The 56719-nt window shown below is 70.7% G+C and carries 52 protein-coding genes, 3 tRNA genes and 2 rRNA genes (2 of these 57 only partly in view); 12 read left to right on the top strand and 45 right to left on the bottom strand.

The window, feature by feature from the left end; genetic code table 11:
- The 3 genes from ACQP1V_RS11170 to ACQP1V_RS11160 form a co-directional block, all read left to right on the top strand.
- Positions 1-540, top strand: partial view of a glycosyltransferase family 39 protein gene (locus tag ACQP1V_RS11170; RefSeq protein WP_433421700.1) — the end only. 957 nt of this gene lie to the left of the window's left edge; only the last 540 of its 1497 coding nucleotides appear in the window; its start codon lies off the left edge, out of view; it ends in the stop codon at positions 538-540.
- A 52-nt stretch (positions 541-592) separates the two neighbouring features.
- The gene (locus ACQP1V_RS11165) at positions 593-2119 is read left to right on the top strand and encodes an ATP-dependent DNA ligase (RefSeq protein ID WP_433421697.1); all 1527 of its coding nucleotides are present in this window, start codon (positions 593-595) and stop codon (positions 2117-2119) included.
- Positions 2120-2183: 64 nt separating this feature from the next.
- The gene (locus ACQP1V_RS11160; RefSeq protein WP_433421695.1) at positions 2184-3125 is read left to right on the top strand and encodes an aminoglycoside phosphotransferase family protein; all 942 of its coding nucleotides are present in this window, start codon (positions 2184-2186) and stop codon (positions 3123-3125) included.
- 19 nt (positions 3126-3144) lie between these two features.
- Here the strand turns inward: ACQP1V_RS11160 and ACQP1V_RS11155 are convergent, their stop codons facing one another.
- Positions 3145-3774, bottom strand: a complete 630-nt coding sequence (locus ACQP1V_RS11155; protein WP_433421692.1) for a DUF1707 and DUF4870 domain-containing protein — start codon at positions 3772-3774, stop codon at positions 3145-3147.
- Positions 3775-4310: 536 nt separating this feature from the next.
- Here ACQP1V_RS11155 and ACQP1V_RS11150 point away from each other — a divergent pair.
- A complete protein-coding gene (locus ACQP1V_RS11150) occupies positions 4311-4664 on the top strand; it encodes a hypothetical protein (protein ID WP_067130606.1) in 354 nt (117 codons plus the stop codon).
- Between the two features lie 333 nt (positions 4665-4997).
- Here ACQP1V_RS11150 and ACQP1V_RS11145 read toward each other — a convergent pair whose 3' ends face one another.
- From ACQP1V_RS11145 to ACQP1V_RS11135, 3 genes are all read right to left on the bottom strand, one after another.
- Positions 4998-6068 carry a DUF4192 domain-containing protein gene (locus tag ACQP1V_RS11145; RefSeq protein WP_433421689.1) on the bottom strand — a complete coding sequence of 357 codons (1071 nt, stop codon included), beginning with the start codon at positions 6066-6068 and terminating at the stop codon, positions 4998-5000.
- 130 nt (positions 6069-6198) lie between these two features.
- On the bottom strand, positions 6199-6975 hold the full coding sequence (locus ACQP1V_RS11140; RefSeq protein ID WP_067130601.1) for an EI24 domain-containing protein: 777 nt from the start codon (positions 6973-6975) through the stop codon (positions 6199-6201).
- 167 nt (positions 6976-7142) lie between these two features.
- A complete protein-coding gene (locus tag ACQP1V_RS11135) occupies positions 7143-7739 on the bottom strand; it encodes a Maf family protein (protein ID WP_433421686.1) in 597 nt (198 codons plus the stop codon).
- Positions 7740-7843: 104 nt separating this feature from the next.
- Between ACQP1V_RS11135 and ACQP1V_RS11130 the strand changes: the two genes are divergently transcribed.
- The gene (locus ACQP1V_RS11130; protein WP_433421683.1) at positions 7844-9709 is read left to right on the top strand and encodes a CASTOR/POLLUX-related putative ion channel; all 1866 of its coding nucleotides are present in this window, start codon (positions 7844-7846) and stop codon (positions 9707-9709) included.
- A gap of 63 nt (positions 9710-9772) precedes the next feature.
- On the opposite strand, the gene ACQP1V_RS11125 is transcribed toward ACQP1V_RS11130, so the two are convergent.
- The 4 genes from ACQP1V_RS11125 to ACQP1V_RS11110 form a co-directional block, all read right to left on the bottom strand.
- Positions 9773-10264: a DUF1269 domain-containing protein gene (locus ACQP1V_RS11125; RefSeq protein ID WP_387412740.1), complete on the bottom strand. Its 492-nt coding sequence runs from the start codon at positions 10262-10264 to the stop codon at positions 9773-9775.
- A gap of 51 nt (positions 10265-10315) precedes the next feature.
- Positions 10316-11251 (bottom strand): hypothetical protein, encoded by a 936-nt coding sequence (locus tag ACQP1V_RS11120; protein ID WP_433421680.1) that lies wholly within the window; start codon positions 11249-11251, stop codon positions 10316-10318.
- 108 nt (positions 11252-11359) lie between these two features.
- Positions 11360-12037, bottom strand: coding sequence for a peptidyl-tRNA hydrolase (locus tag ACQP1V_RS11115; RefSeq protein WP_387412744.1), 678 nt, complete (start codon positions 12035-12037; stop codon positions 11360-11362).
- On the bottom strand, positions 12034-13308 hold the full coding sequence (locus ACQP1V_RS11110) for an MFS transporter (protein WP_433421677.1): 1275 nt from the start codon (positions 13306-13308) through the stop codon (positions 12034-12036). Before ACQP1V_RS11110 ends, ACQP1V_RS11115 begins: the two co-directional genes overlap by 4 nt.
- Before the next feature lie 86 nt (positions 13309-13394).
- Here ACQP1V_RS11110 and ACQP1V_RS11105 point away from each other — a divergent pair, with 86 nt between their 5' ends.
- From ACQP1V_RS11105 to ACQP1V_RS11095, 3 genes are read left to right on the top strand one after another with little or no spacing between them, the layout of a single operon-like run.
- On the top strand, positions 13395-14384 hold the full coding sequence (locus ACQP1V_RS11105) for a GlxA family transcriptional regulator (RefSeq protein WP_433421675.1): 990 nt from the start codon (positions 13395-13397) through the stop codon (positions 14382-14384).
- Between the two features lie 30 nt (positions 14385-14414).
- The gene (locus tag ACQP1V_RS11100; RefSeq protein ID WP_433421671.1) at positions 14415-15071 is read left to right on the top strand and encodes an ABC transporter ATP-binding protein; all 657 of its coding nucleotides are present in this window, start codon (positions 14415-14417) and stop codon (positions 15069-15071) included.
- A complete protein-coding gene (locus ACQP1V_RS11095) occupies positions 15068-16585 on the top strand; it encodes a DUF6297 family protein (protein WP_433421668.1) in 1518 nt (505 codons plus the stop codon). The genes ACQP1V_RS11100 and ACQP1V_RS11095 overlap by 4 nt, the downstream gene beginning before the upstream one ends.
- Before the next feature lie 28 nt (positions 16586-16613).
- Here ACQP1V_RS11095 and ACQP1V_RS11090 read toward each other — a convergent pair whose 3' ends face one another.
- The 6 genes from ACQP1V_RS11090 to ACQP1V_RS11065 form a co-directional block, all read right to left on the bottom strand.
- Positions 16614-17072, bottom strand: a complete 459-nt coding sequence (locus ACQP1V_RS11090; RefSeq protein WP_433421665.1) for a hypothetical protein — start codon at positions 17070-17072, stop codon at positions 16614-16616.
- 17 nt (positions 17073-17089) lie between these two features.
- Positions 17090-17479 (bottom strand): DUF2087 domain-containing protein, encoded by a 390-nt coding sequence (locus ACQP1V_RS11085; protein ID WP_433421662.1) that lies wholly within the window; start codon positions 17477-17479, stop codon positions 17090-17092.
- A gap of 268 nt (positions 17480-17747) precedes the next feature.
- Positions 17748-17820 (bottom strand) — tRNA-Ala (locus ACQP1V_RS11080).
- A gap of 78 nt (positions 17821-17898) precedes the next feature.
- The gene (locus ACQP1V_RS11075) at positions 17899-19353 is read right to left on the bottom strand and encodes a YfbK domain-containing protein (RefSeq protein WP_433421659.1); all 1455 of its coding nucleotides are present in this window, start codon (positions 19351-19353) and stop codon (positions 17899-17901) included.
- A gap of 132 nt (positions 19354-19485) precedes the next feature.
- On the bottom strand, positions 19486-20328 hold the full coding sequence (locus ACQP1V_RS11070) for a polysaccharide deacetylase family protein (RefSeq protein ID WP_433421656.1): 843 nt from the start codon (positions 20326-20328) through the stop codon (positions 19486-19488).
- 109 nt (positions 20329-20437) lie between these two features.
- Positions 20438-20510: transfer RNA gene (locus tag ACQP1V_RS11065), tRNA-Ala, on the bottom strand.
- Positions 20511-20605: 95 nt separating this feature from the next.
- Between ACQP1V_RS11065 and ACQP1V_RS11060 the strand changes: the two genes are divergently transcribed.
- Genes ACQP1V_RS11060 through ACQP1V_RS11050 form a run of 3 tightly spaced genes read left to right on the top strand, consistent with a single transcriptional unit; the run spans position 20606 to position 23506 of the window.
- Entirely contained in the window at positions 20606-21520 is a 915-nt protein-coding gene (locus ACQP1V_RS11060; protein WP_433421653.1) for an RNA polymerase sigma-70 factor, read from the top strand.
- Positions 21517-22686, top strand: coding sequence for an NAD(P)-binding protein (locus ACQP1V_RS11055; protein WP_433421651.1), 1170 nt, complete (start codon positions 21517-21519; stop codon positions 22684-22686). The genes ACQP1V_RS11060 and ACQP1V_RS11055 overlap by 4 nt, the downstream gene beginning before the upstream one ends.
- Before the next feature lie 7 nt (positions 22687-22693).
- The gene (locus ACQP1V_RS11050; protein WP_433421648.1) at positions 22694-23506 is read left to right on the top strand and encodes an SMP-30/gluconolactonase/LRE family protein; all 813 of its coding nucleotides are present in this window, start codon (positions 22694-22696) and stop codon (positions 23504-23506) included.
- Between the two features lie 110 nt (positions 23507-23616).
- On the opposite strand, the gene ACQP1V_RS11045 is transcribed toward ACQP1V_RS11050, so the two are convergent.
- From ACQP1V_RS11045 to nadD, 9 genes are all read right to left on the bottom strand, one after another.
- Complete coding sequence (locus tag ACQP1V_RS11045; RefSeq protein ID WP_433421645.1) at positions 23617-24546, bottom strand: DMT family transporter; 930 nt, start codon at positions 24544-24546, stop codon at positions 23617-23619.
- Between the two features lie 664 nt (positions 24547-25210).
- Complete coding sequence (locus tag ACQP1V_RS11040) at positions 25211-26503, bottom strand: CynX/NimT family MFS transporter (protein ID WP_433421642.1); 1293 nt, start codon at positions 26501-26503, stop codon at positions 25211-25213.
- A gap of 206 nt (positions 26504-26709) precedes the next feature.
- Positions 26710-27183, bottom strand: coding sequence for an SRPBCC family protein (locus tag ACQP1V_RS11035; RefSeq protein ID WP_433421639.1), 474 nt, complete (start codon positions 27181-27183; stop codon positions 26710-26712).
- An 81-nt stretch (positions 27184-27264) separates the two neighbouring features.
- Positions 27265-27651: a hypothetical protein gene (locus tag ACQP1V_RS11030; protein ID WP_433421636.1), complete on the bottom strand. Its 387-nt coding sequence runs from the start codon at positions 27649-27651 to the stop codon at positions 27265-27267.
- Between the two features lie 8 nt (positions 27652-27659).
- Positions 27660-28016: a hypothetical protein gene (locus ACQP1V_RS11025; protein ID WP_067130549.1), complete on the bottom strand. Its 357-nt coding sequence runs from the start codon at positions 28014-28016 to the stop codon at positions 27660-27662.
- A 112-nt stretch (positions 28017-28128) separates the two neighbouring features.
- Positions 28129-28201, bottom strand: a tRNA-Ala gene (locus ACQP1V_RS11020).
- 97 nt (positions 28202-28298) lie between these two features.
- Entirely contained in the window at positions 28299-28934 is a 636-nt protein-coding gene (locus ACQP1V_RS11015) for a histidine phosphatase family protein (RefSeq protein ID WP_387412773.1), read from the bottom strand.
- 31 nt (positions 28935-28965) lie between these two features.
- Complete coding sequence (gene rsfS, locus ACQP1V_RS11010) at positions 28966-29370, bottom strand: ribosome silencing factor (RefSeq protein ID WP_387412775.1); 405 nt, start codon at positions 29368-29370, stop codon at positions 28966-28968.
- Between the two features lie 181 nt (positions 29371-29551).
- The gene (gene nadD / locus ACQP1V_RS11005) at positions 29552-30163 is read right to left on the bottom strand and encodes a nicotinate-nucleotide adenylyltransferase (RefSeq protein WP_387412777.1); all 612 of its coding nucleotides are present in this window, start codon (positions 30161-30163) and stop codon (positions 29552-29554) included.
- 88 nt (positions 30164-30251) lie between these two features.
- On the opposite strand from nadD, the gene ACQP1V_RS11000 reads away from it, so the two are divergent.
- A complete protein-coding gene (locus tag ACQP1V_RS11000; RefSeq protein WP_433421633.1) occupies positions 30252-31271 on the top strand; it encodes a M48 family metallopeptidase in 1020 nt (339 codons plus the stop codon).
- Between the two features lie 46 nt (positions 31272-31317).
- Here the strand turns inward: ACQP1V_RS11000 and ACQP1V_RS10995 are convergent, their stop codons facing one another.
- From ACQP1V_RS10995 to ACQP1V_RS10890, 22 genes are all read right to left on the bottom strand, one after another.
- The gene (locus ACQP1V_RS10995) at positions 31318-32874 is read right to left on the bottom strand and encodes a serine/threonine-protein kinase (RefSeq protein ID WP_433421630.1); all 1557 of its coding nucleotides are present in this window, start codon (positions 32872-32874) and stop codon (positions 31318-31320) included.
- 59 nt (positions 32875-32933) lie between these two features.
- The gene (locus ACQP1V_RS10990) at positions 32934-33374 is read right to left on the bottom strand and encodes a DoxX family protein (protein ID WP_433421627.1); all 441 of its coding nucleotides are present in this window, start codon (positions 33372-33374) and stop codon (positions 32934-32936) included.
- On the bottom strand, positions 33374-33541 hold the full coding sequence (locus tag ACQP1V_RS10985; RefSeq protein ID WP_169806540.1) for a hypothetical protein: 168 nt from the start codon (positions 33539-33541) through the stop codon (positions 33374-33376). Before ACQP1V_RS10985 ends, ACQP1V_RS10990 begins: the two co-directional genes overlap by 1 nt.
- Before the next feature lie 219 nt (positions 33542-33760).
- Entirely contained in the window at positions 33761-35017 is a 1257-nt protein-coding gene (locus ACQP1V_RS10980; RefSeq protein WP_433421624.1) for a glutamate-5-semialdehyde dehydrogenase, read from the bottom strand.
- Between the two features lie 20 nt (positions 35018-35037).
- Positions 35038-36156: a glutamate 5-kinase gene (proB, locus tag ACQP1V_RS10975; protein ID WP_433421621.1), complete on the bottom strand. Its 1119-nt coding sequence runs from the start codon at positions 36154-36156 to the stop codon at positions 35038-35040.
- A 14-nt stretch (positions 36157-36170) separates the two neighbouring features.
- A complete protein-coding gene (gene obgE / locus ACQP1V_RS10970) occupies positions 36171-37523 on the bottom strand; it encodes a GTPase ObgE (RefSeq protein ID WP_433421618.1) in 1353 nt (450 codons plus the stop codon).
- Between the two features lie 111 nt (positions 37524-37634).
- A complete protein-coding gene (gene rpmA, locus ACQP1V_RS10965) occupies positions 37635-37892 on the bottom strand; it encodes a 50S ribosomal protein L27 (protein ID WP_067130520.1) in 258 nt (85 codons plus the stop codon).
- A gap of 38 nt (positions 37893-37930) precedes the next feature.
- Positions 37931-38245 (bottom strand): 50S ribosomal protein L21, encoded by a 315-nt coding sequence (gene rplU, locus ACQP1V_RS10960; protein WP_061257313.1) that lies wholly within the window; start codon positions 38243-38245, stop codon positions 37931-37933.
- A 188-nt stretch (positions 38246-38433) separates the two neighbouring features.
- Positions 38434-41070, bottom strand: a complete 2637-nt coding sequence (locus ACQP1V_RS10955) for an Rne/Rng family ribonuclease (protein WP_433421614.1) — start codon at positions 41068-41070, stop codon at positions 38434-38436.
- Positions 41071-41347: 277 nt separating this feature from the next.
- Entirely contained in the window at positions 41348-42064 is a 717-nt protein-coding gene (locus ACQP1V_RS10950; protein WP_387412793.1) for a TIGR03936 family radical SAM-associated protein, read from the bottom strand.
- Positions 42065-42184: 120 nt separating this feature from the next.
- Entirely contained in the window at positions 42185-44107 is a 1923-nt protein-coding gene (locus tag ACQP1V_RS10945; RefSeq protein ID WP_433421610.1) for a TIGR03960 family B12-binding radical SAM protein, read from the bottom strand.
- A 62-nt stretch (positions 44108-44169) separates the two neighbouring features.
- Positions 44170-45342, bottom strand: a complete 1173-nt coding sequence (gene rodA / locus ACQP1V_RS10940; RefSeq protein ID WP_433421607.1) for a rod shape-determining protein RodA — start codon at positions 45340-45342, stop codon at positions 44170-44172.
- A complete protein-coding gene (gene mrdA / locus ACQP1V_RS10935; RefSeq protein ID WP_433421604.1) occupies positions 45339-47399 on the bottom strand; it encodes a penicillin-binding protein 2 in 2061 nt (686 codons plus the stop codon). The genes rodA and mrdA overlap by 4 nt, the downstream gene beginning before the upstream one ends.
- A gap of 13 nt (positions 47400-47412) precedes the next feature.
- A complete protein-coding gene (gene mreD / locus ACQP1V_RS10930) occupies positions 47413-47916 on the bottom strand; it encodes a rod shape-determining protein MreD (RefSeq protein WP_433421601.1) in 504 nt (167 codons plus the stop codon).
- A 5-nt stretch (positions 47917-47921) separates the two neighbouring features.
- Positions 47922-49001 (bottom strand): rod shape-determining protein MreC, encoded by a 1080-nt coding sequence (gene mreC, locus ACQP1V_RS10925; RefSeq protein WP_433421598.1) that lies wholly within the window; start codon positions 48999-49001, stop codon positions 47922-47924.
- 9 nt (positions 49002-49010) lie between these two features.
- Complete coding sequence (locus tag ACQP1V_RS10920; RefSeq protein ID WP_433421595.1) at positions 49011-50042, bottom strand: rod shape-determining protein; 1032 nt, start codon at positions 50040-50042, stop codon at positions 49011-49013.
- A gap of 197 nt (positions 50043-50239) precedes the next feature.
- Positions 50240-50650 (bottom strand): nucleoside-diphosphate kinase, encoded by a 411-nt coding sequence (ndk, locus tag ACQP1V_RS10915; RefSeq protein WP_067130493.1) that lies wholly within the window; start codon positions 50648-50650, stop codon positions 50240-50242.
- Positions 50651-50767: 117 nt separating this feature from the next.
- A complete protein-coding gene (locus ACQP1V_RS10910) occupies positions 50768-52288 on the bottom strand; it encodes a hypothetical protein (protein ID WP_433421592.1) in 1521 nt (506 codons plus the stop codon).
- An 11-nt stretch (positions 52289-52299) separates the two neighbouring features.
- Entirely contained in the window at positions 52300-52662 is a 363-nt protein-coding gene (locus ACQP1V_RS10905) for a DUF4233 domain-containing protein (protein ID WP_433421589.1), read from the bottom strand.
- A 32-nt stretch (positions 52663-52694) separates the two neighbouring features.
- Positions 52695-53978 (bottom strand): bifunctional folylpolyglutamate synthase/dihydrofolate synthase, encoded by a 1284-nt coding sequence (locus ACQP1V_RS10900; protein ID WP_387412819.1) that lies wholly within the window; start codon positions 53976-53978, stop codon positions 52695-52697.
- 1110 nt (positions 53979-55088) lie between these two features.
- Positions 55089-55205: ribosomal RNA gene (gene rrf, locus ACQP1V_RS10895) — 5S ribosomal RNA — on the bottom strand.
- An 88-nt stretch (positions 55206-55293) separates the two neighbouring features.
- Positions 55294-56719 (bottom strand): 23S ribosomal RNA (locus ACQP1V_RS10890); it runs 1678 nt beyond the window's last position.

Below are 56719 nucleotides of genomic sequence, written 5' to 3'. Positions count from 1 at the left end.
GTGGAATGGGCCGCCGGACGGCCCCGGCGGCGGGTCCTCGTCACGGCCGCGGTCGCCCTAGGGGCGGTCTCCAACGTCGTCTTCGCCCTGCCGGTCATCCCGGCGGAGTCGCTGCGCGGCACCCCGGTCGCGCTGGCGAACGAGGTCGCCCGCGAGTCGGTCGGCTGGCCGGGCTTCGCCGCTCAAGTGGCCGCGGTCGTACGCGCGCTTCCGGCGGATGACCGCGCGCGTGCCATCCTGCTCGCCGCCAACTACGGGGAGGCCGGAGCGCTCGACCGGTGGGCCGGAGAGTACGCCCTGCCCCCGGTGCACAGCCCGCACAACGAGCTCTACTGGTGGGGGCCACCACCCGAGACGGCCCGCGTCGCGGTCGTGGTGGGCGCCCCATCGTCCTTCCTGACCGGGCGGTTCGCCCGCTGCGATCAGGTCGCGTCCGTCGACGGCATGGCCGGAGAGGAGCAGGGCGTGCCCATCACCGTGTGCCGCGACCCGGCGACGTCATGGGCGGCACTGTGGCCCGGGCTGCGCCACTACAGCTGACCGCCGGTCCCCCGGATGGGCAAGAGCCGGCTCGGTGAGGCAGGATGACGGTGTGTTGCTGATCGACCTTGCCCGGACGTCGGCCGCCGTGGCGGCGGATTCGTCGCGGCTGGCCAAGATCGCGCATCTGGCCGAGCTACTCGGCAGGGTGGGGCCTGACGAAGCCGAGATCGCGATCTCCTATCTGTCCGGCGAGATCCCGCAGCGCCAGATCGGCGTCGGCCCACGCACCCTCAGCGAGGCCCCCGAACCGCGCCAGATCGCCACCGCCACCCTCACCCAGGTCGACTCCTTCTTCGAACGGGTCAAGGCGCAGTCCGGGCCCGGATCGCAGGCGGCGCGCAGGACGCTCATCGACGAGCTCTTCAGCGCGGCCACCTACCAGGAGCAGTCCTTCCTACGGCGCCTGATCCGCGGCGAGCTGCGCCAGGGCGCGCTCGACGGCGTGATGATCGAAGCCCTTGCCAAGGCGGCGGGCGTCCCGGCCACCGAGGTCAGGCGGGCGCTGACGCTGCGCGGCTGGCTGCCCGCCGTGGGCGCCGCCGCGCTGCGCGGAGGGGTCGAGGAGCTGCGCGCGTTCCATCTTGAGGTGGGGCGGCCGGTCTCGCCCATGCTCGCGCAGAGCGCGCCGTCCGTGAGCGCGGCCCTGGAGAAGATCGGCGGCCCGGCTGCGCTCGAGTGGAAGCTCGACGGCGTGCGCGTGCAGGCCCACCGCTCCGGCGACCAGGTCGGCGTCTTCACCCGCACCCTGGAGGAGATCACAGCGCAGGTTCCCGAGCTGGTCGAGGCGCTGCTCCGGCTGCCGGAGCGCGATCTCGTGCTCGACGGCGAGGTCATCGCCCTGCGCCCGGACGGACGGCCCGAGCCGTTCCAGGTCACCTCCGGCCGGGTGGCGAGCCGCACCGACGTCAAGACCGCCCGCGCGGCCGTGCCGCTCAGCGTGTTCTTCTTCGACGCCCTCCGGGTGGGCGGCGCCGACTTGCTCGACCGGCCCGCCGAGGAGCGGCACGCCGCGCTCACCGCCGCCGTTCCCGCCGGACTTGTCACCCCCCGCCTGGTGACGGCCGACGCCGAGGCGGGCGAGGCGTTCTTCGCCGACGCCGTACGGAACGGCCACGAGGGCGTGGTGGCCAAGTCGCTCCAGGCGCCGTACGCGGCGGGCCGGCGCGGAGCCGGGTGGGTCAAGGTGAAGCCCCGGCACACCCTGGACCTGGTCGTGCTGGCGGCCGAGTGGGGCAGCGGGCGGCGCGAGGGCTGGCTCTCCAACCTGCACCTGGGCGCGCTCGACCCGGAGACCGGCGGCTTCGTCATGCTGGGCAAGACCTTCAAGGGGCTCACCGACGAGCTGCTCACCTGGCAGACCGAGCAGTTCCTCCGCCTGGCCGATGGGCCGACGGACGGATGGGTGGTCGCGGTGAAGCCCGAGCTCGTAGTGGAGATCGCCTTCGACGGGGTGCAGCGCTCGACCCGCTATCCGGGTGGGATGGCGCTGCGCTTCGCCCGGGTTCTGCGGTACCGCCCCGACAAGCGGCCGGAGGAGGCCGATACGGTGGCCACGCTCCGCGACCTCATGCCCTGACGGGGATCTGTCCCCACCGCTCCCGGGTGAATCCCGACCCGGGGCCCAGGAAGGAGACGTGCCCGTGAGCGCGGCACCGTACATCGACGTTCCTGACGCCTTCACCGCGTCTTATGGCGCGCAGGGCGAGGAGGCGCGTGCCTGGCTCGCCGAGCTGCCCCGCGTGGGCGGCGAGTTCCTCGACCGGTGGGGACTGCGGCCCGACGGCCCGCCCGCGTACGGCATGGCCTCGCTGGTCCTGCCCGTGCTCCAGGCCGACGGGACACCCGCCGTGCTCAAGCTGCAGCAGCTCCGGGAGGAGACCGTCGGCACCGCCCTCGGCCTGCGGGCGTGGGGCGGCGACGGCATCGTGCGTCTGCTCGACCATGACGAGGAAAGCGCCACGCAGTTGCTGGAACGGCTGGACGCGACCCGGCCCCTGTCCTCCGTGCCCGACGACTTTGCGGCCGTGCGGATCCTGGCCGAACTGATGGCCCGTCTGACCTCGGTACCGGCCCCCGAGGGCCTGCGGCGACTGTCCGACGTCGCCTCCGCCATGCTCGACCAGGTCCCCCGGGCCGTGCCGGCGCTGCGCGCTCCCGGCGAACAGCGGCTCGTGCGCTCCTGCGCGTCCGCCGTCGCCGAACTGCTCGGCGAGCCCGGCGACCGCCTGCTGCACTGGGACCTGCACTACGACAACATCCTGGCCGGAGAACGGGAGCCCTGGCTGGCCATCGACCCCGAACCACTCGCGGGTGACCCGGGGTTCGATTTGCTCCCGGCACTGCACAACCGGTGGGACGAGGTGGAGGCCACCGGTGACGCGCCTCGCGCAATGCTCCGCCGCTTCGACCTAATGACCGAGGTCCTCGGCCTGGACCGGAGGCGAGCGACCGGCTGGAGCCTCGGCCGCGTGCTGCAGAACGCCCTGTGGGACATAGAGGACGGCAAAACCGCGCTCGAACCCGCTCAGATCGTGATCGCCACGGCGCTGCTGCGTCGGGAGGGAATAACAGCCGCCGTGTGATCGGCTGCGGGCCGTCGGCCTACTTCACCAAGCGAACGGTGAGGGGGTAGCGGAAGTCGCCTCCGGTGATGGCGGAGACCCCGCCGACGACAGCGAGCACGAAGCCCAGGATCCACAGGAACGGGATGAGCACGACCCCGATCACGGTGAAGGGCAGCAGCATCGTCGCCCCCAGCACCGTGAGGTGGAAGTTCAGCGACTCGACGGCGTGCCTCCTGATGAAGGACGACGTCCGGCCGGCGGTCAGCAGCATGATCAGCGGCCCGATCACGAACAGGCCGCCCAGCGTCAGCAGGTGCGCCGCCGCTCCGCCCACTCGGTCACCGCCGTCGACGGCCCCGGCTGCCGGGTATCCCACCCGCTGCCGGTATCCGGCGCCCCGCGTGTAGTGGCCCGGCGGCGGGGCGGGAGGGACGTACGCGGCGGCGCGTGGGCCGTACAGGTCGTCCATGATCGGGATGAGGTCGGCGTGTGTGCGCGCGGTCATCGCCTGGTGCAACCGCTCGTCCATCTCGAGCTTGTCCAGCCGGCCCTCCGCGTAGGCCGCCTTGACGTGCTCGACCACCTGGTCACGGTCGTTGTTCGTGACCCTCAGGTCGGGATGGACGGGCGTGCGCCCGGACCAGGACGGTGTCGCTGCCATCGCCATCGATGCCTACCTTCGTCGATGTCGCGCGCATCTGACGCCTGGCGGCGCCGGAACGGGCACGACCTGCCTGCCTTCCTTCGAGTGTGCCTCGCCGCGCCGGCGGCAGAGCATCTCCCCCCTCTATCCTGGGTGCTTCCGCCGACCCGGTCATCAGGGATCTCCCCGACGTCTCCCCCGAGAACCCCCTATCCGTCGCGCGCACCGATCATCGCTCGACGCGCTCCCGGACCGCGGCGGCCGCTCGCGCGGGGAAGCCGCGTACCCGCCGTGGTCACCCTCCCGACCTGGGACCGCAGGTAGGCGACCACCACGAAGAAAGCGCCGCCGAGCCGCCGAGCCGCCGGGCCGCCGCTCCGCCGCAAACGCGCGCGGTACTCCGCCTTCGGCCACGGACCAATGCGAGGGACGGGAGAATCGCCCCAATTTGTGACGGCCGCGCGGACCCGTCTCGGCTTGCAGTCTCGACATGAAACCAAAGCACTGACGACATACCGGTAGCCCCGCGAAATGACGGTCAGGAACTGTATATAAGGGGTATGAGATGGCGAGATCGTTACGGAATCAGGCGACTACGCGGCCCCCGGGTCGCCAAATTCGACCGGGAGGCCACCGATGAGGATATCGAGGCCCTGATCGCGTTCGCCCGGTCACGGCGCGGCGTCGAGTTCTATGTGGAGCCGGAGACGTTCGCCACCGACACCACCGCCGTCGCCGTGGCGCACGACGGCGAGTGGACCCGCCGCCGGGTCGGGTCGCCGGCCGTCATCGGTAAGGTCGCCCGAGACCTGGCGATTCCGGTGTACGACGTGCAGCTCACGGGCTATCCCGCCCGGATGCGCGCCTACAACGAGCGCCGCCGCGAGCAGGAGCGACGGCAGTCCGAGCAGTGACGTGTGGAGGGCGACCGTTCAGCATGAGGCTCGCCCTCGCTACGCGCGAAGGCTCCGGCGCGCAGACGACTTCGTGACTCCCAAGGGCTCGCTCAGTTCACGCTCAGCGGCCCTTCGTGCGCCCGAGAACTCGCCCCGCACAGGGGCCTTATATGCGCCCAAGAATTCGCCTTGTGCCGCACGGGCACCGAAGACTCGTGGCGCACAGGGACGCGTCATCCGCCTGAGACGTCACCCCACCGCAATTTCTCTTCCCATACGGCCGGAAGGTCTGCTCGCCACGCGGCGGCTCCCCTGCTCGGCTGCGGTGTCCGGGGCTCCCTCCCCGTGGGCTCATCCGGCCGGCACCGAGGGCTCCTCGACGAGCAGCGCGAGCAGCGGCACCAGCCAGCTCATCCGCGGCGGGCCCAGTTGGGCGTCCAGTTCCTCCGGCGTCGGCATGCGGTCGCGCATCGCGTCGGGGGAAATCAGGTGGCGCAGCGCCTGGCAGAGCAGGTTCGCCATCGAGTACGCGGGATCGACGGCCAGCGCGCGCTCCAACGCTAGACCGGCGAGCGCGCAGTCCCCGCCGTGCCATGCCGCGGCGGCCAGCAGGGAGGCCGCCGGGGCCACGAATCGCGGCTCCAGGCGCCGGGTGAGGTCCCGCCACAGTGCGACATGGGCCTCCCGGTGGTCGATCAGCGCCCACGCCTCGTCGCGTACCCGGAGGACCTCCAGGTCGAGTCCGAGGCGCGCCGCCTCCTCATCGCCCAGGCGCTCGCCGGAGTCGTAGCGGGCGACCGCCGACCGGACACGCGCGCGCCCTCCGGCCACGAAGGCGGCCGCGGCCTCGTCGGGCCGCTCGGGCGCCGTCAGCAGCGTCCGCGTCTCGGCGACGACCCGGCGGGTGGCCTGCCCCATCGCCACCCGGGCGAGCCCGCCGTACGGCTCGACGGATTGGGCCAGGCTGCGCCGGTCGGGCAGCGCGACCAGGCCGTGCAGGACGGCCTCGGCGGCGACCCTGCCGGACACCGGATCGTATGGCGTGCCCTCGGGCGGGCAGCAGCCGACCTGGGCGCAGACGTAGGACCAGTAGCGCCCGGCGTCGGCGCGCAGCGCATCCACGACCTCGACGCCCGCGTGGCAGAGCAGCCGGGACGCGGCGTCGATCGCGGGGGTCACCAGGGCGGCCGGGCCGTACCCGGCGAGGACGGCGGTGGTGATCGGCTCGCGCCGCAGCAGTCCGGCCAGCGGGTCGAGCGCGCCCGGATCGATCGGCAGGTCCCACCGGGTGGTCACCCGCAGGGCGCCGCCCGCGAACACCGCGACGACGAGGCTGTCACGGGGGTGGAAACCCAGCAGGTACGGCACGGCCGCGAGGATGTCGGCCGGGGTGGAGAGCACGAGGGTCGAGACGGAGGTCATAGACCGAGAGTCGCCGACGCGCTCTCCCGCCAACCGGCCGAATGGCGTTCTGGGGATATCAGGCGACCTGTGGAGAACTCCGACCCGGCCGAGGTTCGGGGACGCCCCGGCAGCCGTGACGTGCGCGGTGTCAGACCTCCTGCGGAGGAGCCAACCGCTCGCGTACCAGGATCGCGGCGCCCGCCACCGCGGCGGGCATGAGCACGACCGCGACAAGGGGGATCATGAAGGCCAGGAAGAGGAGCACGCCGAAGCCGAGCGTGGCCCCCTTCTCCCCGCGCAGCAGGGCGAAGCGCTCCTTGCGCCCAATACCGCGCCGTTCCAGCGGCAGGGCGGTCAACTCCACGCTCAGGAAGAAGCCGGAGACGATCGCGCCGAGCACGGGCACGACCGTCTGTCCGATGACCGGCACGAAGCCGAGCACGAACAGCGGGATCGTGAACAGCAGCATGTAGCCGAGGGTGATCAGGCTGTCGCGGATCGACCGCATCAACGATCGCCAGAAGGGCGCGTCAACGGCCGCGGGAAGACCGCCGAGGTCCTCCTCGACCTTCTCCGACAGCTTCTCGTAGAACGGCTCGCCGATGGCGAGGGTGACCGCCGCGTAGGTGAGCACCGCGAGCGCGAGACCGGCCACGAAGATCAGGATGCCGACGAGCGTGCGGAACACGTCCCGCCAGCCCCAGCCGTCCGCGAACGGGGTCACCCACTTGGCGACGTCGCCGGCGTGCGTGCCAAGCCATACCAGGGCGAAGGCGTACAGGACGAACGCGATCAGCGCGGGGATGAGGCCGAAGAGCCACCAGCGGGGGTGTCGCGCGACCCACCCGAGCCCCTTGAAGGCACAGCCGACGCCCCTCAGGAAGCCACCGGCCTCGCGCTGGGCAGGTCGTACGATGTCGCTCATGTCCGGCAGGCTAGCGCCTCGGATCATGTGCCGCGATCTCCTCACGCGTCAGCATTCCGCCCGCTGCCCAGGGGCCCGCGTCCGGGGATCGGCGCGCCCCCAGAGGTCCGTGCCCGGTGATCGGCACGCCGCCCAGAGGCCGGCGTCCCAAGGCCGGCGTCCGGAGATCAGCCCGCCGACGTCCAGAGGCTCGTGACAGGGACGCCGATCTCCCCGAGCAGGCGGCGGAGCAGCGGGAGGGAGATCCCGAGGACGTTGCCGTGGTCGCCGTCGATGCCGTCGACGAACCACCCGCCGAGCCCGTCAAGGGTGAACGCGCCCGCGACCTTCAACGGCTCTCCGCTCGCCACGTAGGCGGAGATCTCCTCGTCCGTGGGAGCACCGAACCTGACGACGGTCGTGCCGACCGCGGCGGCCTGACGGCCCGAGGCCACGTCGATGACGCAGTGGCCGGTGAGCAGGTGACCGGTCCGGCCCCGCATCGACCTCCACCGGGACACCGCCTCCTCAGGCGAGGAGGGCTTGCCGTACGCGACGCCGTCGAGTTCGAGCACGGAGTCGCAGCCGATGACGACCCCGTCCTCCAGGGACGCCGCGACGGCGGCGGCCTTGGCCTTCGCGAGGACCAGGCAGAGCGCGGCGGGGGTCTCGGCGATGATCGCGTCCTCGTCCACACCGCTGACGATCACTTTGGGATCGAGCCCGGCGGCACGCAGGACTCCGAGCCGGGCCGGGGAGGCGGAGGCGAGAACGAGTTCGGTCACGGGACCCGAGTCTAGTGGCGGCGTTCGTGTACGAGAGAGCCGCCAGGACCGGTACGTTTTTCGATCATAAATCCACATGTTTGATGAACTTCCGGGAGATTTCGGTGGCGAGGGCGACGATCCGGGAACGGCTGCGCTACTGGTTCGACAACACGATGGCGAAGGGCACGGTGGCGCTGATCGGCTGGCTGGGCCTCGCGTCACTCGTGCTGATCCTCGCCGTCTCGGCCCTGACCCTGTGGCTCACACCGGACGAGGTGTTCGAGCACGCGGGGCTGGCGGGCGTGCTGTGGATGACACTGGTCCGCGCTCTCAGCCCAGGCAAGATCGCCAGCGACTCGGGGACCGCGCCCTTCCTCGCCTTGATGCTCACCATCTCGCTCGGCGGCATCTTCATCGTGAGCACGCTGGTCGGCGTACTGTCCACCGGGCTCAAGGGCAAGATCGAGGAGCTGCGCAAGGGACGCTCACGCATCATCGAGAGCGGTCACACCGTGATCCTCGGCTGGTCGGAGCAGGTCTTCACGATCGTGGGCGAGCTGGTGAAGGCGGACGCCAGCCAGCGGGGGTCGGTCATCGCCGTCCTGGCCGACCGCGACAAGCCGGGCATGGAGCAGGCCATCCGCACCAAGGTGGGCGATACCGGACGGACTCGGCTCGTCTGCCGTACCGGACGCCCGACGGAACCGGCGGACCTCGACCTGATGAGCCTGGAGACGGCCAGGTCCATCGTGGTGCTCTCGCCGCAGGGCGACGACCCGGACGCCCACGTCATCAAGACCCTGCTCGCGCTCGCGAAGCGCGACGGCGACCAGCCTCCGATCGTGGCCGCCCTCGCGTCGTCGCGCAACATGGCGGCGGCACGCCTCGCGGGCGGTCCGGGCGTCCACCTGGTCGACTCCGACGACACGGCGTCCCGGCTCATCGTCCAGTCGTCCCGGCAGTCGGGCATGTCGGTCGTCTGCATGGACCTGCTCAACTTCGACGGCGCGGAGATCTACCTGCGGTCCGAGCCGTCCCTGGCCGGCCTGACGTACGGCGAGGCGCTCGGCGCGTACCGGACCGCGACCGTCATCGGGTTGCGCTCGGCCGGGAAGGTGGCGCTCAACCCACCGTCGGACACGGTGATCGCGGCGGACGACGAGATCATCCTGATCGCCGACGACGACTCGCTCATCCGTCTCGGGGGTGCCGCGGTCCCGGCGGAGGAGGACCGCATCGCCGCCACCGCGCACGAACGGCCCGGCCCCAAGCGGACGCTGCTGCTCGGCTGGAACGGCAGGGCCCCCCAGATCGTGCGGTATCTCGACGGCTATGTCCCCGAGGGATCGACGATCGACATCGCCAGCGACCATCCGGCCGCGGGACGCGACCTCACCGGCCTGGCCAGGCTCACCGCGAACGCCAAGAAGTGCGACATCACCGACAGGCACGCGCTGGAGTCGCTGAGTACCGGGCTCTACGAGCACGTGATCGTACTCTCCGACGGCAGGTACGACCCGCATCACGCGGACACACGCACCCTGATGACGTTGCTCCAGTTGCGCGACATCCAGTCCACGCTCGGCGAGCGGTACTCGATCGTCAGCGAGATGTACGACGAGAACAACCGTGTGCTCGCCGAGGTCGCCCGGGCCGACGACATCGTGATCAGCGACACGGTCATCGGGCTCCTTCTCGCGCAGCTCGCGGAGAACCCGCGCCTGGCCGACGTGTTCGGCTACCTCTTCGACTCCAAGGGCTCGGAGCTGTATCCGCGCCCCGTGGAGGACTACGTGACCATCGGGGAGCCGCTCCGGTTCGCGACCGTGATCGAGTCGGCCCGGCGGCGCGGCGAGACCGCGATCGGCTACCGGGTCGCCGCCGGGATCAACGAGCCGCCGCGGTACGGCGTGGTGTTGAACCCCGGCAAGGATCGGCCGATCGCGTTCGCGCCCGGTGACGCGGTGATCGTGCTCGCGGAGCGGTGAGCCGCGGACCCGAGACCTCGGCTCCGCGGCTCGGAAGCCCCGTACGGCCCGGCCCTTACGGGCTCACTGCTGGACGCCGGCGAGCGCCTGGCGCAGGTTCTCCTCGGCCTGCTTGGACAGTGAGGTGTGGATGATCTTGCCGCCGTAGGACGAGATCTGCGGGATGACCTTGTCCGGGGTGCTCTGGGTGACGAGCACGAAGAGCGCGGCGGAGCCCGGCTTGAGCTCCTCACCGACCTGCTTCATGAACTTGTCGTCCACGCCCACGTCGGTCATCGAGCCGGCCGCGGCGCCCGTCGCGGCGCCCACGGCCATGCCGATGAGCGGCATGAAGAAGATGAGCCCGATGAGACCGCCCCACAGCGCCCCGCCCATGGCGCCGATGCCGGTCGTGCTGGTGGTCTGGTGCAGCTTGATCTTGCCGTCCTTGGTCCGCTCCGCGACCGCGGCGTCGGCGAGCTTGATCAGGTTCTGCTTCTGTAGTTCGAAGAGCTTGTCCCGGACGGTGTTGGCGGTGGCGACGTCGTTGTACGCGACGGCAATCAGATCCGACATATCGATCCCCCTGTTTCGGATGGCCGTAATCATCCCCAGGAGGACTACCTCTTAAAGCACGCGAATTCGCGACATGACGGTATTAATGTCCCGCCAGTGTGCCCTCTGCGTGTCGGGGATGGTGACGAACACCAGCGCGGGCTTGTCCCTGGCCACGTCGACCAGCGCGAGGGCCGCCATGGACTGCCGCTTCTTGCCCCTGATCTTGTAGTTCACGGTGTACCCGAGCAGCCAGCCGTCTCGCTCCCCCACCTTCAAGGGCTGCGAGGCCGTCCAGGAGATCGTCGCGTCGGACGGGTGGTGGTTCAGCGTCCACCGGGCGGCCAGGAAGGCGGTGTCCCTGACGCTCTCCTGCACCGGGATCGGCACCGGGCACGTGACCAGGAGGCCCCGGAAGGACGTTCCATTGATCTTGGGCAGCATCTGGCGGGTGGTGAAGGGGCTGGCCGGGGTCAGCTTCCACACCTTCGCGAAGCGCGGCAAGGCGACCCCTGAACGGTCGTCCTTCAGCAGACCCCTGGCCGCCGTGGGCCGCCCGTAGAGGCGGCGCAGCCCGCGGTCCCGCTCAGGCAGCTGCCGGAGCCGCGGATCGGACAGCGCGGCCTGCATGACGGCCGTGACCGTCGCCGGGGTGGTCGCGGAGGACGCCTGCGGCGAGGCGGCGGGCGAGCCGGCCAGAGGGCTCGCGATGGGGGTGATCCCGGAGGTGGCCGCCGGACCTCCCGTGGCGCCGTTCGCGACGGGGAGGCTCGGGATCGCGGTCGCCGCGGCCGACGGGATCGGCGCGGCCGAGGGCGCCGCGTCGCCGCCGCGGCTCAGCACGATCGCCCCGCCGACGCCCACCGCCACGACGGCGACCGTCCCGGCGATCAGGCGGTAGACCATCCGCATCGGCAGGTCGCCCAGCCCCTTGCCCGAGCGGGAAGGCGACGATGGCGGGGGGACCACGATCTTCGGCAGCGGAGTCGTCTCCGCGTCGGCCGCCACGTAAGTCGGAACCGCTTTTGTTCCATTGTCCCCAGGTGACACGATCGGGAGCGTACGGCATATCGCAGTATTTCGGGCGCGATCCCCATCACACTTCGGGAACGAGGATCATGTCGCGCGCAACGGCCCCCAGCCCGCCGGACGGAAGCCGCCCAGCCGCAGCCAGGGGGCGTCGGCGATCACGGTGACCGATCCGGGCGCGATCTCGGTGAAGCCGGCGTCCCGCACCACCGGGAGACCGCTGTCCACCAGGGAGTTCCACAGCTCAGGAGACGCGACGCGGACCGCCACACCCAGGCCCGCGTCGCGCCACGCGTCCCTGGCCCGCTCGTCACTGCCCCACCACGCGAGCTGCGCGCCGTGCCCCGCCTGCGCCATCGCCTTGCCCGCGCTCATCTCCAGGTACGGGTTCACCCAGAGGACCGCGCTCTCCGGATCCGGACGGCCTGGAACACCGGAATCGGTCAGATCGGTGCCGGAGACCTGGAGGCGCTGGAGGTCCCTCGGCCAATCGTCGAGCGGCACCGGCGGATGCGTCCGCACCTCGGCCGTCCGCACCTCGACGCTGATGCCGGGCAGGGCGAGCGCCCGGCGCCACTCCGCCCCGCGCGCCCGGCGGACCACCTTCCTGATCCCGATGCGCTCCCACTGCGCGATCGGATCGGCCCATTCGTCCTGGTCGAGCAGTCTCAGCACGGCGTGCGCGGCCGCTTCCAGCGCGTCGGTGCGCTCAGGGGGAGCGGCGCGTTCGATCCGGACGACGAGGGGGAGGACCCATTGGTTCATCCGACCAGGATCCCAGCCCGGCGTGTCTCGCTCACCCGGGTGGTGATCCGCGCCGACATCACGGCGGCGACCAGGCAGAGCACGCCCGCGCCGTACCAGGCGAGGTCGTAGTTCCCGAGATGGTCGCGCGTCACCCCGGCGAGGGTGGCGGCGAACGCGGCACCGATCTGGTGGGAGGCGAACACCCAGCCGAACACGATCGCCCCGTTCGCGCCGAAGATCTTCCGGCAGAGGGCCACCGTCGGCGGCACGGTGGCCACCCAGTCCAGACCGTAGAAGATGATGAACACCAGCATGCTCGGCTGGGTGGTGTTGGCGAACAGCGACGGCAGGATCACCAGGGACAGCCCGCGCAGCACGTAGTAGACCGCCAGGAGAAGCCGGGGGTCCATCCGGTCGCTGAGCCAGCCGGAGAACACGGTCCCCACGATGTCGAAGATCCCGACGACGGCGAGCAGCCCGGCCGCGGTGGTCTCGGGCATGCCGTGGTCGTGTGCCGCCGGAATGAAGTGTGTGCCGACCAGGCCGTTCGTGCTCGCCCCGCAGATCCCGAAGCCCAGGGCGAGGTACCAGAACGCCCGGGTGCGCGCCGCGTCGCGCAGCGTCCGGAGCGCGCGGGCCGCCGCCCCTCCCCCGGCCGGCCGTACGCGCGGCTCGGCGTCCGGCGCCGCGCCGTACGGCCGCAGGCCGAGCTCTTCGGGGGAGTCGCGGAGCAGGAACCACACCAGCGGCACGACCGCGAGCGCGCACGCCGTCACGACCAGCGCCGCCGTCCGCCATCCCGACATCTCGACGAGATGGGCCAGCAGGGGCAGGAAGACGAGCTGGCCGGCGGCCCCACCCGCCGTGAGCACGCCGGTGACCAGCCCGCGGTGCCGTACGAACCAGCGGTCGGTGACCGTGGCGACGAAGACCAGCGCCATCGAGCCGGTGCCGAGCCCGACGAGCACGCCCCAGCACAGCACGAGCTGCCAGCTCGCGGTCATGAACACGGTGACCCCGCTGCCGGCCGCGACCAGGGCGAGCGCGGCGGACACGATCGAGCGCATGCCGAAACGGTCCATCAGGGCGGCGGCGAACGGCGCGGTGAGCCCGAAGAGCATCAGGTTCACCGACACGGCGAAACCGATGGTGCCCCTCGTCCAGCCGAACTCCTCCTGAAGCGGCGTGATGAACACTCCCGGCGTGGCCCGGAACCCGGCCGCGCCGATGATGGCGACCAACGCGACGGCGGCCACGATCCACGCTCGGTGCGGACGGCTGATTCTCAATCCTCTGGATGTCACCCGGACATCATCAGATGGGGCGATATCGGGCCACGAGTGGCCTGAAAGCCAATATGTGAAAGAATCCGGCCATGGCTCCCGAAGCGCCCCCGCACCGCGTCGTGATCGTCGCCCTCGACGACTTCGCGCCCCTCGACCTCGGCATCCCCGGGCAGGTCTTCCGGGTGGCCAGGGGCCCGGCGGATCGACGGCTCTACGAGATCAGCACCTGCTCGCCGGGCGGCGCTCCCGTGCGCGGCTCGGCCGGGTACCACGTGCTGCCCGACCACGACCTCGGCGTCCTGGAGACCGCCGACACGGTCATCGTGCCCGGCGTCCACGGCGGACCCGCGCTCACCGCCGGCACGATCGACGACGAACTCCGCTCGGCGCTCCAGGCGGCGGCGAGACGGTCCCGGATGATGTCGATCTGCACGGGGGCGTTCGTCCTCGCCGCGGCCGGCCTGCTCGACGATCGACCGGCCGCCACGCACTGGTACCACGCCCGGCGGTTCCAGCGGCTCTTCCCCCGCGTACGGCTCGACCCCGACGTGCTGTTCATCGACGACGGTGACGTCCTCACCTCCGCGGGTGTGGCCTCCGGGATCGACCTCTGCCTGCACGTGGTACGCCGTGACCACGGCAGCGAGGTGGCCAACCGGGCGGCCCGCAGGTGCGTGACACCGCCGTTCCGGGAGGGCGGGCAGGCGCAGTACATCGAGCGCCCCCTGCCCGCCCCCGGCGGCGCCGGCACCGCACCCACCCGGGCCTGGATGCTGGAGCGGCTGCACGAGCCGGTCGATCTGACCGAGCTGGCCGCGCACGCCCGGATGAGCGTGCGCACGTTCACCCGCAGGTTCCGCGAGGAGACGGGGCTCAGCCCGGCCCGCTGGCTCACCGGCCGCCGGGTGGAGCAGGCCAGGCACCTGCTGGAGACCACCGACCTGTCGGTGGACGAGATCGCCAGGAAGGCCGGGTTCGGCACCGCCGTTTCACTGCGGCAGCACCTGCACGCGGCGGTCGGCGTCGCTCCCCTCGCCTATCGCCAGACGTTCCGCTCCCGCGTCCCCGGCCCCCGCTGACCGGAGTCCCGATTTGGCTAGGCTCAGGTCGTGTCTGAGCCGATCATCAACGTTAAAGATCTTCACGTCGTGCTGGGGGCGAACCCCGTCCTGCGCGGCGTCGATCTCACCGTCCATCAGGGAGAGATCGTCGCCGTCGCGGGCGAGAACGGGACGGGGAAATCCACCCTGCTGCGCTGCCTGGCCGGCCTTCGGCCGCCGACCTCCGGCGAGGTCTCCGTCTTCGGCACGCCGCCAAGCGACGACGCCGCGTTCTGGCGCGCGGTCACCCTGGTCGCCGCCGAACCGGCGTGGTACCCCGGGCTGACCGTACGCGAGCACGTCGAGCTGATCCGGGTCACGCACGAGCCGGTGGACGACGCCTGGCCGGACGTCGCCCAGGTCCTGGAGCGCTGCGGGCTCACCGAACGGGCCGACGCCGTCCCGCTGACCCTCTCCACCGGCCAGCGGCAGCGGCTGTGCCTGGCCTCCGCGCTCGTCCGGCCCAGCCGCCTGCTCCTGCTGGACGAGCCGGAGCACGGCCTCGACACCGCCTTCCGCGCCCGGCTGGCCGGGATCCTGACCGAGTACGCCCGGAGCGGAGGGACCGTCGTCATGGCCAGCCACGATCCCGGCCTCATCGAGGCGACCGGGGCGCGGCACACCGTCCTGTCCTCCGGACGGCTGGCCGCCGGAGCCGCGCGGTGAACGCCCTCGCCTCCGCCCGCGCGATCATCCGCGCCCCTCGGGCGAAGCGCGAGCGCACCTGGCAGGACCGGTACACGCTGGCCCTCGCCATCGCGGTGCTCGGCGCGGTCGCCGGCGAGCCGCTGTCCCGGGCGTGGAACCGCATCGTTACGCCGGCCGCCGCGGTGGACCCGGCCACGATCGGCACGGGTCTCGGCCTCGTCGTCCTCGCCTACACGGGGTTGATCGCGCTGGCCCGCCTCGTCGGACCGATCGCGGTCTCCCCCGCGGACGCCGCCTGGCTGGTGCCGTCGCCGCTCACCCGGCGGGCCGTGCTGCGGCCCGCCGCGCTGCGGCTGCTGGTCGCGTCGGTCGTCGCCGGAGCGGTGCTGGGCGTCACCGTCCTCGCCGTGCTCGGGGTCCCGGACCTCGCCACGCTCCGGGTGGCCGGCGCCGTCCTCATCGCCGTCGCCGCCTGCGTCGGCGGGGCTGCCGCGGCCGTACTGGCCCAGCGCGGGGATCCGGAGTCGGACTGGCTGGGGGTCGCGCTCGCCGCGCTCGCGGCCCTCGCGATCGTCGCCGGGCTCGCGGCGGCGAGCGGCGCGGCGCTCCCCTGGCGCTCGCTGCTCACCACGCTCCCCCGGATCCCGGCGAGCACGCTCGTCGGCGCCGCCGTGGCGGCCTGTCTCGCCGCGACCGGCCTCGCCGTACGGGCGTGGCGGGCGTTGTCCGGCTTCCCCTCCCGGGCGGTGATCGCCTCGTCGGCCCGGGTCGGCCAGGCCACGGGCGCGATCGTCACGCTGGATCCCGGGCTGCTCACGTGGATCGCCGAGGACAATCACTGGCGCGCCCGGCGGCTGCGTTCGCGGCCCTGGCCCCTCCTGCCCGCTCCTCTCGCACTGGCCTGGGCGGAGGCGCGCCGGCTCGGCCGCCGCCCGGCCCGCCTGGCGGCGCTGCTCGCGGCGGCGGCGTTCCCCGCGCTGGCCGCCGTCGCCACCGGCGGGATCACACCGCCGGTCGCGGTCGCGCTGCTCGCGGGCGCCCTCACCGCTGCCGCCTCGGCGACGGCGGTGGCCCGCCGCGACAGCGAGAACCCCACCTTCATCCGGATGACCGGTGTCTCGCGGCAGGCGGCGAGGGCCGCGCGGGCGATCGCGCCCGCGCTGCTCGCCGCCGGGTGGCTGGCCGTGGCGCTCGCCGCCCTCGGCCTCGTCGGGCCGGGCGTCGCGGCGGGCGCGTCGTGGTGGGCCTTCGCTCCACTGTGCGCGCCGCCGATCGCCGTCGCCGCGCTGCGCATGGCGGGGCGCGGGCCGATCGACCACTCGCTGCCGGTGCTCGACACCCCCGGCGGCCCGGTCCCGCTGGGCCCCCTCTTCTGGGGTTTCACCGGCATCGACGTGGCCGTGCTCGGCTGCGCCCCCGCGCTCGCCGCCCTGCTGCTCCAGCCCGCGCAGACGGCCGGGTTCCTGACGGCCCAGGCGGTAGCGACCGTCCTGACCGTCGGCGGCTTCCTCCTCCGCGGTCGCGGGACCTGATCCGGCCCGCCCTCGGACGTAGGTCCGCTCAGCGCGGCAGCAGAATGTTGATCACCTGCAGGCCCTTCTCCGCATGCGGGAATCCCAGATGCACGCCGCCGGTGGTCACGATGCTGTCCATGTCTGGTGGCGGCGCGGGATGGGGATCCCACCCGACGCCCGCCCCGGACAGGGCGGCCGTGGCCTCAGCCAGGGGGAGGTCCCACCGGAGGAGCCAGGGGTCCACATCGACGCCGCTCCCGCACCGAGGGATGGTGAACTCGTCCGTATAGATCATCCACAGGATGTCCGCCCCGTCGTGCGAGTCATCGAAATAGAACTCGAAATCGCCATATTTCCAGATGTCCTCGTATGCGACGCGACGTGTCGCGATATGGACGGCGTGGGGTTCGCCCAGCAGATCGCGGATGGCGGCCCGGGTGGCGCCCAGCCGGATAGGCCCGAAGCGCCCACCACGGAGAAAGTCCAGCAGAGAGACCTGGAGCATTCGCCGAGATCGCCCTCTTACTCGAGGCCCATGGAGCTGACGTATCGTTCCGCGGCGCCGGGCTCGGGAGGCGTCTCCCCCTTCACCCGGTAGATGCCGTCGCCCCGAACGAGAATGCCCATGTCGATGAGATACCGGCGGATGGCCACATGATCCACCTCGCCGCCTTCGCACCACACGCGCAGCTTCTCGTTGACGGTCCGCTCGTCGTACTCGGCCGCGGGGTCGAAGGAGCGCGCCGCCACGTGGTCCAGGACGGCGCGGCGGCGGTTCTGCCGGGCCGGGACCATGATCAGGCGTCCGTCCCGGACGAATGGCCGCAGATCGGGTTCCCCGCCCCTGGCGTCCGATTCGAGGGCCTCCTCGCGGGACGGCGGCTCCTCGTTCTTCTTATGAGGCGCGCTCATATGCGCTCCCTTCGCTCTTCGGGGCCGTACGCCCGCGATGTCGGGCCCCGGATCGCACGGCCAAGCCGAGAGCCGGCCTTTCCCACAGGGCGCGACCGAGGTGATCCGCTTCCTCTCGTCACGCTAGGAGGACGCGCGGCGGGGCGGCAATCGAATAATCGGGCGCCCACCAGAAGCTCCCACCGGAAGCGAACTGCGACCAGGGCGAGCACGTACGCCGGAAAAAGCGAACGCCCCGTTCCTCGACGGAACGGGGCGTTCTCCGCGGTGGAGCTATGGGGATTCGAACCCCAGACCCCCTCCATGCCATGGAGGTGCGCTACCAGCTGCGCTATAGCCCCGCGGTGACGCTCGCGACGGGTTTCCCCCTCGCGGCGCCACGCCAGTGTATAGGACATCCGGGCCGAGGCTGTAACCGATCAACCGAGGGAGCGCGTGCGGCGAACCAGATCGGCGAGTTCCGCCACGCCGGGGTCCTCGGTGGACTCCGCGAGACGGGACGCGTGCCCCGCCAGGTCCGCGAGCCCCAGTCCGAAGCGCTCGCCGCGCTCGCTCCACGGAGCGCGCAGGTACTCGGCGAAGGCCGCGGCCGCCGCGTCGACCTGGAGCCGGAGCGGCGCCTCGTCCCACAGGTCGCCGTGCACGTCGCGGACGTCCGCCGCGCGGCTGACCTCGGCGGGCCGGCGGCTGTCGGGGTCGAGCCAGCGCACCGTCGCCGTCGCGAGCTGCCCCGACGCCCCGGCGCGGAGCCGTACCCAGTAGAGGGCGGTCACGGAGTGCCCCGGCCCGACCTCCCCTCCGTCGCGGGAGTCGTCGCGGAAGTCCTCCGGCGCCAGCTCCCGGTTCTCGTATCCGAGCAGGCTGTACGACTCGACGGTCGCGGGGTTGAAGACGACCTGCGCTTTGGCGTCGCGGGCGCGCAGGTCGAGGTTGGCCGGGAGCCGCTCGACGAAGACCTCGCGCGCCTCCGCCTGGCTGCTCACGTAGACGGCGGCGCCGTCGCCGTTGTCCGCGAGCTGCTCCATCAGCTCGTCGCCGTACTCGCGGCCGACGCCGACGCACAGCAGCGTGACCTGCTTGGCCGCGTAGTCGCTGACCCGGTCGAGGATGGCGCGCCACTCGGTCGCGCCGGTGTTCGCAAGCCCGTCGGAGAGCAGGATCACCCGGTTGGTGGCCACCGACCGGAACGCCCGGGACGCCTCCCGGTATCCGGTGACGAGCCCGTCTTCGAGGTTGGTCGATCCCTCGGTGCGCAGCTCGTCGATGGCGCCGTGCAGCCGCGGCCGGTCCGTCACCGGCACCATGGGGGTGATCAGCCGCGCCGAGTCGCTGAACGACACGATCGCCACCTGGTCCCCGGGCATGAGCTGGTCGACGAGCGTGTGCAGGGCGTCGCGTACGAGGTCGAGCCGCCCGGTCTCCGCCATGGATCCGGAGACGTCCACCACGAACGTCAGGTTGGCCGGCCGGCGTTGCTCCGCGCCGACGCCGCGGGTGCGCAGCCCCACCCGGAGCAGCACCGCGCCGTTCGTCCGCGCCCCGTCCATGTGTACGGCGAAGCCGTTGTCGTCCGGCTCGGTGTAGTCCTGGCGGAAGGAGTTGACGAACTCCTCGGTCCTGACCTGGGCCGGCTCGGGCAGCCTGCCCTCCTGTACGGCACGGCGGGCGTAGCCGTACGACGCCGTATCGACGTCGAGGGCGAACGTCGAGATCTGCTCGGCGGTGGCGTCGCGCTCCAGCCTCCCGGTCTCCGCGACCTGGTTTCCCGGAGCGGCCTGCCCGGCCGATGGGGCCTCTCCCCCACCGGCGCCGCAGGCGGCGAGGACGACTGACAGCAGGGCTATCCCCGCCAGGACCGATAAACGTGGCTTCATCCGGTACCTCCGTCGGCTCCCATTCACCCCTTTCGACGGCATTTCGCCGGGAGAGGCCGGGGCCGTCACGGAAGCGACGGTAAAACGTGCTCATCGCGTGACATCGCGTCACCGATCCCGAAGAAGCGGGACCTAACGGTGGCCGAGCAGCGTAGAGAGCGTGACCGGGCGCAGCCCCCGCTCCCTGATCCCCTTCACGATGGCCGGAAGCGCGTCATCGGTCAGCCCGGACGGCTTTCCGCCGCCCAGGTGAAGCACCACGATGGAACCGCCGCGCACGCCGCCGAGCGTCTGCCGCACGATCGCGTCCTTGGACGTGGCGAAGGCGTCACCGCCGACCACGTCCCACTGGATCGGCGTCAGGCCCTCGGCCGCCACGACCTTGAGCGCCGCCTTGTCGAAGCAGCCTCCCGGGAACCGGAAGAACTTCGGGTGGCCGGGGGCGATCCGGTCGAGCAGCGCCTCGGTCCTGCGGAGGCTCCCCCGCATGTCGCCCGTCCGGCCCAGGCCGTAGCAGGGGGTCGTGAACGCCTCGTGGTCGTACGAGTGGTCGGCCACCTCGAACAGCGGATCGGCCGCCAGGCCGGCCGCCACACGGGGATAGCGCTTGGCCCACAGCCCGGTCATGAAGATCGTCGCGGGGACCTTGAGCCGGCGCAGCTCCGCGATCAGCCGAGGGTTCGCGTAGGAGTCCACCTCGCCCCGGTCGAGCTGCCCCTCCATGTACGCCGTCATGTCCGCGTCGAAGGTCAGCGCGACCATGTCGGACCCCCGCGGCCCGTGGTGGATCGGATCGCGCGGCCGCCGGGCCCCCGACGCCTCCGGCGACGGTTCCGGCGCGCTCGGGGCCGCCGCCGCGGGACGTGGCTCCGCCCCCACATCCGCGGCCGTACGCGGAGTGACGCCGGTGGGCGCGTGCGCGGCGCACCCGGAGATCAGGAGCACCGACAACAGGAGAGACCGCCGCCACAGCATGATCGACATCGTACGGCCGGGTCGGGGCCGCACCGGCCGTGAAACGCCCGGGAACGACGAAGGCCGGCACCCGTTCCTTTCGGAACGCTGCCGGCCCTGATCGGATCGGTGGAGCTATGGGGACTCGAACCCCAGACCCCCTCCATGCCATGGAGGTGCGCTACCAGCTGCGCTATAGCCCCTTGCGACGCCAGTCAGTGTATAGGAATCGGCGCGTTGGACGGTAACCGAAGGCCGTGATGTCACGCCGGCGGGCCCGTGATACGTCTGAGGTTCTATGAGCACCGAACTGTTCGTCCGTCACCGTGACCTGCTCACCGGGGTGGCGTACCGCATCCTCGGCAGCGCGGCCGACGCCGAGGACGTGGTGCAGGATGCGTGGCTGCGCTGGTCCGAGGTGGACGCTGCGGAAATCGAGAATCCCCGGGCGTACCTCGTGCGCATGACCACGAACCTGGCGATCGACCGGTGGCGGCGGGCCAGGGCACGGCGCGAGGAATACGTCGGCCCGTGGCTCCCCGAACCGGTCAGCACCGCGCCGGACGCGACGGAACGCGCCGGTCTGGCCGACGGCGTGGAGCTCGCGCTGCTGGTCGTGCTGGAGACGCTGTCACCGCTGGAGCGCGCGGTGTTCGTGTTGCGTGAGGCGTTCAGCTTCTCGTACGCGGAGATCGCCGGGATCCTGGGCCGAGGCGAGCCCGCCGTCCGGCAGCTCGCCAGGCGGGCCCGCGACCACGTGCAGGAGCGCAGGCCGCGGTTCGACGTGGACCGGCGGGAGCGCAGGCGGGTGACCGAGCGCTTCGTCTGCGCCTGCGCCGAAGGCGACCTGCGCGGCCTCATGGAGCTCCTGACCGCGGACGTCACGCTGGTCGGCGACGGGGGCGGCCGGGCGAAGGCACCGCTGCGGGTGATGACCGGGCGCGATCACGTCGCACGGTTCCTCATGGCCATCGCGTCCGAGGACGGGGTCGGCCGGTTCCTGAGCTCGATCGGGGCAGGCGACCTCACCTCGATCGGCTTGGAGGTCACCGACGTCAACGGCGGCCCGGCGCTCGTGGCGACCGCCGAGGGCCGCGCCGTCGCCGTGTTCTCCTTCGTCGTCTCGGACGGCAAGATCGAGACCGTCTATCTCATCGCCAATCCGGAGAAGATGTCACGAATCACGCCCGGTGGCACGTCCCGTAGTACATGAGCGAAACCATCACCATCATCGGCGGCGGACTCGCCGGGCTGACCGCGGCGATCGCGTGCGCCGAGGGCGGGGCGGCCGTCACCCTGCACGAGGCGCACCGGACCCTCGGCGGCCGCGCCCGGTCCTCCGCCGCGCCGTACGTCGCGAACGACGGCACGCACGTCTTCTACGACGGCGCGCCGTTCCGGTGGCTGGCGGAGCGGAAGCTGGTCCAGCCGTACGTGAGCCTGCCGCTGAGGGCACTGGCCCGGAGCAGGTTCAGGTACCGCGACCGGCTGACGGCGCGGCCGCCGCTGAGCCTGCTCGCCATGACCGCCAGGCGGGGGGTGTGCGCGCCCGTGGACGAGGACTTCACTTCGTGGGCCGGCCGCCGGTTCGGCGCGGCGCCCGCGCGCGCCGCCGCGGGCCTGCTCGGCGTCGTCACCTACGACGCCGATCCGGGCAGGCTGTCCGCGGCCTTCGTCTGGGAACGCCTCAAGCGCGCCTTCTCGCCGCGCTATCCCACGGTCCGCTACGTCATCGGCGGCTGGGGACGGGTCATCGACCGGATGGCCGCGCACGCGCGCGGCCTGGGGGTGCGCGTCGAGACCGGATCGCGGGTCGACGAACTCCCCGCCGGTCCGGTGATCGTGGCCACGTCGCTGCACGCGGCCAGGAACCTGCTCGGGGACGAAACCCTCAGCTGGGAGAGCGGCCGTTCCGCCCTGCTCGACCTGGCCGTGCGCCGGCGGCCGGGCGACATGTTCCTGGTCTCCGATCTGGACGAGGGCGGCTTTCTCGAACGGTATTCGCTGCCCGACCCGACGCTCGCGCCTCGCGACGAGAGTCTGGTCCAGCTGCAGATGCCGATGCGACCGGGTGAGTCGAAGGCCGCGGCCGTCGCGAGGCTGGAGCGGATCGCCGACCTCGGCCTGCCGGGCTGGCGGGACCGCCTGACCTGGCGGCGCGACGCCGTGGCGGCGGGCCGGACCGGCGCGCTCGACCTTCCCGGGCTGACCTGGCGGGACCGACCCGCGATCGACCGGGGCGACGGCGTCTGGCTCGCGGGCGACTCCGTGGCCGCTCCCGGCCTGCTCGGCGAGGTATCCGTCCACAGCGCCCTCGAAGCGGCGGCGGCTGCGCTGTCGGGAAAGGATCGCTCGGCTAGGCTCCGAATCCGTGGTTGAAATCGCGTTGAGAACGAACGCACAGGTCGCCGAAGGACCCACGTGGCTCCCGGAGACGGGCGAGCTGCTGTGGGTGGACATCCCGGCCGCGGAGATCCATTACTTCTCCCCGTCGACCGGCTACGACACCGTACGGCACGCGCCGCAGCACGTGGGCGCGGCGAGACCCCGCGCGAACGGCGGGCTGGTGCTCAACCTGGTCGACGGGGTGGGGCTGCTCGAACCGGACGGCGGTTTCCGGTGGCTGGCCGACCTGGCGCGCGAGGGCGTACGCGGGAACGACGCGGCGGTCGATCCCCAGGGACGGCTGTGGGCGGGCACGATGCGGTACGACCAGGCGCCCGGCGGCGGGCGCCTCTACCGCGTGGACCCCGACGGTTCGGTGACCACGGCGCTGGACAGCGTGACCATCAGCAACGGCATCGGATGGAGCCCCGACGGCACGCTCATGTACTACGCCGACACGCCCACCCGGCGCGTGGACGTCTTCGATTTCTCGCCGGGCGGCGAGCTGTCCGGGCGGCGCGTGTTCACCGCGATCGACGGCGGCTCGCCGGACGGACTCACCGTGGACGCCGACGGCTGCGTGTGGGTCGCCGTCTGGGGCAGCGGCCAGGTGCGCCGGTACGCGCCCGACGGGCGGCTCGACCGTGTCGTGGACGTGCCGGTGGACCAGCCGACCGCCTGCGCCTTCGGCGGTCCCGGCCTGACCGATCTCTACATCACCTCCGAGGCCAAGGAGGGGCAGCCGCTCGCCGGGTCACTGTTCGTGCTGCCGGGGGCGGGCACGGGCTTGCCGGAACGCCGGTTCGCCGGATGACACCGCCCCTGGGGCTCGGGCCGGGGCCGCCGCACTGAGCGGCCCCGACGTCCACGCCCGCAACACGGCCGGCGATCCCGTTGCTGAACGCCTTCCTGACCCCGGCGGGATCAGCTGCGGCCGCCGTCCTCCTCCGCCGGGCCGGTGGCGAGTTCGGCCCGCCCCAGCCGGTAGACGGCGGCCATCAGCAGCGCGCCACCGGCGAGTTGGAGCGCGGTCAGGTGCTCACCCAGCAGGAGGACGCCGATGAACGCGGCGACCAGCGGTTCCAGCAGCACGACGACCGCGGCCGTCGTGCTGCTGACCACGCCCAGCCCGGCGAAGAACAGCCCGTACGCGAGCGCGGTCGGGACGGCGCCCAGATAGGCCAGCGACAGCGCCGCCGCCCCCGAATCTCCTCCGGAGGGGACGACGCCGTCCGCCAGCGCGAGGGGCAGCAGGCAGACGGAACCGGCCGCGAAGGACCAGGCCATCGTCTGCCCGGGGGCCGACCGGCCGCGTTCGACGCCGCTCAGCAGCGTCACCGCGGCGTACGTCGCCCCCGACAGGACGGCGTAGCCGACGCCGGCGGCGGAGAACTCGCCCGGCCCTCCGGCGAGCATGGCCAGGCCGGCGACCGCCGCGGCGACGCCCGCCTTCACGGCCCGTCCCGGCCGCTCGCCGAACAGGAGCCGGGAGCCGGCCGTGACGAACACGGGGTTCGCGCCCATCGCGATCATCGTGGCCAGGGCGACGCCGGTTTCGGCGATCGCCGCGAAGTACGTGACCTGCGAGACGGCCATGGCCACCCCGAGCGCCAGGGGCATCCCCCACGATCGCGGCGCGGCGAGCCGCCGGGGGCCCGCCGTGCGGCCGAGGAATGCCACGGCGAGCAGAAGGGCGGCCCCGATGACGAACCGCCAGAAGGTGACGGCCACCGGGCCGAGGTGACCCGCCCTCCGCAGGAAGTCGCCGACCGCTCCCCCGGTTCCCCAGGCGATCCCGGCGGCGGACACGAAGATCAGGCCCCGCCGTACAGGCAGGGCGGGAACATGCGTCATTGATCTCTCTCGTGGTGAGTGGTGGAAAGGGCCCGGAAAGCGGGCAGCCACCACCGGCCGGACCGCGCGGGTCCGGCTGACGAGAGGGTCCGCCCGCTATCGGGCGGGCGGCGGAGAGATGATCAATCGCATGGGGAGCACGATATCGCGGCGTTCCGGCGGCACGACAGCGGGTGGACAGGGCTTTCCCACATGCCGATCCGCCTGGAACTCCCCATTTCACCAACGAATTAATATTCTGGACGATGCACCGCCGAAGGGAATTTCCGAACGGGGGCATCAGGCCGTACTCTTGCCTGGTGGTCGCCCGAGGCGAGGTCAGGTCGCCTCGGGCGGCCACTTCACTCCCTCAGAACGACCCCCGTCGCCAAAAGCTCTGACGGCGATCAACTGAGCGCCGCGACAACTGCGGAAAACAAATCACCGGCCGCGTGAACGGCGTTTCCGTCCGCGAATTCAGACGGCGGGCCAGGGAAGATCCGGGTCGGAGGGCAGGGAGTAGTCCATGCCCGGCACCGCGAAGCCGTACAGCCGCCGGACCTCGTCCCCGAACCAGCCGGTGTCGGCGACGCCATGCCCTCACCCAGGGGAGGTAGCTGGGGTCAGACACGATCACTCCTCGGGTGCCGAGGAGTGATCGTGAGTGCCTTTTGCGGGAAATCCGCTACTCTCGTGCGGCTTGCGACGCCCCCGCGGAGACGCAAGCCGTACGGATCCCCCGCTCCCCCTCGTCCGGCGCGGCCTCGGCGGGCGCCCCCGGCCGCCGCTCGTCCTCGATGTACCTCGACGCTCCCGCGTACCAGCCGGCGACCATCTGAGCGCCGACCACCACGAACAGCAGCACGAACGGGACCGTCCAGCCGCCGCTGAGCTCGTACAGCACGCCCACCGCGAGCGGGCCCGCGCCGGCGATCAGGTAGCCGGCGCTCTGCCCGAAGGCGGACAGCGCCGCCGTGGCCTCGGCCGTCCGGGTGCGCAGCGCGAGCATCGCCAGCGCGAGCGGGAAAGAGCCCATGCCCACACCCACGAGCACCGCCCACACCCACAACGCGCGCCCGGTCAGCAGCCCGGCGAACCCGATCACGTACGCGCCGCAGAACGCGGCGACCAGCAGCCGCTGGTCTGCCATCCGCGCGGCGATCGACGGCACGAGCATCGAGATCGGGATGCCCAGGCCGGTGAACACCGCGAGGAGCGTCCCCGCCTGCGCCGAGGTGTACCCGTTGTCCTGCAGAAGCTGGGGAAGCCAGCCGAACATGACGTACGCGATCAGGGACTGGGTGCCGAAGTACGTGGCGATCGCCCAGGCCAGCCGGCTGCGTACCAGCTCGCCCGGCCCCGTCCCGCGGGCTCGGTGCCGCTCCGGCTCACTGCGCAGAAGCGCAAGCCACGGAATGGCGGACACGGCGGCCAGGGCCGCCCACACACCGAGTGCCACGTGCCAGTTGCCGCCCGCCGCCCGCTGGATGGGCACGGTGGCGGCGGCGGCGAGCATCGTCCCGGCGGCCATGGCCGTCGAGTAGACCGTCGTCATCAGACCGGACCGCGAGGGGAAGTGGCGCTTGATCAGCGTCGGGATCAGCACGTTGCCGATCGCGCCGCCGGACAGCGCCAACACGCTGGCGGCGAGGAACACACCGGAACTCCCGACGACGGAGCGGATCCACAGCCCCGCACCGAGCAGGACGAGTCCGGCCAGCAGCAGCCGATGCTCACCCACGCGGTGGGACAGGGCGGGAGTCATCGCTCCGAAGAGGGCGAAACAGAGCACCGGCAGGGTGGTGAGCAGCCCGCTCGCCACACCCGACATGCCGAGGGCCGCGCTGACCTGGTCCAGCACGGGACCCACGCTGGTCACGGCGGTCCGGAGATTGAGCGCCGCGAGAACGATACCGAGCCCGACGAGCCAGGCGACCGATCCGGTTCGGCGGCCTCTGCGTGCGACGACGGCGGTCATGCCGGTGCAAACCCTCTTTTCAATGTCGAATCATCCGATGACTCGACAATAGTACCAGAGGGATCAATCACGACATGAACCCCAAACCCTCCCGTAACACCAGCTTGGCGCCCCCGTAAGGGTCAGGCGCGCGGCGGCGTCACCCCCGGGCCGCCTTCCGGCGGAACCGGCCCCGAGCCGGGCGCGGGAAGCGGAGACTTCGGCGGCTACTCCGGGCTCACCGGCTGGGGAGCGGGGATGTCACCGCGCCAGCCGCCGCTCTCGGTGCCGATCCGCTCGATGAAGGTCTTGAAGCGCTCCAGATCGCCCTTGACCCGCCTGCGGACGATCTGCAGCCGGTCGGCCGCCATCTCGGCCATTCCCTCGGGGTCGTACGCCAGTTGGAGCGTGACACGGCAGTGGTCGTCGTCGAGGCGGTGGAACATCACCAACCCCGAGTGGTGCGGCCGGTCCAGCGAACGCCAGGCCACCCGCTCGTCCGGGTGCTGTTCGGTGATCTCCGCGTCGAACTCGCGCCGCACCCCGCCGATCTCGACCGCCCAGTACGTCCGGCTGTCGGTGACCTGCTTGACGGAGTCCACACCCTCCATGAACTCGGGGAAACTCTCGAACTGGGTCCACTGGTTGTAGGCGGTGCGCACCGGCACGTTCACGTTGACCGAGTGTTCGATCGAGCTCATGCCTCTCTCCTCCCGCCTTCGCGGCTTCGGAGGATTGCTCTGCCCTCGCAGACCCGGTCTAGTCGGATTCGCCGGTGCAGATCACGAAGCGGGCGCCGCCTGGGACGCGCCGCGGCGCAGCCAGAACAGCCCGAGCACCGGCAGGATGAGCGGCACGAACAGATAGCCGGCGCCGTAGCCCGACCAGACCGTGGCGTGCGGGAACGCCGCCGCGTCGAGGAGGCTCAACGTGCCGACGACCAGCACCCCGGTCAGCTCGACGAGACAGGCCGCGAGCGCGAGCCGCCGATCGCCGCGGGCCAGCGCCACCGTGAGCACGATGTAGACCACCGCGGCCAGCGCCGAGAGCAGGTACGCCAGCGGCGCCTCGTGGAACCGGGTCGCGATCTGGACGCCGGCGCGGGCGGACGCGGCGAGGGCGAAGACGCCGTAGAGGGCGACGAGGACCCGGCCCGGTCCCGATCTCACCGGAGCGCTCACGCCGTGCCGTTCCAGAGCTGGAGGAGGCGGCCCGTCATGACGGCGACGGTGAAGCCGGCGACCACGATGACCCCGGGCCCCCACCGGGTGCGCTCCGCCTTGCCCCACCACACGGCGGCCGGGGGGATCACGACGGTCCCGGCGAGGTAGCCGATGAACGTCGCCGTCTCCTGCTTCACCTCGGACAGCCGCGCCACGGCGATGCCCGCCTGGACGAGCAGGGCCACCTCGATCAGGGCGAGCCCGGCGAGCAGGACGAGGCCCATGGGACGGTTGCGGATCGCCGTGATCAGACTGATCAGGGCGAGCAGCAGGGCGGCGCCGATCAGCCAGCCGGAGTACGCGCCGCTCATCGCGGATCGGGGGTCGGGAGCATGGCCAGTAGGCTACCGCCGACGGCGGCCGCCTCCGATTTCGCCATCCACCTGGGATGGGCCGAGCCGGACGGCCGGGAAATGATTGAGGTGGAGCTATGGGGATTCGAACCCCAGACCCCCTCCATGCCATGGAGGTGCGCTACCAGCTGCGCTATAGCCCCTGGTCACCGCTCCGAGTTCTCTCGAGGCGGCGCCCGAGGAGCATATAGCGACCATTCGCCGTTTACCTAATCGTCACCTGCAGGCCGGCGGCGGGGGTCAGCCGCCGTTGCCCGCCTCGGGCCTGTCGTCGCTGATCACAGGCTCGGGGAGCGTCCCGGCGTTGTGTTCGAGCAGCCGCCACCCCCGCCGTCCTTCCTCCAGGACGGACCAGCTGCAGTTGGCCAGGCCGCCCAGAGCGGACCACAGCTCCTCGGGGAGGCCGAGCAGGCGGGCGATGCCGAGCCGCAGCGCCGCGCCGTGCGAGGCCACGACCAGCAGGCCGTCGTCGGGCAGCTGGGCGACCCACCGGCGGATGGCTTCCGACACGCGCTCGGCGACGTCGGCCACGGCCTCGCCGCCCGGCGCCTCCCAGGCCGCGTACTCGGTCGGCCAGCCGGCGGCGATCTCCGCGCGGGTCAGCCCCTCCCACGCGCCGCCGCCGCGCTCGCGCAGGTCCTTGTCCACCTGCACGCCGAGGCCGGTGAGCCGGGCGAGCGCCGACCCCGTGTCGTACGCGCGCTGCAGGTCGGAGGAGACGATCGCGGTCGGCCCCAGCGCGGCGAGCAGGGACGCCGCCCGGGCCGCCTGGGCGACCCCGGCGACGTCCAAGGGAATGTCGCTGTGTCCCTGGAATCGCTGCTCGACGTTCCATCTCGTCTGTCCGTGGCGTAGGCACACCACGCGCCGTCTCACACGGGCCTCCCCGCCGGCCTGAGCAGTTCGCTCACTGAGCGGCCTCGCGGGCCCGCTGCGCGGCCACCCGGGTGACACTCTCCGGAAGCTCGATCGAGGGGCAGTCCTTCCAGAGCCGTTCAAGGGCGTAGAAGGTGCGCTCCTCCTCGTTCTGGACGTGGACGACGATGTCGATGTAGTCGAGGAGCACCCAGCGCCCCTCGCGCTCGCCCTCACGGCGTACCGGCTTGGCGTCGGCCTCGACGCGGAGCTTCTCCTCGATCTCGTCCACGATGGCGCGGACCTGACGGTCGTTGGAGGCGGAGCAGAGCAGGAACGCGTCGGTGATGACGAGCTGCTCGCTCACGTCAAAGGCGATGATGTTGTCGGCCAGCTTCTCCGCGGCGGCCTCGGCGGCCACCTGCACGAGCTGGAGCGATCTCTCAGATGCGGTCACGATGTGGTTCTGTCCTCCATTACCGGGACGCGGGACTCGATCGGCTCTTCCAAGGGTGCCCGCCGAGAGGCGGGCGATTCAATCCCGTTTCCGCGCCCGACCCTATCCGGACGCGGCCTCGTGCCGTTTCAACGTACGCCACCACCCCGCCGATTCCGCCTCCGGCCGGGGGTCTACGGGATCAACGGGCCTGGTCGCGGTACAGCCCGCGCTTGTTGATGTACTGCACGATTCCGTCCGGGACGAGGTACCAGATCGGCTCGCCGGCGGCCACGCGCTCGCGGCACTCCGTCGAGGAGATCGACAGCGCCGGGATCTCGATCAGGCTGACCCGTCCCTCCGGCAGTCCGGGGTCCAGGAGCGCGTGCCCCGGCCGGTCACAGCCGACGAAGTGGGCGATCCGGAACAGCTCGTCCACGTCGCGCCAGCTCAGGATCTGCGCCAGCGCGTCGGCGCCGGTGATGAAGTACAGCTCGACGTCGGGCCCGTAGAGGGCGGAGATCTCGCGCAGCGTGTCGATCGTGTACGTCGGCCCCGGGCGGTCGATGTCCACGCGGCTGACGGAGAAACGCGGATTCGACGCCGTGGCGATGACCGTCATCAGATAGCGGTCCTCGGCGGCCGTCACCGTCTTGTGGGCCTTCTGCCACGGCTGCCCGGTCGGCACGAACACCACTTCGTCCAGGCTGAAATGGTGGGCGACCTCGCTCGCGGCCACCAGGTGACCATGATGGATCGGGTCGAACGTCCCTCCCATGATGCCCAGCCGTCTGGTCGCCGCCCCATTTCTCATGAAACGGACCCTAGCCTGCAGGTCACGCAAGACTGGAGGTACCCCTCTAAAACCCCGTCCCGCGCACGGTCAGGCCCACCGACATAGCATGCGGGACATGACCACTCCCGATCGCAGTCGCGTGCAGCTGCCCGGCATCAGCTCCCGCGCGTACGAACACCCCGCAGACCGGTCCGCGCTCGTCGCGATGCGCTCGCTCAGCGGGTTCGACTCGGTGCTCAAGCGCACGTCCGGGCTGTTCAGCGAGCGCCGCCTGCGCCTGATGTTCCTGGCGTCCGCGGTGCGCACCACGGACACGCAGTTCCGCAGCCTCCACGACATGGGCCGCGACAGCGCGTACATCCTCGACCTGCACCGGATCCCCGAGATCTACGTGCAGCAGGACGCCCAGGTGTACGCCATGGCCATCGGCTTCGACGAGCCGTTCATCGTGGTCTCCACCGGCCTGCTCGACCTGATGGACGAGGAGGAGCTCCGCTTCGTCATCGGGCACGAGACCTCCCACATCCTGTCCGGCCACGCGGTCTACGGCACGATGCTGACCATCCTCACCCGCCTCGCCACCCGGGTCGCGTGGATCCCGCTCGGCTACATCGGCCTCCGGGTGATCGTGGCCGCCCTGGAGGAGTGGCAGCGCAAGGCGGAGATGTCGGCCGACCGCGGCGGGCTGCTGTCCGGGCAGGACCCCGACGCCGCGCTGCGCGCGCTGATGAAGCTCGCCGGCGGCTCGCGCCTGCACGAGATGAACATCGAGGCGTTCCTCGACCAGGCCCGCGAGTACGACACCGGCGGCGACGTCCGCGACGGCCTGCTCAAGGTCCTCAACCTTCTCGGCACGACCCACCCGTTCGCGGTCACCCGGGTCGCCGAGCTCGACCGCTGGCGCCGCAGCGGCGAATACGAGGCCATCCTGGCGGGGAACTACCCGCGCCGCGCCGACGACGCCCACGCCAAGATCACCGAAGAGGTCAAGGCGGCCGCGAACTCCTACCGCGAGTCCTGGGCCCAGTCGCAGGACCCCTTCATCGGCGTCCTGCGGGACGTGGCCGAGGGCGCGGTCAACGCCGGCGAGCGCATCTTCAACAAGTTCGCCCGCAGGGAGAGCTAGTCAGCGGCGAAAGGAGCCGGAGCACGCCGGACAACGCCAGGCAAAGCTAGACGAAGAACGCCACCGCTCGCACGGCTGTCGCGCACACCGCCACGAAGCCTCCGAGCACGGCGAGCGCCCGCAGGCCCTCTCTCCGCAGCCCGGGCACCCGGGCGCCGACGCGCTCGACCTCACGGCCGATGATCGCGCCGGTGACGACACCGAAGGCGACCCCCGCGACCGTCACGGGCACCGCCTGGGTCCACCACTCCGGTTCCAGGCGTGCTCCGGCCGTGAGCCAGAGAGTGGCGAAGGCCGCGGCCCCGGCGGGCAACCCCGGCCAGGCCACCGCGGAGACGAGGGAACCCGCCAGCGTCAGGGGAAAGGTCACCACGCGCAGGAGAGCGCGCGTCCTGGCCGACTCGCGCCGGCGTACCAGCCAGTGGCCGCTCCACAGCGCCCTGGCGAGCACCGCGAGCGTCCCCGTGATCACGAACGTGGCGAGCGGGTAGACGAGCGACACCACCACACACGGCACCGCGAGCAACGCCAGCACCAGAAGGGTCCCGCTTCCACGCGGGAGGCCGAGGCGCGGCGGCGCGTCCACCTTGGCGTCCGCCGCCGCCTCGGCGGCCGACGCCGAGGTCTCGGGCCGCGCCGTACGGTCCGCCCGGCCGACACGGGGAGCGTGGTCGGCACGGCCCGGACGAGGAGTCCGGTCGGGACGGCCGGGACGGGCGGTGTGGTGGGCGCGGGCGGTCCGTCCCGGCCGCACGGTCCTCCGTACGCGTCCGGCGCCGCGACCGCCCTCCGCGGGCGCGGGTTCGGAGGCACGGGCCAGCCGGGCCAGCCGGTCGGCCAGGACCGCGGCCGTGGGACGCTTGGCCGGGTCGCGGTGCAGGGCCGCCCTGATCAACGGCAGCAGCGCGGGGGGAACGCCGGCGAGGTCCGCCTGGCCGTGCAGGATCGCGTACATCTGGGCCTCGACGGTCCCCTTGCCGAAGGTGGGCCGGCCGGTGGCGGCGAACGCCACCGTCGCCGCCCACGCGTGCACGTCGGCCGGCTCCCCCACCGTCTCGTCGGCGAACAGCTCGGGCGCGGCGTACCCGGGCGTGCCGAGGAACGTCCCGGTCATGGTCAGCCGGGTCGCATCGAGGACCTGGGCGATGCCGAAGTCGATCAGCACCGGCCCCTCCGCGCCCATCACAACGTTCGCCGGCTTCAGGTCGCGATGGACGACACCGGCGGCATGCGTGATCGCCAATGCCGTCGCGAGGCCGTGGGCCAGCGAGATCGACTCGGCCTCGGGCAGCGACCCTCGGCGGCGCACCGCGTCGAGCAGCGTCTCGCCCCCGATGTGCTCCATCACCAGATAGGGCCGGTCGCACGACAGATCAGCGTCCAGGACCCGGGCGACGTACGGGCTCTCCACCCTGCGCAGGGCCCGTACCTCGCGCTCAAGGCGTAATCGCGCGTCCGGATCGTCTCCGAGCGGGTCGCGGAGCATCTTGACCGCGACCTGCTCGCCCCGGCGGTTGGCCGCGAGATAGACCTCGCCCATGCCGCCCCGGCCCAGCCGCTCCAGCAGCGCGTACGGGCCGACCCGCCCCAGACGTCCACCCATAGGAGGGCCAACCATAGCGGCCGTGACGGACAAATCCGGGAAGGCACGCCGGGCGGATATCAGACCGACGCCTGGACCATCTCCTCGCGACGACGCGCCCTCATCCGCCCGGCGAGCAGGTGGTCGAGGCTCACCGGCCCCGGACCCGCGACCGCGACGAGCAGCGCGAGCGCCCCGAGCGCGAGCACGAGCTCCAGGCCGCCGTCCTCCCCGATGCCGTGCGGCGCGTGGACGTAGAGGAAGGCACCCGCCGCCACCATGCCGACCGCGATCCCCGCGACGGGCGTGAGCAGGCCGAGGAGGAGCAGGCAGCCCCCGCCCAGCTCGGCCATGATGGCGAAGACCGCTGAGACATGCGGCAGCGGGACGTCCGCCGAGGCGAACTGCGTGGCCACGGCGTCGACGCCGTGGCCGTACTTCTCCCAGCCGTGCGTCATGAAGACGGCCCCGAGCACCCCCCTGCCGATCAGCGCGGCGACGGCATAGAGCGCCCGCCTCATCATGAGTCCTTCAGAAGGAGCTCCAGCTCCGTCTCGGGTTCGGCGCTCAGCCTTCTGGGCCCGGTGCGCCGCCAGTTGACGTGCCCCCGGCTTTCCAGCCACAGCATGAGCCGGTCCGCGGCGACGACCACGCCGACCGCCATTCCAAGGGCGACCACGATTTCCATGGGCACAGCAAAGCCGCACGACCTCGTCACCCCTAGTGACACGCGCGTTGCTTTGCGCAAAGTTGATCGCCCGACCGGGCAACCACAAGCCGTTCCCAAGCGGGCTGAACGATCCTTGAGGGAAGCCGCCGCCACGGGCGTGCGGCCCTCATCGCACGAAGGCCCCCGAGAAATGACCACCGGCCACACGGCCGGGCGCCCGGCCGGTGGACGGCGGCGTCAGCCGCGGATGTGACCGTCCCCGGTGTAGACCCACTTGGTGGAAGTCAGCTCGGGCAGGCCCATCGGGCCGCGGGCGTGCAGCTTCTGGGTCGAGATGCCGATCTCGGCGCCGAACCCGAACTCGCCGCCGTCGGTGAAGCGGGTGGAGGCGTTGACCGCGACCGCGGCCGAGTCCACGCTCGCGACGAACCGGCGCGCCGCCCCCTGCGACCGGGTGATGATCGCGTCGGTGTGGCCCGAGCCGTACGTCCTGATGTGCCGGACCGCGTCGTCGAGGGAGTCGACCACGGCGGCGGCGATGTCCAGCGAGAGGTACTCGGCGGAGAAGTCCTCCTCCGTCGCCGCGACCACGTCCGCGCCATACGCCCGGACCCGTTCGTCACCGTGCACGGTCACGCCCGCGTCCTTGAGCGCGGTGAGCGCCCTCGGCAGGAACGCCTCCGCGATCTCCGCGTGGACGAGCAGGGTCTCGGCCGCGTTGCACACCGACGGCCGCTGCGCCTTCGCGTTGACGAGGATCCTGAGCGCGGTCTCGATGTCGGCGTCGGCGTCCACGTACACGTGGCAGTTGCCGACGCCGGTCTCGATGACGGGGACGGTGGACTCCTCGACGACACTGTTGATCAGCGACGCGCCGCCGCGCGGGATCAGCACGTCCACCAGGCCACGAGCCCGCATCAGGTGCTTGGCCGACTCCCGCGTCTGGCCCGGCACGAGCTGCACGGCCGCCGCCGGCACCTGCGTGCCCTCCAGCGCCTCCTGCATGATCTTCACCAGCACGGCGTTCGAGGAGTACGCGCTGGACGAACCGCGAAGCAGCACGGCGTTGCCGCTCTTCAGGCACAGCGCGGCGGCGTCCACGGTGACGTTGGGACGGCCCTCGTAGATGATCCCGATGACGCCGAGCGGCACCCGCAGCTGCCGCAGCTCCAGCCCGTTCGGCAGCGTGCTGCCCCGGACGACCTCGCCCACGGGATCGGGCAGCTCCGCCACCTCCCGCACCGCCGCCGCGATCTTCTCGACGCGCCCGACGTCGAGGCGGAGCCGGTCGATCATCGCCTCGGACACACCGGCCGCGCGGGCCCGGTCCACGTCGGCGGCGTTCGCCTCGACGATCTCGGCGGCGCGGGCCACCAGGGCGTCCGCGACCGCGCGGAGTGCGAGGTCCTTCGGGGCGCGCGGCAGCGGCGCCAGCACGGTGGCGGCCTCCTTCGCCGCCCGGGCGACCTTCAGGAAGTCTTCTACCTCAGACATGCTCCGCACTCCAGAACTCGCTAGTGGTGGTGCCCCAGTATGACGATGTGGTCCCGATGGATCAGCTCGCGTTCATATTCCGGACCGAGCGCCTTGGCCAGCTCGCGGGTGGAGCGGCCGAGCAGCTCGGGGATCTCGCTCGCGTCGTAGTTGACCAGCCCGCGCGCCACGACCGTGCCGGCCGGGCCGCACAGGTCCACGGGGTCGCCCGCGGAGAAATCGCCCTCGACCTTGACGACCCCGGCGGGCAGCAGGGACTTGCGCCGCCCGACGACCGCCTCGACCGCGCCGCCGTCGAGGTGGAGCCGCCCCTGGCCGGTGGCGGCGTGGGCCAGCCACAGCAGCCGCGTGCCGGGGTGCCGGCCCACCGGGTGGAAGTACGTGCCGACGTCGTCTCCGGCGAGCGCGTGCGCGGCGTGCGCGGCCGCGGTGAGGACCACCGGCACCCCGGCCCCGGTGGCGATGCGGGCGGCCTGCACCTTGGTCACCATGCCGCCGGTGCCGACCCGGCCGGACGTGCCCAGCTCGACCCCCTCCAGGTCCTCGGGGCCGCGCACCTCGGTGATCCGCCGGGCGCCGTCCTTGCGCGGATCGCCGTCGTAGAGGGCGTCCACGTCCGAGAGCAGGATCATGGCGTCGGCGTACGTGACATGGGCGACCAGCGCCGCGAGCCGGTCGTTGTCGCCGAACCGGATCTCGTCGGTCGCGACGGTGTCGTTCTCGTTGACCACGGGCACGATGCCGAGTTCGAGCAGCCGGGCCAGGGTGCGCCGGGCGTTGCGATAGTGCGACCGGCGCATCATGTCGTCCGCGGTCAGCAGCACCTGCCCGACGCGCAGGCCGTACCGCGCGAACGACGAGGTGTAGCGCGCCACGAGGACGCCCTGCCCGACCGAGGCCGCCGCCTGCTGGGTGGCCAGGTCCTTGGGGCGGCTTTTGAGCCCGAGCGGGCCCAGCCCGGCCGCGATCGCGCCGGAGGAGACCAGCACGATCTGGGTGCCGGACAGGCGGCGCGCGGCCAGCACGTCGACCAGCGCGTCCACCCGATCCACGTCGATCATGCCCTGCGGCGTCGTCAGCGACGACGACCCGACCTTGACCACCAGCCGCGCCGCGGCGCCGACCTGGTCCCTGCTCATCGCCGATCCCCCTCTCAGGCGAGCCGGCTGTCCGTGCCGCGCGGGCCGGACACCCTGGTCTGCACGCTCTGCGACGGCTGCCAGTCGAAGACGTATCCGCCCTCCATCGAGCCGATGACCACCTCGGCGCCGACCTGGGCGCCCGCCTCGATGAGCGCCTCCTCGACACCGAGACGCTCCAGTCGGTCGGCGAGGTAGCCGACGGCCTCGTCGTTGGTGAAGTCGGTCTGGCGGATCCAGCGCTCGGGCTTCTCGCCGGTGACCTGGAAGGTGTTCTCGTCCACCCGCCGCACGCTGAACCCGGTCTCGCCGAGCTGACGCGGCCGGATGACCAGGCGCGTGGGCTCCTCGACCGGGGCCTCCGCCCGGGCCCGCGCCACCATCTCCCCCATCGCGTACGCCAGGGGGGTCAGGCCCTCGTGGGAGGCGGCGGAGATCTCGAAGACGCGCAGGCCGCGCTCCTCCAGCATGGGCCGGACGATGTCGGCGAGGTCGCGCCCGTCGGGGACGTCCACCTTGTTGAGCACGACCATCCGCGGCCGGTCCTGGAGCGTCCCGTACGCCTCCAGCTCGGCCTCGATCACGTCGAAGTCACTGAGCGGGTCGCGGCCGGGGTCGAGGGTCGCGCAGTCGAGGACGTGCACGATGGTCGAGCACCGCTCGACGTGGCGCAGGAACTCGTGGCCGAGCCCCTTGCCCTCAGAGGCGCCGGGGATCAGGCCGGGCACGTCGGCGACGGTGAAGATGGTCTCCCCTGCCGTCACCACGCCCAGGTTGGGGATCAGCGTGGTGAACGGATAGTCGGCGATCTTGGGCCGGGCCGCGGAAAGCGCCGCGACGAGCGAGGACTTGCCGGCGTTCGGGAAGCCGACCAGCGCCACGTCGGCGACGGTCTTGAGCTCCATCATGATCTCGGCCGCGTCGCCGGGCTCGCCGAGCAGCGCGAACCCGGGGGCCTTGCGTCGGGCGTTGGCCAGCGCGGCGTTGCCGAGCCCGCCGAAACCGCCCTGCGCGGCGACATAGCGGGTGCCGGAGCCGACGAGGTCGACCAGCACCTCGCCGGTCGCGGCGTCCTTCACCACGGTGCCGTTCGGCACCCGCAGCACGAGCGACTCGCCGGTCGCGCCGTCGCGGTTGGACCCCATGCCCTGCTTGCCGTTGCCCGCCCGGCGGTGCGGCCGGTGGTGGTACTCCAGCAGGGTCGCCGTGTTGGGATCCACCTCCAGGATCACGTCCCCGCCGCGGCCGCCGTTCCCGCCGTCCGGGCCGCCGAGCGGCTTGAACTTCTCCCGGTGGATGGAAGCGCAGCCGTTACCGCCATCACCCGCCTTGATATAGAGGATGACGTTGTCGACGAAATCAGCCATTGCTTCCCCTTATGGGAGGGCCGACGCGTACACGGGCGGCGCCCCTCAGAAATGAGATGAGGCGGACCGAGAACTCGATCCGCCTCATCTACAACCGTTTGCCGAGCGGATTCACTCCGCGATCGGGACGATGCTCACCGCGCGCCGGCCACGCTTGGTGCCGAACAGCACGTGGCCCGCCGCGAGGGCGAACAGCGTGTCGTCGCCACCACGGCCGACATTGTCACCGGGGTGGAAGTGCGTGCCGCGCTGGCGAACGATGATCTCGCCCGCGTTGACAAGCTGTCCACCGAAGCGCTTCACGCCCAGACGCTGAGCGTTGGAGTCGCGGCCGTTCCGGGTGGACGAGGCGCCCTTCTTGTGTGCCATAATTCACTCCCTTTCGGGGGACATCCCCCGGGAAATCCTTACTGTCCGGGGTTGATGCCGGTGACCTTGACCTGGGTGTACCGCTGACGGTGACCCTGGCGCTTCTTGTAGCCGGACTTGTTCTTGTACTTAAGGATCCGAATCTTCGGGCCCTTGGTCTCGCCGAGGATTTCGGCGGTCACCTGGAACCGGCCAAGCGTGGCAGCGTCGGTGGTGACATCGCCGTCGTTGACGACGAGCACCGCCGGCAGCGACACCGAGGAGCCGACCTCACCGGCGACCTTGTCCACCTCGAGGACGTCCCCGACGGAGACCTTCTGCTGCCTGCCGCCGCAACGAACGATCGCGTACACCGCGGAACCCTTCTTCTGGCTAAATGCTTAGATGCTGCGCCCCGCATCCAGGCTGCTGTCGATAACACGACCGGCGAACCGGGGTAGGCGCGCGAAGCCAGGCGCGCCTCCGAGCGCACCGGTTGACTAGGGTACCGGATTACCGGTACCCAGGTCGAACCGGGCGGAACACCGGGAAAGACGAAGTCCTATTCTGCCGTCTTCCTGCGGGAACGACGACGTGACCCCCGAGCCTGACCGGCCATCGCGTCGTCGTCGGTGTGGAGCGCGTCGGTGACGCTGTCCCTCCCGTTGACGGACGCGGCGACCGCCGCCGTCCCCTCATTGCCCGAGAGCTTCTCTGCGACGGCCTTCTCGATGGCCATCTTGCCCTGCGTGCCCCGCGGCTCCGGCTTCGCCTCGACCGGCTCGGACGAGATGATGAGGCCGCGGCCGTGGCAGCACTCGCAGGGGGTCGAGAACGCCTCCAGCAGGCCCTGTCCGACCCGCTTGCGGGTCATCTGGACCAAACCGAGCGACGTGACCTCGGCCACCTGGTGCTTGGTCCGGTCCCGGGCCAGGCACTCTAGCAGGCGCCGCAACACCAGGTCGCGGTTGCTCTCCAGCACCATGTCGATGAAGTCGATGACGATGATGCCACCGACGTCCCGCAGCCTGAGCTGGCGGACGATCTCCTCGGCCGCCTCCAGGTTGTTGCGGGTGACGGTCTCCTCCAGGTTGCCGCCCTGGCCGGTGAACTTCCCGGTGTTGACGTCGACGACGGTCATCGCCTCGGTCCGGTCGATCACCAGCGAGCCGCCGGAGGGGAGCCACACCTTGCGCTCCATCGCCTTGGCGATCTGCTCGTCCACCCGGTAGCTGGCGAAGACGTCTCCCGTCTCCTCCCACTTCTTCAGGCGGTCGGCCAGGTGCGGGGCGACGTACTGGACGTACTCGTCCACGGTCTCCCACACGTCGTCGCCCTCGACGACCAGCGAGGCGAAGTCCTCGTTGAACACGTCCCGGACCACGCGGACGGTCAGGTCGGGCTCGGCGGAGAGCAGCTCCGGCGGGCTGGCCGACTTGGCCTTGCGCTGGATGTTCTCCCACTGCGCCGACAGCCGGGCCACGTCGCGGCTGAGCTCCTCCTCCGAGGCCCCCTCGGCCGCGGTACGCACGATCACGCCCGCGTTCTCGGGCATGACCTTGCGCAGGATCTGCTTGAGCCGCGTCCGCTCCTTGTCGGGAAGCTTGCGCGAGATGCCCGTCATCGAGCCGTCCGGCACGTACACGAGGTAGCGGCCGGGCAGGCTGATCTGCGAGGTCAGCCGGGCGCCCTTGTGCCCGATCGGGTCCTTGGTGACCTGCACCAGCACCGACTGCCCGGACTTCAGCGCCGCTTCGATGCGCTTGGGCTGGCCTTCCAGCCCGGCGGTGTCGAAGTTGACCTCACCGGCGTACAGCACGGCGTTGCGGCCCTTGCCGATGTCGACGAACGCCGCCTCCATCGAGGGCAGGACGTTCTGCACCTTGCCGAGGTAGACGTTGCCGACGTAGGACTGGCTCGCCTCCCGGTCGACGTAGTGCTCGACGAGGATGCCGTCCTCCAGGACCGCGATCTGGGTCCGTCCGGACTGGCGGCGCACGACCATGACGCGCTCGACCGACTCGCGCCGGGCCAGGAACTCCGACTCGGTGATGATCGGCGGACGGCGACGGCCCAGCTCACGCCCCTCGCGGCGGCGCTGCTTCTTGGCCTCCAGCCGGGTCGAACCGCGTACGCCCTGGACCTCGTCCACGGACGTGGCCCGGGTCGCGCGGGGCGCCCTGATGCGGACGACGGTGTTCGGCGGGTCGTCGACCGTGATCTCGGCCTCCTCGGCGCCGCGCCGACGACGGCGGCGCCGGCGACGCGACCCCGCGGTCGCGTCCTCTTCCTCGGCGGCCTCCTGCTGCTCCTCGGCCTCGGGCTCCTCCGCCGTCTCGGCGGCCGTGCCCTCGCCCTCCTCGGCTTCTTCGCCGTCGCGGAGCTTGGCGCCGCGACCGCGGCCTCCACGGCGCCGCCTCCTGCGGCGACCGCCGGCATCGCCGTCGTCCTCGTCGTGGTCTGCGCTCTCGTCGGTCTCCGCGCCCTCGGCCCGCTCCTCTTCCTCATCGGCGGGTACGGCCGGCGGGGTGGGGATCACCGGAACGGCGAAGGGATCCGGCGCCTGGAACAGCGGCTGGAACACGGCGGCCGGGGCCTGGAACGTCAGCGACTGGGGCTCGACGACGCGCTGGGCGTGCAGCCCGAACGGGTCGGCCACCACGTTGCGGCCGGGCGCCTCGGCCGCGGCGTCCTCCGCGGCCTGGTCCTCTTCCCCGGTTTCCTCGATCTCGAGCTCCTCCGCCGCCTCGACGCCGGCGACGTCCTCGGCGGGGGCCTTGTCCAGCGGCTCCTCGTCCGGCTGCGCCAGCGACATCGCAGTGGCCACCTCGGCCTCGGCCGCGGTCATCGCGCTCGATCGTTCTGTCGCCGCCTTACGCGTACGGCGTCGCCGCGTGGGGGCCTGGGCCTCCTCGGCGCCGGCCGTTCCGGCGTCGGCCTCGGCGGGCGTCTCAGTGGGCGCCTCGGCCGCGGGCTGCGCGCCCGTGTCGGCCACCGGCTCGGCGGCAACCTTTCGGGTGCGGGTGCGCCGCGCGGGCTTGGCCGGCGCGACCTCCTCCGCCCCCTCCGCAGCGGCGGCGGCCTTGCGGCGGGTCGTCCGCTTGGGCTTCGTCTCCTCGGCGGCCGGCGCGGCCTCCGGCTCCGTCGGAGCCACCTCCGGCTGTGCCGGCCCGGCCGCCGCGGCGGGTACGGTGATCACCGAAGGTTGCGAGTCCTCCGGCTCGGGCGGCGGGCCGGCAGGCCGGCTCGCCGAACGACGGCGCACGGGAGTGGTGCCACCGGCTCCGCTCCGCGTCCCCCCTGTCGTCCTGTCATTCGTCGTCGTATCGCTGCCAAGGCTCACAGCCCCGGCATTGGGCTCGTTGTCGAGCATGCGGGCGCTCTCCCGTCAGCTCCCGGGCACGTCTCCGCGCCGCGCGGGAGCTCTCGTCTCTCGCGGTCCGCCGGGCTCCCTTTCGGTGCCTCGGCGGCAAGTCTTATCGGTCTCCGCCCACCCGATCGAAATCGAACGGGTCGGCGGGCTCACCGGTCGTCGCGTCGAGCGGCCCCTGCGCCAGCCTGGTCACCTCGGGGGGTGACAGCGGCGCGAGGCCCGCCACAAGACGCAGTCCCGTGAGTACGTCGTCGGGTCGAACCGCAGGTGTCGCGTGCCGAACGACCATGCGAAGTATGACACACGGCCGATCAGGCTCCTGGCCTGCCGCTCTCCCCGGCCCGTCCTGAACGGTCAGAGACAGCACCGCCTCGCGGGCGTCGAACCGCCGCAGACCCTTCTTGGTCAGGCGTTCGACCTCCACGCGGTCGGCGGCGACGAACTCCTCAACCGCCTTGGCCGCTACCTCGGGATCCACCCCGGGCAGCCGCAGCTCCCACGTCGAGCCCTCCAGCCGGTCGGCCAGGCCACTGTCGCGTGCCTCGACCACATCGAGCACGTCCAGGCCGGGCGGCAACGAGGCGTCCAGGTCGGCACGCAGGCGGTGCGGGTCGCACGGCCTGGTCACGCCGATCTCGAGGTACTCGGCCTCACTCGCCGTACCGGTCGGGGCCGCGCCGGCATAAGAGATCTTCGGATGGGGGCTGAACCCAGCGCTGTAGGCCACCGGGATGTCGGCTCGCCGCACCGCCCTTTCGACGGCACGCGAGATGTCACGGTGGCTGGTGAAGCGCAGCCGTCCACGCTTGGCGTAGCGCACGCGAAGGCGCTGCACCGTGGGCGCGGGCGGGGGGCCATCAGGAACGGGTTTCAGTGTTAAGTCGTCCTTCCGGTGTCGGTCCGTCGTCTTTCAGGATAAGCCTCGCTCGGAAGTCCCCTGTCAGATCACGGTGAGGGGCAGCAGCTTCTTGCCGGTCGGGCCCACCTGGATCTCGGTTCCCATAGTGGGGCAGACGCCGCAGTCATAGCAGGGCGTCCAGCGGCAGTCCTCGACCTCGACGTCGCTCTTGGCGTCCTGCCAGTCCTGCCAGAGCCACTCCCGGTCCAGGCCCGCGTCCAGGTGGTCCCACGGGAGCACCTCGTGCTCCTCGCGCTCGCGGATGGTGTACCAGTCGACGTCCACGGTCTCGTCGGCCAGCGCCTTCTCGGCCGCGCGCATCCAGCGCTCGTAGGAGAAGTGCTCGGTCCAGCCGTCGAACCGGCCGCCGTCCTCCCAGACCGCCCGGATGACCCGGCCCACGCGGCGATCGCCGCGCGAAAGCAGCCCCTCGACGATGGACGGCTTGCCGTCGTGATAGCGGTAGCCGATGGCCCGGCCGTACTCCTTGTCGCCGCGCAACGAGTCGCGCAGCTCACGCAGGCGGCGGTCGACCGTCTCGTGGTCGCACTGGGCGGCCCACTGGAACGGCGTGTGCGGCTTCGGCACGAAGCCGCCGATCGACACGGTGCAGCGCACGTCCTTGGAGCCGGTGGCCTCCCGGCCCGCCTGGATGACCTTCTTGGCCAGGTCGGCGATGCCCAGGACGTCCACGTCCTCCTCGGTGGGAAGGCCGCACATGAAGTACAGCTTCACCTGCCGCCACCCCTGGCTGTAGGCCGTGGTGACGGTGCGGATCAGGTCCTCCTCGGTGACCATCTTGTTGATCACCTTGCGCATCCGCTCGGAGCCGCCCTCCGGAGCGAAGGTCAGCCCGGAGCGCCGGCCGTTACGGGAGAACTCGTTCGCCAGGTCGATATTGAACGCGTCCACACGAGTGGACGGCAGCGACAGCGAGGTGTTGGTTCCCTCGTACCGGTCGGCCAGACCCTTGGCCACGTCGCCGATCTCGGAGTGGTCGGCGCTGGACAGCGACAGCAGCCCGACCTCGTTGAAGCCGGACTCGCGGATGCCGTTCTCCACCATGTCGCCGATCGTGGTGATCGAACGCTCACGCACCGGACGGGTGATCATCCCCGCCTGGCAGAAGCGGCAACCGCGGGTGCAACCGCGGAAGATCTCCACGCTGAACCGCTCGTGGACGGTCTCGGCCAGCGGAACGAGCGGCTTCTTCGGATAGGGCCACTCGTCGAGGTCCATCACGGTGTGTTTGAAGATCCGCGATGGCACGCCGGGACGGTTCGGCACGACGCGCATGATGCGCCCGTCCGGGTGGTACTCGACGTCATAGAACTTCGGGACGTAGACGCCTCCGGTGGAGGCGAGGCGCATGAGCAGCTCGTCGCGGCCGCCCGGGGACCCCTCCTCCTTCCACTCGCGGACGACTTCGGAAATCGCGATCGCGATCTGCTCTCCGTCGCCGAGGACGGCGGCGTCGAGGAAGTCGGCGATGGGCTCGGGGTTGAACGCGGCGTGGCCTCCGGCCAGCACGATCGGGTCCTCGTCCGTCCGGTCGACCGCGTCGAGCGGGATGCCCGCCAGGTCGAGCGCGGTCAGCAGGTTGGTGTAGCCGAGCTCCGTGGAGAAGGACACCCCGAAGACGTCGAAAGCGCGAACCGGGCGGTGTGCGTCGACGGTGAACTGGGGCACGCCTTCGGACCGCATGAGCGCCTCGAGGTCGGGCCAGACCGCGTACGTCCGCTCGGCCATCGTGTCCGGCAGCTCGTTGAGGATCTCGTAAAGGATCTGCACGCCCTGGTTGGGCAGGCCGATCTCGTAGGCGTCCGGGTACATGAGAGCCCATCGGACGCTCGCCTCGTCCCAGTCCTTGACCGTCGAGTTGAGCTCACCCCCGACGTACTGGATCGGCTTCTGCACCTTGGGCAGCAGCGGCTCCAGGCGAGGAAACAGTGACTCGACAGACATAAGCCCAAGCGTATCCGCTTCGAAAAGCGCTCCAGGTCCGTTGTCCACAGCCCTGGCCGCGGCTAGGCCGCGCGCCTGCCGTAGCCGCGGATGCGGATGGCCTGCAGCATGCCCACGGCCATCATGTTCGCGAACATGGCCGTGCCTCCGTAGGACACGAAGGGGAGGGGGATGCCGGTGATCGGCATGATCCCGATGGTCATCCCGACGTTGACGAAGCTCTGGAAGGCGAACCAGCAGACGATGCCCCCCGCCACCAGCGCCCCGAACCTGTCATCGCACTGACGCGCGATGCGTACGGCGCGCAGCAGCACGACACCGAGCAGGAGCACCACGGTGACTGAGCCGAGGAAGCCGAGCTCCTCTCCCGCGACGGTGAAGATGAAGTCGGTGTGCTGCTCCGGCACGAACCGGCCGGTGGTCTGCCCTCCGTGAAACAGACCCTTCCCGAAGATCTCGCCCGAGCCGATGGCGACGAGCGCCTGCGTGCTGTTGTAGCCGACCCCTCGCGGATCGCTCGCCGGGTTGATCAAAGCGGTGAATCGCGCCACCTGGTAGGGCTTCAGCAACCCCAGGGACCACACCGCGGCCGCCGTCGCGCCCCCGAGAAGGACGAACAGCATGATCCAGCGCTTGCGCACCCCCGCCAGCACCAGGACGCCCCCGGTGATGACCAGGAGGACCATGGTGGTGCCGAGGTCGGGCTCCAGCATCACCAGCGCCGCGGTGATCCCCGTGGCGCCGAGGCAGAGAGCCACGCTGACCAGCCTCGGCCGCCCCGTCTTCTCGGCGGGCTTGACAAGGCACCGCGCCAGGATCAACACGAGCGCCGGCTTGACCAGCTCGGCCGGCTGTACGGCGAAGCCGCCACCCAGCGTGATCCACGAGTGGTGTCCGTTGATCGTCGCTCCCATCGGCGAGATGACCAGCAGCAACCCGATGAGCGCCGCGACGAATACCCCGGGGGCGGCGGTCTGCAGCCGGCGGTAGTCCATCATGGCGACCACGAGGAACAGCGCCAGGCCGATGAGGATGTTGAGCACGTGCTTCTTGGCCATCCCGGTCGGCTGGACGGACATCCAGCTTCGGGTGGACGACCAGACCAGGAGCGTCCCGATGACGGCCAGCGCCGCGATCGCGAGCATCATGAGGCCGTCCATCCGCCGGACCGGCGACCCCTGCCCCACCGCACGGCGCGCGAACGATCGCCTCCGGAGGGCCGCCTGCTGGGTCATCGGGCGACCGTCCCATCCCGCCTGATGACCGGCAGGCGCTCCACGGGATGCCCGGAGGGCAGCGCGGCCTTCCGCTGCTTGCCGTTGTCGTCCTTGCCCAGGCCGTAGATGCCCTCCCAGATCTTCCTCGCCGCCGGAGCGGCGGTCTCCGCGCCGAAACCGCCCTGCGACACCATGACCACGGTCACGAACTGCGGGTTCTCGGCGGGAGCGAACGAGGCGAACCAGGAGGTGTCCCGCTTGCCCCACACCTCGGCGGTACCGGTCTTGCCACCGATCCGCACCTCGTTCATCGGGAAGCCGCGGAACGCGCCCGCCGCGGTGCCGTCCGACGTCACCTCGCTCAGCGCCTTGCGGATGTAGTCGCGGGTCTCCTTGCTGATCGGCAGCTTCCCGACGACCGGAACCTTGACCTCCTTGTCCAGCGAGCCGTCGGGACGGAACAGCGCCCAGCCGATCCGCGGGCTGCGGACCTTGCCGTCTCCCACAAGCGCGGCGTACGCCCTGGCGAGCTGGAGCGGGGTGACGAGCACGTCGCCCTGGCCGATGGAGAAGTTGGCCGCTTCGTACGCGTGGAAGATGTCGCCCTCAAGGCAGTTCTCATTGGCGAGCCGCTTGGCGAACGCCGCCCGTCCCTCATCCTTGATCTCCGGGAAGCCGGTCTTCGCCCGCCTGCAGTTCTCGGCCTTGGTGGCCTTCCACAGGTTCAACTTCCAGGAGCGGTCGGGGATGAGGCCCGGGGACTCGCCCGGCAGGTCGATGCCCGTCCGCCGGCCGAACCCGTAGGCGCGGGCCATGTTCGCCATCGGCTCCTTGACCTTGCCCTTCGGCTTGTTGCCGCCGTCGCGCTGCCACTGCTCGTACCCGGCCCGGTAGAAGACCGTGTCGCACGACTTCACCAGCGCGGTGTGCAGCGAGATGGAGCCCAGGCTCATACCCCCCGCGTTGCCGAACGCGCGGCCGGCGACGTTGTACGCGCTCGGGCACTCATACGTCCCGTGCAGCGGCGAGCCGTCCGCGACCATCGCCGACACCGAGGAGATCTTGAAGGTCGATCCCGGGGCGAAGGTGCCGTTGGTCGCCCGCGACACCAGCGGCTTGCCGGACTTCTTCGACAGCAGGTGCTGATAGTCGCGCTCGGAGATGCCCCCGGACCACACCGCAGGGTTGTACGTCGGCAGGCTGGCCATCGCGATGACCCGGCCGGTCTTGACGTCGAGCACCACGGCCGCGCCTCCGTCGGACCCCACACTCTTCACGGCCTCGGACAGCGCCTTCTCCACAATGGTCTGGACCCGCGCGTCGATACTGGTGACCAGCGTGTCTCCGGTGACCGGCGAGCGCGGCTGTTCGACGGCGATCTGCTTGCCCATCCGGTCCACCTGGACGCGCCTCAGACCCGCCTGGCCCCGGAGGTCGGGGTCGTACACGGCCTCCAGGCCGTCGCGGCCCACCAGGTCAACGCCGGAGAAACTGGCCTTGAGGCCTTCGCGCTTCTCCAGTTCGCTCTGCGTGACCGGCTGGAGGTACCCGAGAACCTGGGCCGCGTCCCTCCCCGTGGGGTAGTCGCGGACCGCCTGGATCTCCGCCGTGACCCCGGGGAAGTCCTCCTGCCGTTCCACGATCTGCAGCGCCTGCCGCTGGGGAATCCGGCTCGCCACCGGGATCGGCTGGTACGGCGAGCCCGGCCAGCACGGCCGCGACACCCCCGGCCCACAGGCGCGGATCTGCTGCTTGAGCTTCTCCGGCGACATGCCGAGCACCTTGCTCAGCCGGGCCAGTACGGCGGTGCCGCCGTCGGGCAGCCGTTCCAACGTGGTCCGATCCACGGAGACCACCAGGCTGGTGCTGTTGCGCACCAGCGGCCGGCCCGTGGCGTCGAGGATCTGCCCGCGCAACGCCGGCACCACTACCTCACGGGTACGCGTCTCGGTCGCGACCGCCACGAACTCCCTCCCGCGCACCACCTGGACCTGCCAGAGCCGTACGACGAGGATCACGATCAGGGAAACGACCACGATCTGAAGGACAATCAACCGCGTGTGCATCCTGGTCATGCGGCCCCCTCGCTCATATCCGCCTCCAGCTCGGCACAAGTGCGGGCTGCCGCCCCCGCTCGCGGTGCAGCCGCCGCACCGCCCACAACACGGCCGGGGCAGCGACCAGGTTGCACAGCGCCACCCATGGCCACACGGTTCGCATATAGGTCCAGCCGGCGCCGTCGTCCGTGACCAGGCCCCCCACCGCGACCGTGAAGGCCGGGGCGAGCACCGCGCACAGCATGGTGGCGGCCAGCGGCACGTGCTCGCCCAGCTTCCCCGCCACGAAACCGACGACGCACATGACCAGGGTGTACTGGCCGAGCACATCCCCCGCGGGTGGCAGGATGTCGGCGGCGAGACCGGCGAGGAACCCGATGACGGCGCCGTCGATCGGGCCTCTGATCGCGGCCAGGGCGATCACGACCAGCAGAACCAGGTCGGGGACCACCATGACGGGCAACCGGTTCAGGATCGTCACCTGCACGACCAGGGCGACGCAGACGAGAAACGCGGCGAGCAGGTTACGCGCCATGCCGATCAGTCCCTCTCCTCGGCCTGCCCCGGCGTGTCCGCCCCGCGCGGAGCCGGGCCGCCGAGGTCACGCTGGGCGGCCTGGTCCGGCTCCTGGACGGCGCCGGACGCGTCCCTGGCGTCCCGCTGCTGCTTCTCGCGGTCCATGGACTTGTCCTTGTGATTCTTGGCCTGGTCCTTCTTGTCCTTCTTGCCCGGCTGGCTCTTGGCCGGCTGATCGGGCAGGACCGAATCGCGCGGGTCGCGATCGGGCGCCCGAACCACCACGCCCACGACGTCGAGCGCGGTGAAATTCGCGTACGGCCGCGCGTAGGCGGTCCGGGTGAGCTCACCCGGCGTCACCACGACCCGCTCGATCTCGCCGATCGGCACACCCGGCACGTACGGCGTGCCGTTCTGGGAGCCGAAGGAGACGATCCGCCGGCCCTTCTTCAACGGCGTGGTGGAGTCGAGCAAACGCAGCCGGATCAGGTCGCCGTACTTGCCGCTGCCGCCGAGGCCGTTGACGACGCCGAGCTCGTTGCCGCCCTCCAGGCGGGCTCCCGCCGCGGAGCCGGGGTCGGTCAGGAGGATGACGGTCGAGGTGCTCGGCCCCGTCCGGACCACCCGCCCCACCAGACCGTCGCCGTTCAGGACGGTCATGTCCCGGCGCACGCCGTCCCGAGAGCCGACGTCGATCTCCACGTTGTCCTCCAGGCCGGCGGTGTGACGGCGCGCGATCACCTGCGCCGGGACGACCCGGTAGCGGCCGAGGCCGGACAGGCCGAGCATCCGGTCGAGCTCCTTGGACCTGTCCTTGTCCAACTCGGTGGCGGCCAGTCTGCTCCTCAGCTGGGCGTTCTCCTTTCTCAGCCCGTCTATACGCTCCTGGGCGCTGGGGGCGCCGGTCAGCATCGAGAAGAACCTCGAGACCGGCGCCGTCACTTTCGTGCTGGCCTGCTCAGCCGTGCCGAACACCGAGGACGCGATCTGCCCCAGTGGCCCCGCGACCGACGATTCGCCGCCGCGATGCCCGACGGTGATCAACACCAGAGCCGCAGCGAGGAGGATTCCGAGGATCAGGCGGGTGCGGCGAGAGTTTCTCATCACGCCCCCTTAGTGGCGGGGCTCCGGCACCAACACCTGCTGGAGGGCTTCGAAGTCCTCCACGCATCTGCCGGATCCGAGCGCCACCGAGTCGAGGGCGTTGTCCACGAGGTGCACCGGCATGCCGGTCTCGTCTCGCAGCCGCTCCTCCATGCCCTTGAGCAGTGCGCCGCCACCGGTGAGCGCGATCCCGCGGTCCATGAGATCGCCCGACAGCTCCGGCGGGCACTGGTCGAGGGTGGTCTTCACCGCGTCGACGATCGCGTTGACCTGCTCGGCGGTCGCCCGGCGGATCTCCTGAGCTGAGATCACGACGGTCTTGGGGAGCCCTGAGACGAGATCCCGGCCGCGGATCTCCGCGTGGATGTCCTCGTGGTCGTCGTACGCCGAGCCGATGGCGATCTTCACCTCCTCGGCGGTCCGATCGCCGAGCATCAGGGAATACTCCTTCTTGGCGAAGCTCACGACCGCCTGGTCGAGCTCGTCGCCACCGACCCTGATCGACTGGCAGGTGACGATGCCGCCCATCGAGATGATCGCGACCTCGGTGGTGCCGCCGCCGATGTCCACCACCATGTTGCCGGTCGGCTCGTGAACCGGAAGCCCGGCCCCGATCGCCGCCGCCATGGGCTCCTCAACGATGTAGACCCGGCGGGCTCCCGCCTGGTACCCCGCTTCCTTGACGGCCCGCTGCTCGACGCTAGTGATACCGCTGGGTACCGCGACGATGATCCGCGGCTTCGCGAATCGCTGGCGCCTGTGGACGCGCTGGATGAAGTACCTCAGCATGCGTTCGGTGATGTCGAAGTCGGCGATCACCCCGTCACGCAGGGGGCGCACGGCGATGATGCTTCCGGGTGTTCGCCCGATCATCCGTTTCGCCTCGATGCCCACCGCGACGATCTTTCCGGTGGAGTTGTTGAGTGCTACGACGGACGGCTCGTTCAGAACGATGCCGCGCCCTCGGACGTAGATGAGAGTGTTCGCCGTGCCGAGGTCAACCGCCATGTCACGGCCCAGGAATGCCAGCTTGCTCCCCATGCTGAAGAAGGCCTTTCAGGTGGTTTGCGGGATAACGCATCGCACTCGAATCGTAACTTGTTGTACCCAACGTCCGGCATATCGAGACCGTCAGCTACCTGGAAAATCTTCTGTCCCAGGGCCACCAAAATCTTCACTACCAGGGAAAACACGAGAGGCCCCGGTTTGAGCCGGGGCCTCTCCTGTGGTCTGAGCGCTCAGAAGCGGTCAGGGAAGAAGATCTTGATCTCGCGGGCGGCGGACTCGGGCGAGTCGGACCCGTGGACGATGTTCTCGCCAATCTCCAGGGCGTGGTCGCCGCGGATCGTTCCGGGGGCCGACTTCACCGGGTCGGTCAGACCGGCCAGCCCGCGGAACGCCTCGACGGCCCGCGGACCTTCCGCAACGAGCGCGACAAGCGGCGCGGACGTGATGAACTCCACAAGCTCCCCGAAGAACGGGCGCTCGGCGTGCTCGGCGTAGTGCGTCTTGGCGGTCTCGGCGTCAAGCGTGCGCAGGTCCATCGCCACGATCTTGAGGCCCTTGCGCTCGATGCGGCCGACGACGTCGCCGATAAGGCCACGACGGACACCGTCCGGCTTGATCAGGACCAGCGTGCGCTCCGACACGAGAATCTCCTCTGTTGTGATCTTCAGCCGTTCTCGATGACGGCCGGGAAAGGGGGCTCTCCGCAGCAGAGCGTGCTCATGGCCGCGCTCGCTCGGGTGCTCCGTGCATCCCGCAGCTTACCGGTCTGAGAAGGTTTCCCCGTTATCCCCGGTCTTCTCCTCCGGAGAAGGGGTGGGCGAGGGGACCAGCACGACCGACTCCCGGCGCGAGGGAGCGGGCTCCCGCCGCCCCAGCCAGGACGCGATCACGATGATGCCCACGACCGCGAACCCGCCCACCAGGGCCCACGTCCACAGCGCGTCGACGAACGCCTGCGCGATCAGCTCCGGCTTCGTCGGATCGCCGGACCGCGCCACGTCCTGCAGACGGGTGAGCTGGACACCCGTCCCGAGCAGGAAACCCGCGAGCACGGCAGGGAAGCACAGGGACAGGCCGAGCAGCGCCGTACCAAGCCGCACCGGCCGCAGCGCGGCGACCAGCGCGACGGCGGAGCCCCCGGCGAGCAGCGCGAACGGCACCACGAGCAGCAGGCCGTCCGGCGTCGGCGCGATCAGCCTGATCGCGCACAGACCGGCCACCACCGCGACCAGACCGGCCCCGACGAACCTCCCGGCCCGCTCCTCCTTCAGGGCACCCACAAGGCATGCGGTGGCCAGCGCGACGACGGCGGCCAGCATGAAGGGCAGCCACAGCCCGGAGAGCCCCGGCCCTCCACGGACCCCGCCCATCTCCACGTACGTCGTCTGGGCCGCGGTCGGCAGGACCACCAGGCCGACGGCGACGCTGGTGAAGGCGAGCGTCCTTCCGCCGGGCCCCTCGAACGCGACGACCGCGCCCAGCCCCAGCATCGCCACCACCGCGACCGCCGCCGCGGCGATGACGAGGACCGGCGGCCAGTCGAACGTCGTCCCGACGGCCAGTACGGCGATGCCCGCCGCAGGGACAGCGGCCAGTCCCAGCCGGCTCCGCTCCGACGCCGACGGCCCCTCGGTGGCGCTCTCCGCCCGGTCGGCGCCGTCTCTGGCCACGATCCAGAGCACCAGGTACACCGCGGCGAGCGCCAGCGCGACACCGGTGAGCAATGGATAGGGCTGGAGGGTGACCTGCCAGGCGGTCGCCTTGGCCAACGGCCACAACGCGAGCGCCTGCGCCCCGGCCAGGCTCGCGGCGAGCGTCCCCGCCCACAGAGGCAGCAGGAACCTGCGCCGCGGACGCTCCCACACGGCCACGAGGGTCGCGGGCAACAGCAGTCCCGCGCCGATGCCGTGCAGGACGCGCAGCACGCCGACCGTGACGGCCGACCCCGCGTAACCGCCCGCGGCGTCCGCCGCGGCGAGCAATGTGAGCCCCACGACCAGGATGGGCGCGGAACGGAACCGCCTTACCGCGACCGACGCGAGCGGCACGGTCAGCAGCATGACCGGCAGCGCCAGGCCGTGCGCCCGCGTCATGGCGATCTGCGAGGCGCCCGGCGGCAGCAGCGCGGCCACTACGGAGATGGTGTTCGGGATGGCGACGATCGCCAGCGGCAGCGCGACCGCGACGAGGAGCCCGACCACGACGTCGAGCATCAATGGAACGCGTACAGCACGAACCGGCACCGCGGCCCGGGCCTGTGGAATCGGGGGGACGGCCATGCTGGCCGACTTTAGCGCTTCGTCGCGCCTTCGACACGGCGAGCGACGAATATCGCGGTTATCCACAGGGCCGCGAAGATCGCGCCCAGGACGAACATCGTCGTGACCAGGAACCCGGTGGCGATCGCCAGAAGCTGCACGACACTGCCCGCGATGTAGCCCGCGGGCCGCTTCAGCATGCCCGCGGCCACCACGCACAACACCGCCAGGCCGATGCCCACGCTCACGGCCACCGCGGTGTCGACGTGCGCCACCGCGATCGCGACCGGGATGAACAGCGCGACGACGATCGCCTCCATCCCGAGCACGCTGGCACCCAGCCGGCGCATCCCCGGGGTCACCTCGAACCTGCCCTCGCCGCTTCCGCCGCTCATCGCTCCGCCTTGGGTCATCGCCCCGCTCTGGGTCATCGATCCGCCTTGAGAAGAACGCGGGCGTCGCCGGCCGTCACGACGGACCCGGTGATCAGCACACCCGAGCCGAACTCGTCGCCCTGGTCGGCCAGTCCGACCGCCAAATCGATGGCGTCGTCCAGCCGCGCCACCTCATGGACCCGGTCCGCCCCGAAGACGCTCTCCGCCCTCGCCGCGAGATCCTCCGACGACATGGACCGGGGTGAGGTGTTCCTCGTCACCACGACCTCCTCGACGATGGGCTCAAGGAGCTCCAGGAGCGTGTCGACATCCTTGTCCGCCATCACCGCCACCACGGCGATGAGCCGGGTGAAGCCGAACGACTCCGAAATCGCGTCGACGGATGCCTCCATGCCCCCCGGGTTGTGCGCGGCGTCGAGGACCACCGTCGGCCCGCGCCGCACCACCTCCAGCCGGCCCGGGCTGGTCACCTGGGCGAACGCCTGCCGTACGAGCTCGTCGCCGAGAGGATCGTCACCCGCGGTCAGCGCCTCCACTGCGGCCAGCGCGCTCGCCGCGTTGCTCGCCTGGTGTGCGCCGTACAGGGGGAGGAAGACCTCCTCGTACACGCCCTTCAGGCCCTTCAACTGCAGAAGCTGGCCGCCCATGGCGATCTCACGATGCAGGACGCCGAACTCCAGCCCCTCCCGTGCGACCGTCGCGCCCATCTCCACAGCGCGGCGCATCAGCACCTCCGCCGCCGGGAGCGGCTGCTGTGAGAGTACGGTCATCGCCTTGGCCTTGATGATCCCGGCCTTCTCACCGGCGATCGTCGGGATGTCCGGACCGAGATAGTCGGTGTGGTCGAGCGAGATCGGCGTGATCACCGACACCGTGCCGTCGGCCACATTGGTCGCGTCCCAGGTGCCGCCCATGCCGGTCTCGATCACCGCGACGTCGACCGGCGTGTCCGCGAAAGCGGCGAACCCCATGGCCGTGAGGACCTCGAAGAAGCTGAGCTTCCCGACCTTCGCGTCGATGATCTCAAGGTACGGCGCGATGTCCTCGTAAACCTCCGTGAACCGCTCCTCCGAGAGGGGCACGCCGTCAACGCTGATGCGCTCACGCATGGAGGTCAGGTGAGGGCTGGTGAACCGGCCGACCCGAAGGTTGCGCTCCCGCAGCAGCGCCTCAATCATCCGCGCGGTGCTCGTCTTGCCGTTGGTCCCGGCGACATGCACGATCGGGTACGCCTTGTGAGGGTCACCGAGCAGCTCCACCAAAGCGGTGATCCGGTCGAGCGTCGGCTCGAATTCCCACTCGACTCCCCTACGCATGATGGCCTGTTCGACCTCTCGATACTCCACGCATCAACCTTACTGTCAGCCTTCCCGGCCCCGGATCGCCACCGTCCCGGCCACCCCAGCCGAATGCGTCTGTTTGCTTCCGGCCTTGGCAATGCCTGCGGTGGCTGAAGATCGCGGAGTCCGCAGTGGCTCAGACTTCCCAGGCGTCACCGGGCTCAGGCCCGTAGACGCCCCGCAGGGACTGCGCTGGCTCAGTTTCATATGCGGGATGGCGCTGCGCAGAGCTGAGCCTTCTCGGCGTTGCGCACGGCGTAGGTCCGTAGGCGCTGCGCACGGCGTAGGCCCGTAGGCGCTGCGGCGGGGGCTGCTCCGGCCGGCCGTGATAGTTACGCCCCAGTGATGCCGCTCCCGCGGCCATCGCGGGCACGGTGGTACATGGCACGGTCCTACGCCGGCCTCCGCAACCCCCGCCTCCGCGCCAACCTCTCCCGCCGTATCCCGGCCAAAACCCACCACAACCGACCGAGCAGCCAGCCCCGCGTCCCGCCCCACAACAACACGACCAACAGCAGAGGCACCGCTCCCCCATCTACGCCACTGCCGCCTACGCCACCAGCCGCGGCACCCCCACCTGCACCCGCGTCCGCGCCTGCACACCAGACTCTCAGGGCCAGCACCGGCAACCATCGCCCTCAATAACCCTCGCCACCACAGCAGCCCCCACACCCCGCCCGGCACCACCACAGGTTGAATCGCTATCTCCGACCCTTGTGACCCGTACAGCGCCCTGCACGACGAGCCCCACCTCCACCCAGGACGGCACACCTGGACCGCCTGAGCGGCCTCCCGCACCCCACCGAAGAAACAGCCCCAAAACAAAAAAGGGGCCCCACCGGACCCCTCAAAACACCCACCACACAAACCACCGCCGACACGACACCACCACCACCACCAGCCGGCAACCCACAAACCCGCCAACAACCAACACCGCACAACAAAAAAGGGGCCCACCACCGGACCCCCAACAACAACCGCCAGCCGCCAGCCGCGACCACAACCCCAACCAGCCGGCGAGAAAACAGCCCCCGAAAACGAAGAAAGGGCCACCCCATCAGGGGTGGCCCTTCCTCACAAAAAATTGTCCGGCGGCGTCCTACTCTCCCACACCCTCCCGAGTGCAGTACCATCGGCGCTGGAAGGCTTAACTACCGGGTTCGGAATGTAACCGGGTGTTTCCCAACCGCTATAACCGCCGTAACCCTATGAAACACACAACCAGCCACCCACCATCACAGCGGGCAGGACTGTTTGCAGTCTCTGAATCGCATAGTCGACGCGAACATCTATGGACAAGTCCTCGGCCTATTAGTACCGGTCAGCTCCACACGTTACCGCGCTTCCACTTCCAGCCTATCAACCCGGTCATCTACCGGGAGCCTTACCCCACAAAGGGTGGGAGACCTCATCTCGAGACGAGCTTCCCGCTTAGATGCTTTCAGCGGTTATCCCTTCCGAACGTAGCCAACCAGCCGTGCTCCTGGCGGAACAACTGGCACACCAGAGGTTCGTCCGTCCCGGTCCTCTCGTACTAGGGACAGCCTCTCTCAAGTCTCCTGCGCGCGCAGCGGATAGGGACCGAACTGTCTCGCGACGTTCTAAACCCAGCTCGCGTACCGCTTTAATGGGCGAACAGCCCAACCCTTGGGACCTACTCCAGCCCCAGGATGCGACGAGCCGACATCGAGGTGCCAAACCATCCCGTCGATATGGACTCTTGGGGAAGATCAGCCTGTTATCCCCGGGGTACCTTTTAGCCGTTGAGCGACACCGCTTCCACAAGCCGATGCCGGATCACTAGTCCCAGCTTTCGCTCCTGCTCGACCCGTCAGTCTCACAGTCAAGCTCCCTTGTGCACTTACACTCGACACCTGATTACCAACCAGGCTGAGGGAACCTTTGGGCGCCTCCGTTACTCTTTAGGAGGCAACCGCCCCAGTTAAACTACCCACCAGACACTGTCCCCCACCCGGATACACGGGCGCGGGTTAGACGTTCAAAACGACCAGAGTGGTATTTCACCAATGACTCCACCCCAACTAGCGTCGAGGCTTCCCAGTCTCCCACCTATCCTACACAAGACGCTCCAAACGCCAATGTCAAGCTGTAGTGAAGGTCCCGGGGTCTTTCCGTCCTGCTGCGCGTAACGAGCATCTTTACTCGTAGTGCAATTTCACCGGGTCTGTGGTTGAGACAGCGGGGAAGTCGTTACGCCATTCGTGCAGGTCGGAACTTACCCGACAAGGAATTTCGCTACCTTAGGATGGTTATAGTTACCACCGCCGTTTACCGGCGCTTAAGTTCTCAGCTTCGCATACCCGAAGGCACACTAACCGGTCCCCTTAACGTTCCGGCACCGGGCAGGCGTCAGTCCGTATACATCGTCTTACGACTTCGCACGGACCTGTGTTTTTAGTAAACAGTCGCTTCCCCCTGGCCACTGCGGCCTCCACCAGCTTCGGAGGAAAACTCCTACACCAACAGAGGCCCCCCTTCTCCCGAAGTTACGGGGGCAATTTGCCGAGTTCCTTAACCACAGTTCACCCGAACGCCTTAGTATTCTCTACCTGACCACCTGAGTCGGTTTCGGGTACGGGCCGCTACGACACTCACTAGAGGCTTTTCTTGGCAGCATAGGATCACCCACTTCACCACAATCGGCTCGGCATCACATCTCAGGCTATATGGCAGACGGATTTGCCTATCTGCCGCCC

Source organism: Microtetraspora malaysiensis (assembly GCF_050947145.1).
In the GTDB taxonomy this organism is placed as follows: Bacteria; Actinomycetota; Actinomycetes; order Streptosporangiales; family Streptosporangiaceae; genus Microtetraspora_A; species Microtetraspora_A malaysiensis.
Note: the sequence above shows the minus strand (reverse complement) of the source record. Positions and strands in the feature narration are given on the sequence as shown.

What these genes read in the sequence shown, in the direction of transcription:
- mrdA (WP_433421604.1), bottom strand. Translation starts at nt 47,399, where the DNA reads ATGACCAGGATGCACACGCGGTTGATTGTCCTTCAGATCGTGGTCGTT.
- ACQP1V_RS10945 (WP_433421610.1), bottom strand. Translation starts at nt 44,107, where the DNA reads ATGTCTGTCGAGTCACTGTTTCCTCGCCTGGAGCCGCTGCTGCCCAAG.
- ACQP1V_RS11045 (WP_433421645.1), bottom strand. Translation starts at nt 24,546, where the DNA reads ATGACGCATGTTCCCGCCCTGCCTGTACGGCGGGGCCTGATCTTCGTG.
- ACQP1V_RS11070 (WP_433421656.1), bottom strand. Translation starts at nt 20,328, where the DNA reads ATGCTGTGGCGGCGGTCTCTCCTGTTGTCGGTGCTCCTGATCTCCGGG.
- ACQP1V_RS11060 (WP_433421653.1), top strand. Translation starts at nt 20,606, where the DNA reads ATGAGCACCGAACTGTTCGTCCGTCACCGTGACCTGCTCACCGGGGTG.
- ACQP1V_RS11035 (WP_433421639.1), bottom strand. Translation starts at nt 27,183, where the DNA reads ATGAGCTCGATCGAACACTCGGTCAACGTGAACGTGCCGGTGCGCACC.
- ACQP1V_RS11145 (WP_433421689.1), bottom strand. Translation starts at nt 6,068, where the DNA reads ATGACCTCCGTCTCGACCCTCGTGCTCTCCACCCCGGCCGACATCCTC.
- ACQP1V_RS10985 (WP_169806540.1), bottom strand. Translation starts at nt 33,541, where the DNA reads ATGGAAATCGTGGTCGCCCTTGGAATGGCGGTCGGCGTGGTCGTCGCC.
- ACQP1V_RS10990 (WP_433421627.1), bottom strand. Translation starts at nt 33,374, where the DNA reads ATGAGGCGGGCGCTCTATGCCGTCGCCGCGCTGATCGGCAGGGGGGTG.
- ACQP1V_RS11000 (WP_433421633.1), top strand. Translation starts at nt 30,252, where the DNA reads ATGCGGGACATGACCACTCCCGATCGCAGTCGCGTGCAGCTGCCCGGC.
- rpmA (WP_067130520.1), bottom strand. Translation starts at nt 37,892, where the DNA reads ATGGCACACAAGAAGGGCGCCTCGTCCACCCGGAACGGCCGCGACTCC.
- nadD (WP_387412777.1), bottom strand. Translation starts at nt 30,163, where the DNA reads ATGAGAAATGGGGCGGCGACCAGACGGCTGGGCATCATGGGAGGGACG.
- ACQP1V_RS11125 (WP_387412740.1), bottom strand. Translation starts at nt 10,264, where the DNA reads ATGTCGGATCTGATTGCCGTCGCGTACAACGACGTCGCCACCGCCAAC.
- proB (WP_433421621.1), bottom strand. Translation starts at nt 36,156, where the DNA reads ATGAGCAGGGACCAGGTCGGCGCCGCGGCGCGGCTGGTGGTCAAGGTC.
- ACQP1V_RS11025 (WP_067130549.1), bottom strand. Translation starts at nt 28,016, where the DNA reads ATGAGCGGCGCGTACTCCGGCTGGCTGATCGGCGCCGCCCTGCTGCTC.
- mreC (WP_433421598.1), bottom strand. Translation starts at nt 49,001, where the DNA reads ATGAGAAACTCTCGCCGCACCCGCCTGATCCTCGGAATCCTCCTCGCT.
- ACQP1V_RS10910 (WP_433421592.1), bottom strand. Translation starts at nt 52,288, where the DNA reads ATGGCCGTCCCCCCGATTCCACAGGCCCGGGCCGCGGTGCCGGTTCGT.
- ACQP1V_RS10905 (WP_433421589.1), bottom strand. Translation starts at nt 52,662, where the DNA reads ATGAGCGGCGGAAGCGGCGAGGGCAGGTTCGAGGTGACCCCGGGGATG.
- ACQP1V_RS10900 (WP_387412819.1), bottom strand. Translation starts at nt 53,978, where the DNA reads ATGCGTAGGGGAGTCGAGTGGGAATTCGAGCCGACGCTCGACCGGATC.
- ACQP1V_RS11150 (WP_067130606.1), top strand. Translation starts at nt 4,311, where the DNA reads ATGAGATGGCGAGATCGTTACGGAATCAGGCGACTACGCGGCCCCCGG.
- mreD (WP_433421601.1), bottom strand. Translation starts at nt 47,916, where the DNA reads ATGGCGCGTAACCTGCTCGCCGCGTTTCTCGTCTGCGTCGCCCTGGTC.
- rodA (WP_433421607.1), bottom strand. Translation starts at nt 45,342, where the DNA reads ATGACCCAGCAGGCGGCCCTCCGGAGGCGATCGTTCGCGCGCCGTGCG.
- ACQP1V_RS11090 (WP_433421665.1), bottom strand. Translation starts at nt 17,072, where the DNA reads ATGCTCCAGGTCTCTCTGCTGGACTTTCTCCGTGGTGGGCGCTTCGGG.
- ACQP1V_RS11075 (WP_433421659.1), bottom strand. Translation starts at nt 19,353, where the DNA reads ATGAAGCCACGTTTATCGGTCCTGGCGGGGATAGCCCTGCTGTCAGTC.
- ACQP1V_RS11040 (WP_433421642.1), bottom strand. Translation starts at nt 26,503, where the DNA reads ATGACCGCCGTCGTCGCACGCAGAGGCCGCCGAACCGGATCGGTCGCC.
- ACQP1V_RS11105 (WP_433421675.1), top strand. Translation starts at nt 13,395, where the DNA reads ATGGCTCCCGAAGCGCCCCCGCACCGCGTCGTGATCGTCGCCCTCGAC.
- ACQP1V_RS10995 (WP_433421630.1), bottom strand. Translation starts at nt 32,874, where the DNA reads ATGGGTGGACGTCTGGGGCGGGTCGGCCCGTACGCGCTGCTGGAGCGG.
- ACQP1V_RS10920 (WP_433421595.1), bottom strand. Translation starts at nt 50,042, where the DNA reads ATGGGGAGCAAGCTGGCATTCCTGGGCCGTGACATGGCGGTTGACCTC.
- obgE (WP_433421618.1), bottom strand. Translation starts at nt 37,523, where the DNA reads ATGGCTGATTTCGTCGACAACGTCATCCTCTATATCAAGGCGGGTGAT.
- ACQP1V_RS11085 (WP_433421662.1), bottom strand. Translation starts at nt 17,479, where the DNA reads ATGAGCGCGCCTCATAAGAAGAACGAGGAGCCGCCGTCCCGCGAGGAG.
- ACQP1V_RS11155 (WP_433421692.1), bottom strand. Translation starts at nt 3,774, where the DNA reads ATGGCGATGGCAGCGACACCGTCCTGGTCCGGGCGCACGCCCGTCCAT.
- ACQP1V_RS10980 (WP_433421624.1), bottom strand. Translation starts at nt 35,017, where the DNA reads ATGTCTGAGGTAGAAGACTTCCTGAAGGTCGCCCGGGCGGCGAAGGAG.
- ACQP1V_RS11140 (WP_067130601.1), bottom strand. Translation starts at nt 6,975, where the DNA reads ATGAGCGACATCGTACGACCTGCCCAGCGCGAGGCCGGTGGCTTCCTG.
- ACQP1V_RS11055 (WP_433421651.1), top strand. Translation starts at nt 21,517, where the DNA reads ATGAGCGAAACCATCACCATCATCGGCGGCGGACTCGCCGGGCTGACC.
- ACQP1V_RS11115 (WP_387412744.1), bottom strand. Translation starts at nt 12,037, where the DNA reads ATGAACCAATGGGTCCTCCCCCTCGTCGTCCGGATCGAACGCGCCGCT.